Origin of the sequence: Paenibacillus praedii (assembly GCF_049725345.1) — a bacterium.
Classification (GTDB): domain Bacteria; phylum Bacillota; class Bacilli; order Paenibacillales; family Paenibacillaceae; genus Pristimantibacillus.
The window spans coordinates 56,219-113,889 of record NZ_JBMWAM010000007.1 but is presented as its reverse complement, the minus strand read 5'-3'; the positions used below and the strand labels follow the sequence as shown (position 1 = coordinate 113,889).

Annotated in this window: 52 protein-coding genes and 1 other annotated feature (2 of these 53 running past the window's edge); of the genes, 13 read left to right on the top strand and 39 right to left on the bottom strand. The window is 48.6% G+C overall.

Annotated elements, in window-relative coordinates; translation table 11 throughout:
- The 8 genes from ACO9K6_RS08960 to ACO9K6_RS08925 all read right to left on the bottom strand — a co-directional run.
- A protein-coding gene (locus tag ACO9K6_RS08960) for an ABC transporter ATP-binding protein (protein ID WP_424767212.1) crosses the window boundary here: on the bottom strand, positions 1 to 449 show its 5' portion. 331 nt of this gene lie to the left of the window's left edge; 449 of the gene's 780 nt are visible here — the first part of the coding sequence; the start codon lies at positions 447 to 449; the stop codon falls past the left edge of the window.
- A complete protein-coding gene (locus ACO9K6_RS08955; RefSeq protein ID WP_424767211.1) occupies positions 446 to 1,372 on the bottom strand; it encodes an ABC transporter ATP-binding protein in 927 nt (308 codons plus the stop codon). The genes ACO9K6_RS08960 and ACO9K6_RS08955 overlap by 4 nt, the downstream gene beginning before the upstream one ends.
- Positions 1,369 to 2,238, bottom strand: coding sequence for a nickel transporter permease (nikC, locus tag ACO9K6_RS08950; RefSeq protein ID WP_424767210.1), 870 nt, complete (start codon positions 2,236 to 2,238; stop codon positions 1,369 to 1,371). Before nikC ends, ACO9K6_RS08955 begins: the two co-directional genes overlap by 4 nt.
- Positions 2,235 to 3,176, bottom strand: coding sequence for a nickel ABC transporter permease (nikB, locus tag ACO9K6_RS08945; RefSeq protein WP_424767305.1), 942 nt, complete (start codon positions 3,174 to 3,176; stop codon positions 2,235 to 2,237). The genes nikC and nikB overlap by 4 nt, the downstream gene beginning before the upstream one ends.
- A 4-nt stretch (positions 3,177 to 3,180) precedes the next feature.
- Positions 3,181 to 4,758: a nickel ABC transporter substrate-binding protein gene (nikA, locus tag ACO9K6_RS08940; protein WP_424767209.1), complete on the bottom strand. Its 1,578-nt coding sequence runs from the start codon at positions 4,756 to 4,758 to the stop codon at positions 3,181 to 3,183.
- A gap of 120 nt (positions 4,759 to 4,878) precedes the next feature.
- A complete protein-coding gene (locus ACO9K6_RS08935; protein WP_424767208.1) occupies positions 4,879 to 6,093 on the bottom strand; it encodes a GTP-binding protein in 1,215 nt (404 codons plus the stop codon).
- Positions 6,094 to 6,313: 220 nt separating this feature from the next.
- Positions 6,314 to 7,387 (bottom strand): Gfo/Idh/MocA family protein, encoded by a 1,074-nt coding sequence (locus ACO9K6_RS08930; RefSeq protein WP_424767207.1) that lies wholly within the window; start codon positions 7,385 to 7,387, stop codon positions 6,314 to 6,316.
- Entirely contained in the window at positions 7,384 to 8,520 is a 1,137-nt protein-coding gene (locus ACO9K6_RS08925) for a Gfo/Idh/MocA family protein (protein ID WP_424767206.1), read from the bottom strand. Before ACO9K6_RS08925 ends, ACO9K6_RS08930 begins: the two co-directional genes overlap by 4 nt.
- A 171-nt stretch (positions 8,521 to 8,691) precedes the next feature.
- Between ACO9K6_RS08925 and ACO9K6_RS08920 the strand changes: the two genes are divergently transcribed.
- The 3 genes from ACO9K6_RS08920 (at position 8,692) to ACO9K6_RS08910 (ending at position 11,340) form a co-directional block, all read left to right on the top strand.
- Positions 8,692 to 9,534, top strand: coding sequence for a helix-turn-helix transcriptional regulator (locus ACO9K6_RS08920; protein ID WP_424767205.1), 843 nt, complete (start codon positions 8,692 to 8,694; stop codon positions 9,532 to 9,534).
- Between the two features lie 108 nt (positions 9,535 to 9,642).
- Complete coding sequence (locus tag ACO9K6_RS08915) at positions 9,643 to 10,071, top strand: MarR family winged helix-turn-helix transcriptional regulator (RefSeq protein WP_424767204.1); 429 nt, start codon at positions 9,643 to 9,645, stop codon at positions 10,069 to 10,071.
- Positions 10,072 to 10,113: 42 nt separating this feature from the next.
- Positions 10,114 to 11,340, top strand: coding sequence for an MFS transporter (locus ACO9K6_RS08910; RefSeq protein WP_424767203.1), 1,227 nt, complete (start codon positions 10,114 to 10,116; stop codon positions 11,338 to 11,340).
- A 77-nt stretch (positions 11,341 to 11,417) separates the two neighbouring features.
- On the opposite strand, the gene odhB is transcribed toward ACO9K6_RS08910, so the two are convergent.
- The 15 genes from odhB to ilvB all read right to left on the bottom strand — a co-directional run bounded on the left by odhB (position 11,418) and on the right by ilvB (position 30,798).
- The gene (gene odhB / locus ACO9K6_RS08905) at positions 11,418 to 12,680 is read right to left on the bottom strand and encodes a 2-oxoglutarate dehydrogenase complex dihydrolipoyllysine-residue succinyltransferase (protein WP_424767202.1); all 1,263 of its coding nucleotides are present in this window, start codon (positions 12,678 to 12,680) and stop codon (positions 11,418 to 11,420) included.
- Positions 12,681 to 12,686: 6 nt separating this feature from the next.
- Positions 12,687 to 15,602: a 2-oxoglutarate dehydrogenase E1 component gene (locus ACO9K6_RS08900; RefSeq protein ID WP_424767201.1), complete on the bottom strand. Its 2,916-nt coding sequence runs from the start codon at positions 15,600 to 15,602 to the stop codon at positions 12,687 to 12,689.
- Between the two features lie 243 nt (positions 15,603 to 15,845).
- Positions 15,846 to 16,910, bottom strand: coding sequence for an acetylxylan esterase (locus ACO9K6_RS08895; RefSeq protein ID WP_424767200.1), 1,065 nt, complete (start codon positions 16,908 to 16,910; stop codon positions 15,846 to 15,848).
- Positions 16,898 to 17,605, bottom strand: coding sequence for a DNA alkylation repair protein (locus tag ACO9K6_RS08890; RefSeq protein ID WP_424767199.1), 708 nt, complete (start codon positions 17,603 to 17,605; stop codon positions 16,898 to 16,900). Before ACO9K6_RS08890 ends, ACO9K6_RS08895 begins: the two co-directional genes overlap by 13 nt.
- A 6-nt stretch (positions 17,606 to 17,611) precedes the next feature.
- Entirely contained in the window at positions 17,612 to 19,135 is a 1,524-nt protein-coding gene (locus ACO9K6_RS08885) for a leucyl aminopeptidase (protein WP_424767198.1), read from the bottom strand.
- 67 nt (positions 19,136 to 19,202) lie between these two features.
- Complete coding sequence (locus tag ACO9K6_RS08880) at positions 19,203 to 20,576, bottom strand: ATP-binding protein (RefSeq protein WP_424767197.1); 1,374 nt, start codon at positions 20,574 to 20,576, stop codon at positions 19,203 to 19,205.
- Positions 20,577 to 20,771: 195 nt separating this feature from the next.
- Entirely contained in the window at positions 20,772 to 22,073 is a 1,302-nt protein-coding gene (locus ACO9K6_RS08875; RefSeq protein WP_424767196.1) for an anti-sigma factor domain-containing protein, read from the bottom strand.
- Positions 22,070 to 22,876: an RNA polymerase sigma factor SigI gene (sigI, locus tag ACO9K6_RS08870; protein WP_424767195.1), complete on the bottom strand. Its 807-nt coding sequence runs from the start codon at positions 22,874 to 22,876 to the stop codon at positions 22,070 to 22,072. Before sigI ends, ACO9K6_RS08875 begins: the two co-directional genes overlap by 4 nt.
- Before the next feature lie 148 nt (positions 22,877 to 23,024).
- Complete coding sequence (locus ACO9K6_RS08865; RefSeq protein WP_424767194.1) at positions 23,025 to 23,441, bottom strand: hypothetical protein; 417 nt, start codon at positions 23,439 to 23,441, stop codon at positions 23,025 to 23,027.
- A gap of 301 nt (positions 23,442 to 23,742) precedes the next feature.
- Positions 23,743 to 24,291 carry a peroxiredoxin gene (locus ACO9K6_RS08860; protein ID WP_424767193.1) on the bottom strand — a complete coding sequence of 183 codons (549 nt, stop codon included), beginning with the start codon at positions 24,289 to 24,291 and terminating at the stop codon, positions 23,743 to 23,745.
- A gap of 147 nt (positions 24,292 to 24,438) precedes the next feature.
- Complete coding sequence (leuB, locus tag ACO9K6_RS08855) at positions 24,439 to 25,518, bottom strand: 3-isopropylmalate dehydrogenase (RefSeq protein ID WP_424767192.1); 1,080 nt, start codon at positions 25,516 to 25,518, stop codon at positions 24,439 to 24,441.
- Between the two features lie 248 nt (positions 25,519 to 25,766).
- The gene (locus tag ACO9K6_RS08850) at positions 25,767 to 27,311 is read right to left on the bottom strand and encodes a 2-isopropylmalate synthase (protein ID WP_424767191.1); all 1,545 of its coding nucleotides are present in this window, start codon (positions 27,309 to 27,311) and stop codon (positions 25,767 to 25,769) included.
- A gap of 142 nt (positions 27,312 to 27,453) precedes the next feature.
- A complete protein-coding gene (ilvC, locus tag ACO9K6_RS08845) occupies positions 27,454 to 28,446 on the bottom strand; it encodes a ketol-acid reductoisomerase (protein WP_424767190.1) in 993 nt (330 codons plus the stop codon).
- A gap of 124 nt (positions 28,447 to 28,570) precedes the next feature.
- Complete coding sequence (ilvN, locus tag ACO9K6_RS08840; RefSeq protein ID WP_424767189.1) at positions 28,571 to 29,056, bottom strand: acetolactate synthase small subunit; 486 nt, start codon at positions 29,054 to 29,056, stop codon at positions 28,571 to 28,573.
- The gene (gene ilvB, locus ACO9K6_RS08835) at positions 29,053 to 30,798 is read right to left on the bottom strand and encodes a biosynthetic-type acetolactate synthase large subunit (protein WP_424767188.1); all 1,746 of its coding nucleotides are present in this window, start codon (positions 30,796 to 30,798) and stop codon (positions 29,053 to 29,055) included. Before ilvB ends, ilvN begins: the two co-directional genes overlap by 4 nt.
- A gap of 562 nt (positions 30,799 to 31,360) precedes the next feature.
- On the opposite strand from ilvB, the gene ACO9K6_RS08830 reads away from it, so the two are divergent.
- Positions 31,361 to 31,813, top strand: a complete 453-nt coding sequence (locus ACO9K6_RS08830) for a GNAT family N-acetyltransferase (protein WP_424767187.1) — start codon at positions 31,361 to 31,363, stop codon at positions 31,811 to 31,813.
- A 14-nt stretch (positions 31,814 to 31,827) separates the two neighbouring features.
- Here the strand turns inward: ACO9K6_RS08830 and ACO9K6_RS08825 are convergent, their stop codons facing one another.
- The 5 genes from ACO9K6_RS08825 to ACO9K6_RS08805 form a co-directional block, all read right to left on the bottom strand.
- On the bottom strand, positions 31,828 to 32,160 hold the full coding sequence (locus ACO9K6_RS08825) for a hypothetical protein (RefSeq protein ID WP_424767186.1): 333 nt from the start codon (positions 32,158 to 32,160) through the stop codon (positions 31,828 to 31,830).
- Positions 32,161 to 32,311: 151 nt separating this feature from the next.
- Positions 32,312 to 32,671, bottom strand: coding sequence for a 50S ribosomal protein L20 (gene rplT / locus ACO9K6_RS08820; protein ID WP_424767185.1), 360 nt, complete (start codon positions 32,669 to 32,671; stop codon positions 32,312 to 32,314).
- 67 nt (positions 32,672 to 32,738) lie between these two features.
- Complete coding sequence (rpmI, locus tag ACO9K6_RS08815) at positions 32,739 to 32,939, bottom strand: 50S ribosomal protein L35 (protein WP_424767184.1); 201 nt, start codon at positions 32,937 to 32,939, stop codon at positions 32,739 to 32,741.
- 35 nt (positions 32,940 to 32,974) lie between these two features.
- On the bottom strand, positions 32,975 to 33,472 hold the full coding sequence (infC, locus tag ACO9K6_RS08810; protein WP_424767304.1) for a translation initiation factor IF-3: 498 nt from the start codon (positions 33,470 to 33,472) through the stop codon (positions 32,975 to 32,977).
- A gap of 56 nt (positions 33,473 to 33,528) precedes the next feature.
- Positions 33,529 to 33,686: a sequence feature (ribosomal protein L20 leader region), on the bottom strand.
- A gap of 114 nt (positions 33,687 to 33,800) precedes the next feature.
- Positions 33,801 to 35,042 carry a glycosyltransferase family 2 protein gene (locus ACO9K6_RS08805; RefSeq protein WP_424767183.1) on the bottom strand — a complete coding sequence of 414 codons (1,242 nt, stop codon included), beginning with the start codon at positions 35,040 to 35,042 and terminating at the stop codon, positions 33,801 to 33,803.
- Positions 35,043 to 35,641: 599 nt separating this feature from the next.
- Between ACO9K6_RS08805 and ACO9K6_RS08800 the strand changes: the two genes are divergently transcribed.
- Positions 35,642 to 36,214 carry a phosphatase PAP2 family protein gene (locus tag ACO9K6_RS08800; protein WP_424767182.1) on the top strand — a complete coding sequence of 191 codons (573 nt, stop codon included), beginning with the start codon at positions 35,642 to 35,644 and terminating at the stop codon, positions 36,212 to 36,214.
- Here the strand turns inward: ACO9K6_RS08800 and trmB are convergent.
- A complete protein-coding gene (trmB, locus tag ACO9K6_RS08795; RefSeq protein ID WP_424767181.1) occupies positions 36,211 to 36,978 on the bottom strand; it encodes a tRNA (guanosine(46)-N7)-methyltransferase TrmB in 768 nt (255 codons plus the stop codon). The genes ACO9K6_RS08800 and trmB overlap by 4 nt on opposite strands.
- Before the next feature lie 144 nt (positions 36,979 to 37,122).
- Entirely contained in the window at positions 37,123 to 37,329 is a 207-nt protein-coding gene (locus tag ACO9K6_RS08790; RefSeq protein ID WP_424767180.1) for a hypothetical protein, read from the bottom strand.
- Between the two features lie 284 nt (positions 37,330 to 37,613).
- Between ACO9K6_RS08790 and mnmL the strand changes: the two genes are divergently transcribed.
- The 3 genes from mnmL (at position 37,614) to ACO9K6_RS08775 (ending at position 40,214) form a co-directional block, all read left to right on the top strand.
- Positions 37,614 to 38,576, top strand: a complete 963-nt coding sequence (gene mnmL, locus ACO9K6_RS08785; RefSeq protein ID WP_424767179.1) for a tRNA modification radical SAM protein MnmL/YtqA — start codon at positions 37,614 to 37,616, stop codon at positions 38,574 to 38,576.
- 1 nt (position 38,577) lies between these two features.
- The gene (mnmM, locus tag ACO9K6_RS08780) at positions 38,578 to 39,177 is read left to right on the top strand and encodes a tRNA 5-(aminomethyl)-2-thiouridylate-methyltransferase MnmM (protein ID WP_424767178.1); all 600 of its coding nucleotides are present in this window, start codon (positions 38,578 to 38,580) and stop codon (positions 39,175 to 39,177) included.
- A gap of 62 nt (positions 39,178 to 39,239) precedes the next feature.
- Positions 39,240 to 40,214 (top strand): type I phosphomannose isomerase catalytic subunit, encoded by a 975-nt coding sequence (locus ACO9K6_RS08775; RefSeq protein ID WP_424767177.1) that lies wholly within the window; start codon positions 39,240 to 39,242, stop codon positions 40,212 to 40,214.
- Between the two features lie 83 nt (positions 40,215 to 40,297).
- On the opposite strand, the gene ACO9K6_RS08770 is transcribed toward ACO9K6_RS08775, so the two are convergent.
- Both ACO9K6_RS08770 and ACO9K6_RS08765 read right to left on the bottom strand, forming a co-directional pair.
- Positions 40,298 to 42,181 carry a B12-binding domain-containing radical SAM protein gene (locus ACO9K6_RS08770; RefSeq protein WP_424767176.1) on the bottom strand — a complete coding sequence of 628 codons (1,884 nt, stop codon included), beginning with the start codon at positions 42,179 to 42,181 and terminating at the stop codon, positions 40,298 to 40,300.
- A gap of 122 nt (positions 42,182 to 42,303) precedes the next feature.
- On the bottom strand, positions 42,304 to 43,854 hold the full coding sequence (locus ACO9K6_RS08765) for a stalk domain-containing protein (protein WP_424767175.1): 1,551 nt from the start codon (positions 43,852 to 43,854) through the stop codon (positions 42,304 to 42,306).
- A gap of 190 nt (positions 43,855 to 44,044) precedes the next feature.
- Here ACO9K6_RS08765 and ACO9K6_RS08760 point away from each other — a divergent pair, with 190 nt between their 5' ends.
- Both ACO9K6_RS08760 and ACO9K6_RS08755 read left to right on the top strand, forming a co-directional pair.
- Entirely contained in the window at positions 44,045 to 44,980 is a 936-nt protein-coding gene (locus ACO9K6_RS08760) for an RluA family pseudouridine synthase (protein WP_424767174.1), read from the top strand.
- 227 nt (positions 44,981 to 45,207) lie between these two features.
- On the top strand, positions 45,208 to 45,543 hold the full coding sequence (locus ACO9K6_RS08755) for a DUF1904 family protein (RefSeq protein ID WP_424767173.1): 336 nt from the start codon (positions 45,208 to 45,210) through the stop codon (positions 45,541 to 45,543).
- Between the two features lie 67 nt (positions 45,544 to 45,610).
- On the opposite strand, the gene ACO9K6_RS08750 is transcribed toward ACO9K6_RS08755, so the two are convergent.
- A complete protein-coding gene (locus ACO9K6_RS08750; RefSeq protein WP_424767172.1) occupies positions 45,611 to 46,906 on the bottom strand; it encodes an MFS transporter in 1,296 nt (431 codons plus the stop codon).
- A 262-nt stretch (positions 46,907 to 47,168) separates the two neighbouring features.
- Here ACO9K6_RS08750 and ACO9K6_RS08745 point away from each other — a divergent pair, with 262 nt between their 5' ends.
- The gene (locus tag ACO9K6_RS08745; protein ID WP_424767171.1) at positions 47,169 to 49,430 is read left to right on the top strand and encodes a UvrD-helicase domain-containing protein; all 2,262 of its coding nucleotides are present in this window, start codon (positions 47,169 to 47,171) and stop codon (positions 49,428 to 49,430) included.
- Between the two features lie 80 nt (positions 49,431 to 49,510).
- Here ACO9K6_RS08745 and ACO9K6_RS08740 read toward each other — a convergent pair whose 3' ends face one another.
- From ACO9K6_RS08740 to ACO9K6_RS08730, 3 genes are all read right to left on the bottom strand, one after another.
- Positions 49,511 to 50,014, bottom strand: coding sequence for a ferritin (locus tag ACO9K6_RS08740; protein WP_424767170.1), 504 nt, complete (start codon positions 50,012 to 50,014; stop codon positions 49,511 to 49,513).
- Positions 50,015 to 50,111: 97 nt separating this feature from the next.
- The gene (locus ACO9K6_RS08735) at positions 50,112 to 50,333 is read right to left on the bottom strand and encodes a DUF1450 domain-containing protein (RefSeq protein ID WP_424767169.1); all 222 of its coding nucleotides are present in this window, start codon (positions 50,331 to 50,333) and stop codon (positions 50,112 to 50,114) included.
- 115 nt (positions 50,334 to 50,448) lie between these two features.
- Positions 50,449 to 51,867: a S41 family peptidase gene (locus ACO9K6_RS08730; protein ID WP_424767168.1), complete on the bottom strand. Its 1,419-nt coding sequence runs from the start codon at positions 51,865 to 51,867 to the stop codon at positions 50,449 to 50,451.
- A 138-nt stretch (positions 51,868 to 52,005) separates the two neighbouring features.
- Between ACO9K6_RS08730 and ACO9K6_RS08725 the strand changes: the two genes are divergently transcribed.
- Positions 52,006 to 52,815 carry a Cof-type HAD-IIB family hydrolase gene (locus ACO9K6_RS08725; RefSeq protein ID WP_424767167.1) on the top strand — a complete coding sequence of 270 codons (810 nt, stop codon included), beginning with the start codon at positions 52,006 to 52,008 and terminating at the stop codon, positions 52,813 to 52,815.
- Between the two features lie 80 nt (positions 52,816 to 52,895).
- Positions 52,896 to 53,087 carry a cysteine-rich CWC family protein gene (locus tag ACO9K6_RS08720; RefSeq protein WP_424767166.1) on the top strand — a complete coding sequence of 64 codons (192 nt, stop codon included), beginning with the start codon at positions 52,896 to 52,898 and terminating at the stop codon, positions 53,085 to 53,087.
- A gap of 135 nt (positions 53,088 to 53,222) precedes the next feature.
- Here the strand turns inward: ACO9K6_RS08720 and ACO9K6_RS08715 are convergent, their stop codons facing one another.
- The 3 genes from ACO9K6_RS08715 to ACO9K6_RS08705 all read right to left on the bottom strand — a co-directional run.
- Positions 53,223 to 55,682 (bottom strand): EAL domain-containing protein, encoded by a 2,460-nt coding sequence (locus tag ACO9K6_RS08715; protein ID WP_424767165.1) that lies wholly within the window; start codon positions 55,680 to 55,682, stop codon positions 53,223 to 53,225.
- Positions 55,683 to 55,855: 173 nt separating this feature from the next.
- On the bottom strand, positions 55,856 to 56,947 hold the full coding sequence (locus ACO9K6_RS08710) for a stalk domain-containing protein (RefSeq protein WP_424767164.1): 1,092 nt from the start codon (positions 56,945 to 56,947) through the stop codon (positions 55,856 to 55,858).
- 117 nt (positions 56,948 to 57,064) lie between these two features.
- Positions 57,065 to 57,671 carry the 3' end of an anti-sigma factor domain-containing protein gene (locus ACO9K6_RS08705; protein WP_424767163.1) on the bottom strand. Its footprint extends 638 nt past the window's final position, so only the last 607 of its 1,245 coding nucleotides appear in the window; its start codon lies off the right edge, out of view; its stop codon occupies positions 57,065 to 57,067.

The window sequence follows — 57,671 nt, the reverse complement described above, 5'->3', positions numbered from 1 at the left end:
CGATCCATATGCTCCGCTTGCAATCCTACCATCTCCAGCAGCCTGGCCGCCGTATCCCGACGGGAATGACGTATATCTGCAATAAATGAAGGTTTGATATCCTTAAAATTATCAAGAGGCTCCATAATCGAGCGCCAGATCGGCAGACGCTGATTAAGCGCAGCCGATGGATCTTGGAATACAACCTGAATATGCCGCCGTATGGCGCGAAGTGCTTTACCTTGCAGCTTAAATATCGGCACTTCATGGAGATAGGCTTCACCGCTGTCCGGGTGCTCGAGTGCGAGCAGTATTCGCACAAGCGTGCTTTTGCCGCTGCCGCTTTCGCCAACGACGCCCAAGCATTCACCCCTTTTAATAAACAGCGAAATGTCTCTGAGCGCATGGACCCTTCTTCCTTGATTGACATACGTTTTATTTAATCCTGTTACTGTTAACAGCTCATTCATGCGCTGCCCTCCTTCGTTTCCATCAAACGTGATGCAGCAGCCATCGACCGCTGATGCATCCGTTCGATCTCCGCCAGATGCGGCGTAGCCTCCAGCAGCATTTGTGTATAAGGATGCTGCGCTGCTTGTATAATATTGTCCGCGCGTCCGGCCTCTACAAGCTGGCCGCTTTGCATAACGGCAATCGAATCTGCTCGCTTCATTACATGGCGCAAATCATGCGAAATCATAAGCACCGCGCATCCCGTCTGCTCTTGCAGGCTGGCAAGCAAATCGAGGACGCATTCTCCAGCAATTGGATCAAGCGCAGTCGTTGGCTCATCGGCAATAAGCAGCGCAGGCTTCAACATCATAGCCGATGCTAAAGCCGCACGCTGCAGTTGACCTCCGCTAAGCTGGAACGGATAGCTGTCATACACCCGCTCGGCAGGAAGTCCCGCCCGTAATAACCAATCAAGCGCGAATTGCTTTGCATCCTTACGCGAGATTTTCTGATGACTACGCAATGTTTCCAGCATTTGCATCCCTATTTTTATAAAAGGCGTAAAGCTGCTCTGATAGTTTTGAAACACATAGCCTATCTGAGTGCCTCGAAGCTTGCTGCGCTTCCGATCTGACAGAGCTCCGATATCTTCGCCAACAAGCCTAATTGTACCCTCCGTTACCCGCAGGCTGTGCGGCAGTAAGCCGAGTATGGCATTAGCGGTGACACTCTTCCCGCTTCCGCTTTCTCCAACTAATGCAGCGATTTCTCCTGGTCGAACCACAAGCGACAAATCCTTTACAAGAAGTCGGTGCTCCTTGCCTTTGTCCGCGCATATATAAATACCTTCAAGCTGCAGCACCGGTTCAATTGATGCAATAGGGGCAGCAGAACGCTTTGCCGGTTTAGCAATCTCACGCACTAATTCATTCGGGCTCATCTTGCTCCTCCTCTCACATCTAGACGATCGCGCACACCTTCGCTAATGAGGCTGCACGAAATCACAACAAGCATAATCGCAAGTCCCGGATAAACCATAAGCGTCGCGTTCGCTTGGAAGTATGGCCGTCCGTCGCTCAGCATCGCTCCCCATTCCGGAGAAGGAGGCTGCGCGCCAAGGCCCACATAGGATAATGAAGCAATGATCAGGATCATCTTGCCGATGTCGAGCGCCGCAAGCACGATGACAGGCGAAATGATATTGGGCAGCAAATGGCGCCAAATAACCGTCCAAGAGCTGCAGCCAGCAGCGCGCGCAGCCAGCACATATTCCTTCTCGCGCTCCGACAATACAATTCCGCGTACGACACGGGCATAACCGATCCAATTGACCAAAATGATCGACAGCATCAGATTCGTTAAGCTGGGACCTAAAAATCCTGTAAAAGCAATCGCCATAATAAAATCGGGAAATGCGCCGACCCCATCGACGAACCGCATCAGCATCGCGTCTATCCAGCCGCGGCGGTAACCCGCCAGCATACCGACCGGTATGCCGATCAACGTTACAGCAGCCAACGCCATAGCCGCTATCCCTAAAGTCGTTTGAGCGCCGACCGCCAGCCTCGAGAATAAGCATCTGCCCAAATGATCCGTGCCAAGCGGATACTGCCAGCTTGGCGCGAGCAGCCTCTCCGGCAAGTTCACCGTTAAAGGATCATTTTGAAGAATGAACGGACTTATGAAAGCAAGCATGACGATGACAGCGAGCATAGAAGTTCCGCTCACGATAAGAGCATTTCCTTGCATTCCGCTCCGCTTATGCCATGCCTTTGAACGAACTGGATCGGTATGCGCAGCCCTCATGACTGTTCTCCTTTCCGATGCCTCGTGCGCGGATCGAGCAGACCATAGCTCACATCAACAAGCAGATTGATACTGACCACAAGCAATCCCGTGAGCAGTACAAAGCCTTGAATAATCGGATAGTCACGTTCGAGAATCGCCGATATTGCCATCGTTCCAAGACCAGGCCACGAGAACAGCGTTTCTGTCACAACCGAGCCTGCAAGAAGGCTGCCCACGCTCATGCCGCACACCGTAATGACCGGAAGCAGAGCAGCCCGCATAGCATGAAGAGACAACACCCTCCATTCCGCGACTCCTCTGGCGCGGGCAGCGCGAATATATTCCTGCGACATGCTCTCGAGCAAGCCCGCACGCAGCAGCCGTGAATATTCAGCTGATAAGCCTATGCCTAGTGTAAGCGCTGGAAGAATCATTTGACTGAACGAGCCTTTGCCCATCATAGGCAGCCAACTCAGCTTGTAGGCAAACCAGTAAATAAGCAGTAACCCGAGCCAGAATAGAGGCACCGAGGCTCCTATTAATGCGAAAATTCGGCTTAAATGATCAGGAAGCTTGCCGTGATAACGAGCGGATAAGGTGCCCAGAGGGACCGCAAATATGAGCATTACGATGAGCCCGCCAGCGGTCAGCTGCAGCGTTGCAGGCAGCCGATAGAGGAGCTCATCCAGCACGGGCTTACCCTTCATATAAGAGTAACCGAGGTCAAGCTGGAGCAATTGCAGCAGCCATGTTCCGTATTGGACGACAACCGGCTTGTCGAAGCCAAGCTCCTTCCGCAGTGCAGCCTCCTCCTCATTCGTGACGGCAACCGTATCCGCCTCCAGCATAAGGAGAATCGGGTCGCCAGGCGCAAGCTTCATTAATATGAAGGTAAGCAGTGATAAGAAGAAAAGAACAAATACAAGCTGAACCGCGCGCTTACGGATGACCTGCAGCACTTTACTTCACATCCATCAAATTCGTTACGATGTAGTATTCCTCCGGGCCCGGCTTCCAGCCGGTAACACGATTGTTCATGCCAACGATCAAATTCGGATAAACGGCATAGGAATGCGTGACATCTTCCAGCACTAGGCTGACTGCTTCCTTTGTCAGCTTCACCCGCTCGGCTACATCGCTTGTCGCGTTCAGCTTATTTACGACAGCCATAACCGCTTTGTTCTCAACGTTCGTTCCGTTCAATGAACCGCCTGGCATGAAGGCAGAGTTCAAGTAATAGCCGCCGTCACCACGCGGAGCAGATAGATTGCTGTAGGTGACGATGTCCCAGTCTTTATTTTCACGAATGTAGGCATCTGCGTTCTCTACTGTTGAAATGTTGATCGTTACGCCAATCTTCGCCGCGTCAGATTGAAGAAGCTGTGCAATAAGCGGAAGCTCCGGACGCGCACCATAGGTTGCAAGCTCTAAGACAAGCTCCTTGCCGTCCTTCTCCAGCTTGTCGGAGGCATTGCGCTTATAGCCGGCATTCTCAAGCAGCTTCAGTGCTAATTGCGGTTTTGCCTCAGCAGCTGCTTCTTTAATGCCGAAAGGCAGGCTCGAGTTGAACGGCCCCGTAGCCGGCGTACCGTTGCCAAGTAGAATATCCTTCGCTATGCTTTCTCGATTAAGCAGCAAATCTATCGCTTGCCGCACGCTGACATCAGCCATTACCGGCTTTTGTTGGTTATAGAGCAGATAATGCACGCGCAAGCCTGCGATCGATTCTACATGGAGCGCTTGATCCTGCTCGATGGTGGCTACCGTTTCGGACGGAACGGAATAAACGATATCCGCTTCCTTCGATTGCAGCGCCAGCGCTCTAACATAGCTGTCTTCATTAAATTTGTAAATGACCTTGTTCAATTTCGCAGGGCCGTCCCAATAGCCTTCGTAACGAGCAAGCTCCGCTTCAATATTAGGCGTAAAGTGTACAACCTTAAAAGGACCCGTACCAATCGGAGCAAGATTGAAGGCTTCCGTTCCCATTACCTGCTCTGCCGCAACACTAATAACGGATGCATATGGATTCACTAGCTCCGACGGCAGCGCCGGATGCGGCTCCGTCGTTACCACTGTCAGCTTATTGCCGTCAGCCTCCATTGATGCGATTTTCAATGAGCCAGCCAGCACTCCGCTAGCTAGAATTCCACGCTCAAACGAAGCTTTTACAGCTGCAGCATCAAGAATAGATCCATCCTGGAATGTTACACCTTCGCGTATGGTAAATAGCCAGGTTACTTCATCAATTGCTTCCCATTTTGTAGCCAACCACTCTGTTACTTCCAGGTTCTCATCCAAACGTACCAGCGTCTCGACAATTCCAGCCCGCAGCGTCTCCCAGCTGTTATGCGGATCAAGGCTTGCCGCTTTGAAGTTGCGAATAATCGTTACGCTTTTCTCTGCTTCCGCAGCACCGTTCTCCCCGGATGAGACGGCTTCATTTTCCTTTCCGCAAGCCGCCATAAGAGCTACAATAAGCAGCAGCACGAGCAATCGTGCAATAATTCTTCGATTTGTATGTAAAAGCGGGTTCATGCTACATCTTCCTCTCCTATGCATCCATATATAAAACGACTGAACCTAAGCGCTCAGTCGCCCTATTTTTCTGTTATTTCGTTTTACTATGAAGGGTAGCCTTTTCGGATGAAGCATTCCTTAATGAAGCATCTCTTCCAGCTGCTCTTGAGACGTATTAGGAAACGGATCAGGAAACTCGCTCCATTCCGTATCAAGCTCCTCATCCGTGAGCAAGCATGCATCGAGCGAATCGATCAGCTTTTTCCTTTCCATCTCAATGCCAATAAATACGAGCTTATTTATCCTGTCGCCATATTCCTCATGCCACAGCGCAGCAAGCTCCGGATCCTCCTGAAGCACTTGCTTACGTTCTTCTTCCGGCAGTGCTGCAGCCCAGCGACCGGCGGGACCGAATTGAATCGAAGGTCCTGCTTGACTTAAGCTTTGGGCGAACTCATGACGCGACGCCAGCCATACCATTCCTTTGGCGCGAACAACCTCCTCCGGCCATTCCTCCATCCACTCCATAAGGCGCTCAGGATGAAAGGGCTTTACGCGCTCGTAGACAAAGGAGGAAATGCCATACTCCTCCGTCTCAGGCGTGTGAGCCGGGGCTGTCATTTCTTTGATCCAACCCGCCGACTGGCTCGCTTCTTCGAAATTGAACAATGAGGTGTTCAAAATTTCCTTCGGGTCGATCTGCCCTTTGGATGTGCGAATGAATGTAGCTCGCGGCTGCAGCGCGCGAAGGACGCTTTCCAGCTCCGCTAACTCTGCTTCCCCAACAAGATCGCATTTATTCAAAATAAGCACATCACAAAATTCGATTTGATCGATAAGCAGATCGACAACCTCGCGGGTATCACCAGCGTCTACAGCCTGACTGCGGTCCAGCAAAGTTTCGCCCGAGGAGTAATCATGCCAGAAGCGATAAGCATCCACGACCGTTACCATACAATCCAGCCTGCAAAATTGCGTCAAATCAATGCCCTGCTCTTCATCGATATAAGTGAATGTCTGTGCAACAGGCACTGGTTCTCCAACACCCGTCGATTCGATCAGAATATAGTCGAAGCGGTTCTCCTTGGCCAGCTTCTCAACCTCCTTCAGCAAATCCTCCCGGAGCGTGCAGCAAATGCAGCCGTTTGACATTTCCACCAGCTTCTCATCTGTGCGCGACAAGCCGCCTCCTTCTTGGATCAAGCTCGCGTCAATATTTAGTTCACTCAAATCATTCACAATGACAGCAACCTTCAACCCATCACGATTATTTAATACATGATTCATGATCGTTGTTTTGCCAGCACCCAAATAACCGCTCAGTACAGTAACCGGTATTTTTTTCAAAGTCATTGGTCGTACATCTCCTCTTTAACCCTCATTTAAAACGTAATTATTACGATTATATATGAAAACAAAAACCGACATCGTCAGTTAATAGTAATTATTACGTTTAAATCAGTATAACAACTTTCGCTCTCTTTCGTCAAGATCGTAATTCAGCTAAACAAAAAAAGAAGCCTCCATTGGCTTTGCCATTGGAGAAGCTCCTCATCATGAACCATGAAACAACCTACTCTAATCTTATCGCATTTTTCTCGGCCAGCAACGACAGCTCCGCCGCTTTGAACGTATGCTCCTGCGTCATCGCTATCTCCGTTCCGTTCAAGCAATCCAGTATAAGCTGGCCGAAATACGGATATCCAACCTTGCCCTTCAGCCGCATATGCTGCTCGCCATCTCCATTCACCAAGTACAGCTGGTCGCCTTCCGTATCTCTGGCAATATCAATATATTTGCGCAGCTCGATATAGCCTTCCGTGCCGAGAATAAGAGTACGTCCATCTCCCCATGTGCCCAAACCGCTTGGAGTAAGCCAGTCTACGCGGAAGTAGCCGGTTGCGCCGTTCTCTCCCACCAGCGTCATATCCCCGAAATCCTCAAGCTCAGGAAAATCCTTATTCGCGTAATTCGCGATTTTACTATTCGCAACAGTCGCGTTGCGATTGCCCGTAAAATAAAGGAACTGCTCGACCTGATGCGAGCCAATATCGCATAAAATGCCGCCATACTGCTCCTTCTCAAAAAACCATGCCGGTCTGGCAGGCGCATTCAAGCGATGCGGACCTAATCCGATAACCTGTACAACTCGGCCAATTGCGCCCTGCTCGATGAGCTGACCTGCAAACACCGCACTTTCCACATGCAAACGCTCGCTATAATATACGGCGTACTTTTTTCCTGTTTCCGCATAGGCAGTACGCGCGTCCTCCAGCTGTTCCAGTGTTGTAAACGGTGCCTTATCCGTAAAATAATGTTTGCCGCTGCGCATTACGCGTACGCCGAGCGGCCCGCGCAGCGAGGTAATAGCTGCTGCAGCTACCAGCTGTACCTCATCATCCTCCAGCACCTGTGTCTCCGATTCCGCTACCTTAACCTCCGGATATTGCTTCACAAACGCCTCTACCTTGGCGGGATCGGCATCATATACCCATTTCAACCTCGCCCCCGCTTCAACCAGACCATTGCACATGCCATAGATATGACCATGATCCAGGCTGACTGCCGCAATGACGAATTGGCCCGGCTCCACTACCTTGTTCGGCTTGCCCTTCGGGGCGTATTTCATTCCGTCCGCTTTGCTCATATCTGCAGCGCCTCCTTTTGATAAACAGAGCTTGCAATACGATCCTGCAAATAGTGATGGAACAGATCCTCATCAATCGGAAGGTCAACCCAGTTATCCGTCCAGGTAGACAGCAGCATCGCATTCGATAGCATTAGTCCTTTAATTCCTTCCTCGCCCGGAGCGATCAACTGCTCATCAAATAAGATTGCGTTGACGAAGTTTTGTGTAATGCCTTTATGATCGGGATAGGCGCCAGCGACGGGAATATCACATTTCCAGCATTCCGGCTGGCCGAAACCGCCTGTGAACTGCTTATTAAATTCCGGCTCAGGCACGCGAAGCCGCCAAAAGGTCAGCGTATCGTTCTCGATCACGATTTTGCCGCGGTCGCCGTTGATCTCGAATCTATTCGTCCCAGGCGCCTCACCAGTCGTCGTCACGAATACGCCCGTTGCGCCATTTTCGTACTCTACGAAAGCCGTTACGTCATCCTCGACTTCAATGCTGCGATGCTTGCCAAAGTAGCAGAAAGCCCGAACCCGCTTCGGCATCATGCTGATCGTCCACTGCCACAAATCAAGCTGATGCGGGTCTTGATTCAGCAGCACGCCGCCACCCTCGCCTGCCCATGTCGCGCGCCACGTTCCGGAATCATAGTAGCTTTGTGAGCGGTACCAATTCGTAATAATCCAATTGGTCCGCTTCACCTCTCCAAGCTCTCCTGCATCTATAAGCTCCTTCAGCTTCACATAGAGAGGATTTGTCCGCTGATTGTACATCATGCTGAACTTCACTTTCACTTTGCGGCTCGCCTCGTTCATCTCGCGCACCTGCTTGGTGTAGACGCCAGCCGGCTTCTCGCACAGCACATGCAGCCCGCGCTCGAAGGATGCAATCGCAAGCTCGGGATGGGAAAAGTGCGGAGTCGCGATAAGTACCGCATCTATCAAGCCCGAATCCATCATCGCATAAGGCTCCATGAACAAGCCAACCTGCTCGCCAATATGCTCCTTCGCCCATTGAAGACGATCGGGTTCATTATCGCTTACTGCCGCGATCACCACATCCTTTACTTCGCCTTTCAAAATATAGCCAATATGCCCCTTGCCCATGTTGCCTAATCCGATGACACCTAGTCGTACGACCTGCATCCATCTATCGCTCCTTTATAATTAAAAATAAATAGCTAATCCATTTATGTAATGCTTACTTTAATGGTAGCACTTTCATGCACAAACAGCTTCATTCGCATTATCCTGTTTACTCTTTTATTTGACTGTGGTTGGTGTATAATGATGGTATTTAAAGGGGGAGGTTCAACCATGGGTACACAGCATCAAATCGGCACACCCTTCACGATGACATCCAGCTCCAGCTTTCATGCCCATATCCCCTACCACACTCATTTTCATTATGAAATCTACTATTTCCATGCCGGAAAAGTAAACTATCTCATCAATGATCGCATTTATGTACTTGAGCCAGGCGACATGCTGCTGATGCATGGGATGACGCTGCACAGGGCACACGTCGATTCAAGCGCGGAATACCGCCGCACCACGATCCATTTCGATCCGTATTATTTCAAGCAATTGATACAGCCTCCCTTTGCCTCCGATCTGCTGGCTCCCTTCCAGAAGCTTCAAAACGTACGGCTGCAGCTTCGCGGCGAAGACAAGCTTCAGATTGAAGCCTCGCTCCTGAAGCTGGAGCAGCTGCATTCACAGCAAAATCCTTTCTCGACCCAGCGTTTTTATGCGCACTTCATCGACCTGCTCATACAAATTAATGAGCTGTGCGAGCAGCCGCTCAAGGAGAAATCCTCCTTCCCCTCCTCCAAGGAGCATCATGTGCAGGCCGTTATTTCTTATTTGGAGAACCATTATACAGAAGATATAACACTCGAAAGCATACAAGCCGAGCTTCATCTGAGTAAATTTTATTTGGCAAAAACGTTCAAAGAGGTTACAGGCTCAACAATCTTTCAATTTCTAATGCAGCGTCGCATTTATCAGGCCAAAATCGAGCTAATCGACAGCAAAAAGCCTATTACCGAGGTCGGCTACGACGTCGGCTTTAAGCATCCTTCTCATTTCAGCCGTGCCTTCAAGCTTCATACAGAGCTAACGCCCGAGCACTATCGCAAGCAGCATCAGCTTCCTTAAAGCGCATGCAATAATTTCAACCGAATGAAAGAAGTAAAGCTATTGACCCATTTAGTTGATAAGCATATTATTGATATAACAAATATACAACCAAAGCAGGTGAATGGCATGCAATTAAAGGACTCGGTTGGGTATCTTATTAGCAATACAGGCCGCCGTCTCAATCAACGGCTTCAGCAGCTCTTTCAAGACCATGACGTTACGCCCGAGCAGTGGTCGCTGCTCATTTGCCTCGATGAACACGATGGCATCACCCATAAAGATTTGGCGCAGCGAACGGAGAAAGATCCAGCCAATATAACACGTCTCGTTGATCAGTTGGAGCGCAAATCGCTTGTCCGGCGAGCCGCCAATCCGCATGACCGCAGATCGCAGCTGATCTATGTGACCGATCAAGGAAGATCTTCCGCACGAACGCTCGCTCCGGTTGAGCGCGCTTTTGTTGAGCATATAATAAAAGATATTACCGAGGATGAGATTAGAGCATTCAAACGATTCATCGCGAAGATTAATCAAAATGCGGAACAGCATCAATGAATGCACGATAAGCAAGGGCGTCATCTGAGAGGAGAACATGGAATGAATAGCAATAAATTGTGGACCGCGGATTTTATCAAAATTTGTTTAAGCAGTTTTTTTCTATTTTTTGCTTTTTATACACTGGCAACCGCACTATCGGTCTATGTCACGAACGGACTCGGTGGAACGGAAACGCAGGCCGGCTTGTCCATGACCGTATTTATCATTGCGGCGGTGCTGCTTCGCCCTTTTGCAGGTCAGCTTATGACCAGGTTTGGAGAAAATAAAGTAATGATCATTTCGCTGCTGTTCTTTTTGTTATGCTCCGTCGCTTATTTTGGCGTATTCGGCTATGTGATGCTGCTGCTGATCCGTTTTCTTCATGGCGGCGCCTTCGCGATCGCAACTACGTCTACGAATACGACGGCAATCAACATTATGCCTGAGCACCGCAAAGGGGAAGGGATCAGCTATTTCAGCTTGTTCATGAGCCTCGCGATGATTATTGGACCGTTCGTCGGCTTAACAATTACTACACATGGCGGCTTTAACGCCATGTTCGCCCTGTGCGCAGCATGCTCGCTTATTGCTTTCATCCTCGTCGCATCCGTCAAGCGAAATCAAAAACAGCATTCCACTGATGCCTCTGAACCAAAATCAAACGTGCCGGTCAAAACAAAGCTTCATTGGCGTGACCTCATAGAACGCAAAGCTGTTCCTATCGCGCTAAGCGGATTCATTATCGCCTTCGCCTACAGCGGACTCGTGACGTTTATGTCTGTATATGCGCACGAGCAGGCAATCGACCAATACGCCAGCTACTTCTTTGTTTGCTTCGGTATTATGATTGTATTACCAAGGCCGATTGTCGGCAAGCTGCTGGACCGTGCCTCTGAGCACGTCATCGTCTACCCGGCCATTGCGATTTTCGCTATCGGAATGCTGCTGCTTAGCGTCGCTAATTCTCCCGTCATGCTGCTTATCTCAGGTGCTGTCATTGGTCTAGGTTATGGTGCGCTGCTCCCGTGCTTCCAAACAATCGCAGTGCTCGCGTCGCCGCCTCACCGCCGTGGACTTGCTACAGCAACCTTTTATCTGCTGTTCGATCTAGGCTACGGATTGGGCTCCTATTCGCTTGGTGCACTCGCTTCCCATTTCGGTTATAGTGCCATGTACATGCTTGCCTCTATTGTGATCGTGTTTACATCGGTCATTTACTTCATCCTTCACCATAATCGAAAAAGAATGACCGCTGCAGCCGGCGAGAAGGCATTTCTATCCTCTTGACATGGAGTCAAACAAAAAAGAACTGCCCTGACAGCATTAGCTGCTATCAGGGCAGTTTTTTTTAATCCTGCGATCGATTAACCTTGCAGCAAAAGCTGCTCCGGATCCTCGAGAAGCTCCTTCACCGTTACAAGGAAACGAACCGCTTCGCTTCCGTCTACAATACGGTGATCGTAGGAGAGGGCGATGTACATCATCGGACGGTTTTCCATACGTTCATTGTCGATAGCTACAGGGCGCACTTGAATTTTGTGCATGCCCAGAATACCGACTTGTGGCGTATTCAAGATAGGCGTCGATAACAAGGAACCGAATACGCCGCCGTTCGTGATGGTGAAGCTTCCGCCTTGAAGATCGGAGATTGCAAGCGTGTTTGCTCTTGCTTTCGTTGCAAGATCCACTATGTTTTTCTCAATCTCAGCAAAGCTTAGACGGTCCGCATCGCGAACGACTGGAACGACTAAACCTTCCTTCGCGGATACGGCAATACCGATATCGAAGAATTTTTTGACGATAATATCTTCGCCGTCAATTTCTGCATTAAGCAGCGGGAAAGCTTTCAGCGCGCCGACTACCGCTTTCGTGAAGAACGACATGAAACCAAGGTTTACGTCGTTTTTCTCGAAGAACGCTTGCTTGCGGCGTTTGCGCAAATCAAGGATCGCTGTCATGTCGACTTCATTGAACGTTGTCAGCATAGCTGCTGTGCGCTGCGCTTCTACGAGACGATTCGCAATCGTTACGCGGCGGCGGGACATACGCTTGCGCTCAGTCGGCTTGGCGTCCTTCGCTGCGCTTGCAGGCTCAGCTTGTGTAAGCGGAGCTGAAGAAACTGGCGTAGCGCCTGCCGACACTGGTGCTTGTCCGTGCGAACGAACATCGCCCGGATAAATGCGGCCGATTTGATCTTTGCTTTGTACCTCCGCCAGATCAATACCTTGCTCACGGGCTAGCTTGCGAGCAGCCGGCGAAGCGTTGATCGCTGCAGTTCCTTCTTTTGCCGGCGCAGCAGATGCTGGTGCAGGGGCTGGTGCAGGGGCTTCCGCTTTTGGAACTGCCGCCGGTTCAGCAGCAGGAGCAGCTGGTGCAGATGCACCGCCTGCTGCTCCAACGCCAATTGCGCCGATCGCTTCACCGACAAGCACTACTTCTCCGTCCTTCTTCGCAATGCTAGACACAACACCGCTGTTTTCAGCGCTAATTTCAATATTTACTTTATCCGTTTCAAGCTCCAGAAGGACATCGCCTTGGTTAACGGTGTCGCCTTCCTTCACAAACCATTTCGTAATTGTTCCCTCTGATATGGACTCGCCTAATTCTGGTACGATAATTTCAGCCATTAGTCACTACCCCCTTATCAAACTTGCTTCAACTGGCGTACCATTCAAAGCTGTTGTAATAATCAATTTTTGCTCTGCTGCATGTACCTCTTGATGTCCGCTTGCCGTGCTGGAACGATCCGGTCTGCCTACATAGCGAACAGCAGCCTTCTTCGGTGCAAGAGCGCGAAGACGCGGCTCCATGAAGCTCCATGAGCCCATGTTCTGCGGCTCCTCCTGTACCCAAACGATTTCTTCCAGCTTGTCGAATTGCTTCACGATGCGCTCAATCTCCGCATGCGGGAAAGGATACAGCTGTTCGACTCTTGCCACACGCAGCCACTCAAAGTCTTCCGCATTTGCAGACGCAAGCGCCTCGTCAATATCTATTGCAACCTTACCCGTGCATAGGATCAGGCGCTTTACTTTATCCTTCTGATCCTTCGACTCCGTCATGCTGAACTGAGGCAGCACCGGCTTAAAGGAGCCTTCACTGAACTCCATGCCGTGCGAAGCGACGCGCGGATTACGAATCAAGCTCTTCGGCGCCATAAGGACGAGCGGACGCATATGCTCAGTACCCAGAATCGAAGCTTGCTTACGGAGCAAGTGGAAATATTGAGCGGACGTTGTCAGGTTCGCAACCGTCCAGTTATTATCAGCCGACAGCTGCAGGAATCGCTCCAGCCTTGCGCTGGAATGCTCTGGTCCTTGGCCTTCATAGCCGTGCGGCAGCAAAATGACGACACCGGATTTTTGCGACCATTTCGCGCGGCCTGCGGAAATGAACTGATCGAAAATAACCTGGGCAACGTTGGCGAAATCACCATATTGCGCTTCCCAAATGACAAAGGTTTCCGGCGCAAAGACGTTATAGCCATATTCAAAGCCTAATACAGCCGTCTCCGACAACGGGCTGTTATGAACGGCAAAGGATGCTTTTGCCTGCGGCAGCATGTGAAGCGGCGAGAACTTTGCAGCATTTACGTTATCGTTAAGCATTATATGACGATGCGCGAACGTTCCGCGCTCTGAATCCTGACCGCTCAAACGGATCGGCGTGCCATCTGCTAAAATTGTTGCGAAAGCAAGCGTCTCTGCATGAGCCCAATCCACTTTCTCGCCATCATTCAAAGCGGTAGCACGGCGCTGCAAAATACGCTGCAGCTTCGAATATTCCGTAAAGCCCTCCGGTCGATTCAAAAGTTCTAAATTAATTTCACGAAGCGTTTCAATAGGTACCGCAGTCCGCGCCTCTTCAGCCGCAGGAATGACGGACTTGCGCTGCTCGCCGCGAATTTTCGGTTCGTCCTCGTTTGCTTTCATCGCATCGTAAGCTGCTTGCAGCTTGCCATTCGTGCGTTGACGTAATTCCTCCACTTGCTCCTCGGTAATCGCCTTTGCGCCTTTAAGGTGCTCGCTATAAAGGGTGCTTACTGTTGGATGGTTGCGTACCTTCATATACATTAGCGGTTGCGTTACTTCTGGATCATCCATTTCATTATGGCCGAAGCGACGGTAGCCGATCAGATCAATGACAAAACCTTTATTGAAACGCAGCCTGTACTCGCAAGCCAACCGAACCGCTGCGAGACATGCTTCCGGATCATCTGCGTTGACGTGAACGATTGGAATGTCAAAGCCCTTCGCTAGATCACTCGCATAGTGCGTTGAGCGCGAATCTACGCTGTTCGTTGTAAACCCAAGGCGATTGTTCGCGATAATATGAAGCGTGCCGCCGTTGCGGTAGCCCTGCAATTTATTGAAATTGAGCGTCTCCGCGACAATCCCTTCTCCGATAAACGCAGCATCGCCGTGGATACAAATCGTAACCGCACTCGACAAATCCTGCTCCGGCATGCCTGGCTTGCTTCGATCCTCTTGCGCAGCACGCGTGAAGCCCTCTACGATTGGATTGACGAATTCAAGATGGCTCGGGTTGTTCGCCAGCGTCAGCTTCGCGCGAACAGTCTCGCCTTCCTTCACGGCACGATCCGCGCCAAGATGGTATTTTACATCGCCGGTCCAACCGTAGTTAATACCCATCGAGCCTTCAGATGGAATGATCTCTTTATTCGGAGCATGATGGAATTCCGAGAAAATTTTGTCGTACGGCTTGCCAAGGACGTGTGCAAGCACGTTCAAGCGACCGCGATGCGCCATTCCCATAAGGATGTTGCTTGCACCGTCATGAGCAACCGCGCGAACAATTTCATCAAGTACCGGTATAAGCATATCAACGCCTTCAATGGAAAAGCGCTTCTGACCAACAAAGGTCCGGTGCAGGAAGTTTTCGAAATATTCAACCTCCATAAGCCGCTCAAGCAGCGCCGAGCGTTCCTTCGGAGACAGCGGGGCAGGAAAAGATCCTGATTCCGCATGCTTATGAAGCCAGTCGCGTTCATTCTCATCATGGATATGTGTAAACTCATAAGCCGCAGAGCGGGTATAAATTTCCCGTAAACGAGTAATGGCTTCCCAGCCGTTCGCAATTGAAGCCGGTGCATTATCCCAAATAAGCGATGCCGGGATCGCAGCCAGATCCTCCCTCGTCAAGCCGAAGGTTTCCGGTTCAAGCAGCTTCGTATCCGCAGCCTGGCTGAGGCCAAGCGGATCTATATCCGCAGCTAAATGGCCATATCTGCGAATATTCAGCATAAGCTGATGCGCAGCGACGACCTTCTTCAACATATTGGAATCAATGGGTCCCGTAACAGGAGCATAAGCTGCTGACTGCTGTGGACTCGATTGGACTGAACTGCCCGATGAGGCTCCGATTGATTCAAAAGGAGGCGCTCCAAAGCGAACAAACAGCTCGCGAAGCGACGTCTCAACAGATTCAGGCTCGGTCAAAAAACGTTCATATTGCTCCTGCACATACCCTAGATTGGGACCATAGTAGCTTTGCCAAGGCGAATGATTACGCTCATCATGGATGCTCATTGCAGAAAATTCCACCCTCTCTATTCATTGCCATCCTATTATTTTCTAAGGCGAACTGCATCATACATATCGCCTGCTTACATGTTCAATACGTTTATCAGAACACAAATTACAAATGATTTCGCATACTATAAGGAATTATAATAAAACCGCCAATAATTTCTTATACCCTGCAGCTTCTTTATATTCTAGTACATATCCTGCTTCCCTTCCATAACCATCTTGGCATTGATATCATCCATTTCAAGCATTGATTGATGTTCTCGGGAAATTGAACTCGGTTTGTATAAATTCATAAGCCTTGCTCTTCTGGTATTCGCTGATCTCATGCCCGGAGAATGGATAGTCATTGATCTTCTTTCTCGCACGGATTCGATTGAATACAGCATACACGGTCTCAGGCAAACAAACCGTATCCTTCCAGCCTACTGACATCAGAACTGGCGCAGCAATTCGTTCTGCCAGGTTTAACAGGTCAAAATAAGCAAGTGTATCCAATACCGCGTTCAACTGGTCCGGATACCGCTTAACATAAGCGGCAAGCTCTGTCAAAGAGCCCGTTGAATGAAGCATGCCGTAATCCAAATTGCACATATTCGGAATATCGGCCACTACTGCGCTCACCTTTGTATTCAACGCTGCTGCAAGCAGCGCTAAGCCGCCCCCCTGGCTTCCCCCTACCGCTGCAATTCGTGACGCGTCTATTTCCGGCTGCCCGGCAGCAGCATCCACAGCTCGTACGGCATCCATCGTTACGGCCAGGTAGTAGCTGCTTCCGATATCCGTAATCCCTTGAGTTACCCAGCCCTTAACTGAGCCGGACGCTTGCGTAAGAAGGCTGCCCGTTTCTCCGCCCTGACCGCGGACATCAACGGCAAGCACCGCATATCCAAGCTGCAGCCACGCTGCATGCCTCTCTGGCTGTCCTTTATCCAACGTGTAGCCGGGATAGGTTACGATGCAAGGTAGAGGATCTCGCTGCTGCTCACGCTGGGGCAGGAGCAGCCAGCAATGAATAGGTGTGTCATCATAACCGCAATAGGTTAATCGTTCTGCTCTTACAGTCGGGAACATAGTCTCCACCTGCTCTCGCTTTACTTCGAGCGGTTTAGCTGAATATTGTTCTAGAACCTCGCCCCAATAGCGATCCAGCATTTCCGCTTCAATCGTTGTTGAAGGATTGTAGGCAAGCAGATCATTTTTTCTACGGTCAAGCGCGTTCATGAGCTCATTCCTTTCGCAATCCATTTCGACATTAAAACAACCGCCTCTCGCGAAAGAGACGGTTCGCCGAATCAACAAATACATGTTTTTTTCTTGACGCCTGTCTTTCCCATTCGAACAGCCTTCTTAATATAATCGACGGCTATAGGCACTTTGCAGGCCGTATTGCCAACATCGACCTGCACCTTGCCAATCTTCTCGGCTGCCGTCTCGGCTTCGGCTCTGAGTGCATTTATATAGATGCCTGTCGCCATAACGAAGCTGTTCATTGTATAACGAACACGATTCTGTTCCTGATGAATGGTTTCCTCTACACGCCTTAGCAGCTGCTTCACCTCTTGCAGATCGAGTTCTTCGTCCGGTGTCAGCGTCAAGTAATTGACATATACGCTCCAACCGCAGGCAGCAATCATTTCCTCCGGAGAATCGATCCATTCAAGAGCGAGCTCGCGTCCGTATTTGCTCTCAGCTGCTACGCCAGCTACCGTGTACTCGGCAATCATATACCAATACGCCTGCTTCACCCAGTGCTGCAGCGTTTCCTTCGTTACGATCTTCGGATTCACTGTCAGACCAGCCAAATACATGGCGTCACTGTTTCCGGATTCGAACAGCTTCAGCGCAAGCTCCTGATCTTTCTTGACGAATTTTACAAGCTTCTTCAAATCGCCAATCTTAACGCCAAATAAGGGCTCCATTGCTCCATGGCGAATAAAGGTTCTCTTTGTCTGCTCGTTTCCAAAGCGCTCCAGCTCTTGCATAACCTCTTCATATGTCATACTGGCTTACTCCTCTTGCGTAACCAATTCTATCAATGTTCTTACCATGACGCCTGTCGCACCCTTTGGCTCCCAGCCTCTGCTCGACTCAAGCCAAGCTGTTCCGCCAATATCCAGATGAACCCATGGCAGCCCTTCGGCAAAATGGCCAATGAACAAACCGCCTGTAATCGTGCCGGCATAGCGGCCGCCGCTATTTTTCAAATCCGCAGCATCACTCTTAATCTGCTGCTTATATTCCGGATAAGCCGGAAGCTGCCATATCCGCTCTCCTGCAAGCTCAGAAGCTCTCTGCACACTGCGGAATAATTCCTCATTGTTAGTGACTGCTCCAGTCGCCTGACTGCCGAGGGCAACCGATACCGCCCCTGTTAGCGTAGCAATATCAACAAGCTTGGTTGCACCGCGTGTAATGGCTGTCGTCAAGCCGTCAGCGAGCACAAGCCGCCCCTCCGCATCCGTATTAACGATTTCGACCGTATACCCGCTCATCGTGTAAATCACATCACCCGGCTTTAGCGCTCGGTCTGAGGGCATATTCTCTGCAGTAGGGATTACAGCTATGACATTCACCTTCGGTTTCAGCTCGCCGATGACGCGCATAGCGCCGAGTACGGCTGCCGCTCCTCCCATATCCGAAATCATTTCCTGCATACCCTCTGCCCGCTTAAGCGAAATCCCGCCCGTATCGAACGTAATTCCCTTGCCAATGAACCCCCAGGTCTCTTCCGTACTCGGATCCCCTTTGTAATGAATTACGATCATTCGTGGCGGATTAATGCTGCCCTGACCGACGCCGAGCAAACCGCCCATACGCTGCTCCGCTGCGCTCCACTCGTCTATCACCTCTATTTCCATGTCAAACTCGCGAGCTAGCTCCTCGGCATGATGAGCGAGGCGCTCAGGCGTTAGATCATTGCCAGGCAGATTTGTCAGATCCCGCGCGAAGCCAACGCCTTCCGCATTCAGCTTGCCTTTGGCTATGCCCCGCTCCCACAATTCAGCACTAGAGGAAGCATTGCCAGAGCCAATCGGTACATAAGTGATATCCTTTAAAGTAAACCGCTCGTTCATCTCACGCTTCAGAGGCTCACGAACATGAAGAGCAAGCAGCAGCCCTTCCGTTAATGCCTGCGCAGTCTTTTCAATGCCTAGCGCTTCAGCTGCGTCATTAAGCCAAAACTCAGGCAAAATTACTTGTATAGAATGGGCTTTTATTTTTTTCAACGCTTTAGCTGCAGCTGCAGCTGCTAAACGTATGCTAGTCGCCTCTCGCTCCTGTCCAAGACCGGAAAAAACGATATACGCTGCCGGATAGAGCCCCAGGCTTGAAACAATCTCTGTTTGCTCAGATTCTGCTTTGAACAATCCTTTGGCGTACAGTGCTCGAAGAGCCTCATCTATTTGCGGCTGTAGAATCGGCTGAACCGACTCGCCTGACGTAAGCTCTTCTTTGCTTATAAACCTGATAACCGCGTCAGCTGCTGTCAGGTCTGTACTGCGTGTTCCGTATGTAATTGAAATACTCATTAATCTTAACCTCGCTTTCCCCATATAAACCAAAAAAACCGGGGTGTTTTACCCCGATTCTAATCCTTTATTCGGCCAATGGCAAATAAATATTAAACTTTGTACCGACCCCCGCTAGGCTGTCCACGCAAATCGTTCCGTTATGATTGCGGATTATCCGATAGCTAACGGACAATCCAAGTCCCGTACCTGCTTGCTTCGTTGTAAAAAATGGATCAAACAAACGATTCAACGTTGATTTTTCCATCCCTTTTCCATTGTCTCTAATACTGATTTCAACTTCCTTACCGTCACAGCCTGTAATAATTTCGATAAGTCCTCTTCGTTCCCCCTGAACCTCTTCTATCGCATCGAGGGAGTTTTTCACAATATTCAAAACAACCTGCTTCACCTGCTTCACATCGATCGAAACAAGATAATTAGAACAGTAGCTTTCCGATTTTATCTCGCAATTGCGCATCAGCGCTTCACTTTCAGTGAGCAATACGACTTCTTTAATTAAATGATCAATAGATACCAGCTGCTTCATCGGCGCCGAGGGTTTAGATGAATTTAAAAATTCATAAATAATATCGTTAGCTCTATCAATCTCTGTCAAAATAATACGAGCATATTCCTCTTTGCCCACTTCGAGCAAATACGGACGCAGCAGTTGAATAAATCCGCGGATACTCGTTAATGGATTACGGATTTCATGCGCGATTGCTGCAGCTATTTTCCCAAGCATGGCCAGCTTGTCATTTTGCAGCGCCGTCTGTTCAATCTGCTTATATTCGGATACGTCCTTTACGCTAAATAAAAAATCGCCATCTAGTTGATCGCCATATGTAACTGTCACCAATAAGTGCTTCCCGTCTTTATGTTGAAATTCATAGTACCTGCTGTGCCGGAGGAACATTTCCTTGTAGAGCCTGAGCACTGTCCGCTTCGTGCAGCTTGTCAGCTTTGGATGTCTCAGTATTTCACGCAAATTGCAGCCAATCAACGTTTTGCGGGGAACATCAAGCAGCTTAGCCATTTGTACATTAATAAATGACAAAATGCCGTCGCTGTCAAACAAAGCGATTCCGCTATCCATGTGCTGCAATATATTCTCATACTTGTTCTTGACCATTTCAAAGGAACGATTGGAACGAATCAGCATCTCCCGCATCTCGGTAAACTTCTGCTCGGCGGATTGATCCGCCTGAAGCTTAAAACGGCAAGCCACCATAATTTCCATTAAAAATAAGAAAGATCGGTTATAGAGCCGGAGCCCCTCATCCGAATCAACATTCGCTGCCAAAGACTGAATACACTCCTCATGCACCGCAATGATTTCTTCCGGGTTAATACCGTAAAGCTCTTTGCCTAGTTCATTGGCATGAAACAACGATGCTTCCTTTCCACTTCGGATATACTCGGCAAGCGCCGGGAAATAGCGCTTTCGAATGGCCTGCATCATGTACTCCTCCCCGGAAACATCTATGGATAACGGAAATGATTAATTATAATCATATGAGGGTTTTACAATCTCTGTCAATCGGAAATACTGTCGAATTTTGTGTTATACCGGATTCAAAGACAATTTTATTCAGGCAGGACGAATTTTCCCCGCATCAAGACTATCCCTAAAACTAAACTCCACAAAAAAGACCTAGCGTCTATTTTCTCTACTGTCTTCGTCATCAGAAATGTTACGCTGATCCCGATCGCGGCTCCAACCCTGTCTTTTATCATCCTTGCGCTTGTCATCCTGGTCTTCGTTGTCCCGACTGCCGCGCTTATCGCTTTGGTCATTATCGTTGCGACCGTCATTGCGGTCATCATCGTCGTCATCATTCGACCGATTTCGATCCTTATTATTGTCTTTATTTATATCTTTATCGTTCTTACGATCATCGTCATCACGATCATCGTCATCTTTATCGTCCTTCTTATCACCCTTTGGCTTACTCGTCACTGCAGGCTTTTTTGCGCCTTCTGGACTTGACGCGGGATTTTTGTCCCATTCTCCATTTTTGTCTGGATTATCCGTCTTAACAGGCTTTTCGCTTTTACTCGCATTGGGGGTGTTTGCCGGCTTAATCGCGTTTGTCTTTTTATCTTCTTTTTGCTTCTTGGCGTTCTCCCGCTGCTCCTTAGCAACCAACTCCTTGAGCTTCTCTTTGCTTGTGTCCGAAGCATTTTCCACAATGGTTTGGACGCCGCCGATCGGCTCTGTCACTTTGTCGATCGATTGCTGCTTGATTTGCTCGAGCTCCAGCTTATAGCCTTCTTCCTTCGCCATAAGATAGACTGCCATTTTACCCGAAGATATCCCATTTGCCGCCGCCACATCACGCAGTTCATTCGGTACAGATAAGGTCGTCACATTAGCTGATGCCGCTTCAGAAGCAAGCTCTGCCAGTAGAGCGCGAAGCGTCTGATCGACTTTTTCCGCCAACATTTTCTCATAATCACGCTTGAGCTCCGTGGTGTCCTTTAGCAATACACTCGTAATGAAAATATCTTTGTTCGGTGTATCCAAATAATGCGAGCCCCTCGCCTGCTCCAAAATAGCGGCGGCTACCGCCTCCACATGAAGCCCTTTGTACGGCAGGTTTTCAACAAGCAAACGGCCGTCCTCATTCAGAGCGTGAAGCTCACGAACCTTCTCGTCCTTATCGACGCCAATTTCAATGCTTGGATTAATATCCATACTAAGATAGGCGACAACAGGATGAGCGTCCCGCTGTACGAATAACAGCAATGGGATTAACATGAGCAATACGACCGCCGCAGCACCTGAATACCAGTGTACGGATTTAAAGTGACGAGCTTGCTTATATTCCTCTTCGAATGTAATTTCTTCGCCAATTTGCGGGGTGCTCGAAAGCGGGGCACGCAAAAATTGGCCGTCTGCTGTCATGACAACAGCATGCTGCTTGTGAATGCTCATCACGACTCCACGCTTCATTTGCTCGCCTCCCGATACGTTTCAAACTGGTCATTCGTTATATCCAAGTAATCTTGCATAAAAGGATATGTACCCGAAATAATAAGTGCAATAGCAATGATATATTTTCGATTTCGCTCTACTGTTTTGCGGGAAACGCCGCCCAGCTCGGTAAGCTCCTTCACCGGAAGCTTCGTCGTTTGCTTTAGTGCCTCCATCATGCTCGTATGATTAGCAAGCGTCTGAGCAATACTGATCAGCAGCCTTCTAGAATCTGAATGCTTGGGCGAATGCTCAACCAGCTCTCCAAAGGAAATGCCGAAGCGTCCCAGCTCTTGATTCAGCTCCCCGATTTCCAGCTTCCGCTCATCCTCTGCCAGCTTATCCTCGTAAGCTGACATCGCCTGCTTCGTCTCAACAGAGTTGTAATGCGGCTGCTCCTCGTCCTCTGAATCGAACATGCTGTAGGGCACAACCTTCGAATGCCTTTGTTCTTTTCGGACATGATCAATAAGCCGACGGCGAATGACGGTTTCAGCGAATCCGATAAATGATTTTCCTGCTTGACTGTCATATTGATTAATTGCTTCATTGAAAGCTAACAGCCCTACACTAAATTCATCATCTCTGTTCGGATCGATGTACCGTTTGCAAAATCGACTTGTAACTTTCAAAATATAAGGCTTGTAGTCTGCTATGAACTGCTCGCGAAGCAGCTCGTCATCTTGACGAATTCGAGCAACCCATTGTTCGGGAGATAGCTTCTGCTCATTCTCCTCAGCTTCCGTGGAAACGGATTTCCGCAGAAAGCGTTTGAACAACACAAGTAACAACCGCTCCACCTCACTACTATTATGATTCGTTTCTTGATGTTCAATTTAAGGGGGTGCTTTTCATGAACATCCTCATTTTTTTAATAATTAAAAAAAGAAAAGCCTCCGATAAGGAGGCCACCATTCGTTTCTTAAGTCATCAAACGGACGTACGGCGCTGACGCAGCTTGTTTCTTCTGCTGTTCAGCATGCCAAGGCGCTTCTTCAATACGCGCTGCCACTCAGTATCTTCAATCTGCTTTGCGAAGCAAAGCAAATCAAGCGCCATATCAATCTGACTGTGAACGACTTCCATCGGATCCTCATTCTCATGATTAACACAGTTTTCAAGTAATTCCTTGCTCTCATACTCCACGTAGTCCTGAAAATCAACTTCAGCGGCTCTATCGCCATGTGCATATTCGGCTAATATTTCATATTCGTTCTCAATTAAATAATGAATATCAACACGATGACATACCGGGCAAAATAGGATAGGCACATTATGAATATGCGTCCGAAAATGCTTCAGCGTGCCCTTCGTTCCGATCATACTCGCTCCACAGCAAAAACTCATTGGCGACGACCTCCTAAAATGTTTGCGACAGCAAACATACTTCGCAAGCATAGGCTAAGGTTTGCGAAAGAAACCATACTTCGTAAGCATCAGCTAAGGCTTGCAACTGTAAACCTAGTTCATAAGCGCTAGCTTTTGTTTTCGACTAAGTATACCATATTCGCTTTGCAGACTAGAAATTCCTTCTTTTGCTTCATAATTCGTTCGTATTCCACTCTTCTACCACCGACCCAACTACTGCGAAAACTACAAAAAAACCCGCGCCAATGGATGGCACGGGTTTAGTTTGAGTCGAAATTTATTATTTCGAAACCAATGTTTGTTGACCTGGTTTCCAGTTCATTGGGCAAAGTCCGCCGGATTGCAGAGCTTGCAATACGCGAAGCGTTTCTTCAACGCTGCGGCCAACATTGTTATGGTTGACCACTTGGTATTGTACTTCGCCTTCTGGGTTGATGATGAATAGGCCGCGAAGCGCGATACCTTCTTCTTCAATCAATACGCCGTAGTCACGAGCAACGCTCTTCGTGATGTCAGCAGCAAGCGGGAATTCCAATTGGCCAAGACCATTATCGTTAACCGGCGTGTTGATCCATGCACGGTGACTGTGTTTGCTATCTACGCTTACACCAAGAATTTCAGTGTCAAGCTTCTTGAATTCTGCTGCTGCAGCGCTCATTGCTGTAATTTCAGTTGGGCACACGAATGTGAAATCAAGCGGGTAGAAGAACAATACCAACCATTTGCCTTTGTAATCAGCAAGGGATGCTGTACCGAAATCTTTACCGTCACCTGTTGCTGTTTCCATCGAAAAATCAGGGGCCTGACGACCTACCAAACGTTCTGTCATTATAGAAATCCTCCTTGACCTATCCATAAATTTTATTTTTATCTACGTCACTTCATCTATGTGACTTACCTCATAAATAGTAACACTTGTCTATAATGAAGTCAATATTAGAACAGATATCTTTTAATAATAATTATAATCTATAACTTATTTTTTGATCGCTGCTACGATCAAATCGCCCATCTCCGCTGTGCCGATTGCTTTGCTCTTATCGACAGCAATGTCGCCTGTGCGGTGGCCTGCATCAAGCACCTCTTTAACCGCTGCTTCTATTGCCGCAGCCGCTTCATGATAACCAAAGGTTAGTCGGAACATCAGCGCAACAGATAGAATCGTTGCGATTGGATTCGAAATGCCTTGTCCAGCAATATCAGGCGCCGAGCCATGTACCGGCTCGTATAGACCAAAGCTGCCCTCACCAAGCGAAGCGGAGGAAAGCATACCGATCGAGCCGGTCAGCATCGCTGCTTCATCGCTAAGAATATCGCCAAACATGTTTTCCGTTACGATAACGTCAAAGCTCGATGGACGACGAAGCAATTGCATGGCACAGTTATCAACCAGCACGTGCTCCAATTCAACCTCTGGATACTCAGGAGCGATCCGGTTAACAACCTCGCGCCATAGACGTGAAGTTTCAAGCACGTTTGCTTTATCAACGGAAGCAAGACGCTTGCCGCGAGTCATCGCAATATCGAACGCTTGACGCACGATGCGTTCAATCTCTTTTACGTTATATACACAGGTATCAATCGCTTCTTCGCCGTCTGCACCCTCACGACGGAATTTCTCGCCAAAATAGATGCCGCCCGTCAGCTCGCGAACGACGATCAGATCCGTACCTTCCAGCACTTCAGGCTTCAGCGTGGATGCTTCCTTCAAACAGTCGAATACAGTAGCCGGACGAATGTTCGAGAACAGGCCAAGCTCCTTGCGAATACCGAGCAAGCCAGTTTCCGGACGAAGCTCCTTCGCGTTGTTGTCCCATTTCGGACCGCCTACCGCGCCAAGCAGAACAGCGTCTGCGCCTTTGCAAAGCTCAAGCGTTTCTTGCGGCAGCGGGGTGCCTTTTTCATCGATAGCGATACCGCCGAACAAGCCATGCTCCGTTTCAAAACGGTAGCCATAAAGCTCCTCGGTTTTTTTGAGCACCTTAAGCGCTTCGCCTACAACCTCGGGACCGATCCCGTCGCCGGCAATAACGGCAATTTTTTTCACGTCTGACATAATAAAAGTAACACTCCTCTACATTCTCAATCTATTATCATTTGTACCATAAATCCCGTCCGAATACAAAGATATAAAATCTATTGGCTCTATAGACTGTATCTATAGAGCTAATAGATACTGTGCTATTTTTATATATGCTAATTAAAAAGCATATGAAATCGATGCTCTCAGCCTAACACAAATAAGGGGCAGTACAACCAAGTCTTATCGACTAGGTTGTACTACCCCTTTTATCCTCATTGCTTTTAGATCAAGCTCATCTTATCGCGGCGACCCGGCGACTTGCGCTTGTCGATCAGTCGGTTAAGCGCGTCGATGTAAGCGCGAGCGCTTGCTTCGAGAATATCCGTGCTTAGGCCGCGGCCCTGCGCGGACACTTCGTCCTGCTTCAGCACGACATGAACCTCACCCTGCGCGTCCTTGCCCTGCGATACCGATTTGATCGAGTAATCCTCAAGCTCGACCACTTCCTGCGTCACCTTGTCGATGGCGTTATAGATCGCGTCAACAGAACCGTTGCCGATTGCCGCTTCTTCCACTAACTCGCCCTCGGACTTGCGAATCCGAACCGATGCGCTCGGTGTCGACTGGTTGCCATAGTTCACTTGGATTGTCTCCAGTGTGAACACCTCAGGCGTATCAACCAGCTTCTCCTCCAGTAATGCAAGGATATCTTCATCACTGACTGTTTTTTTGCGATCAGCCAAATCCTTGAACTTGGCGAAAGCCGCGTTAACAGCTTCTTCGTCCAGCTCATAACCAAGATCGATCAGCTTCTCGCGGAATGCATGGCGGCCGGAGTGCTTACCGAGCACTAGCTTCGATTCCTTGAGTCCAATCGTGTCCGGCGAGATGATCTCGTACGTCGTCTTTTCCTTCAGCATGCCGTCCTGATGTATACCAGACTCATGCGCAAACGCATTTGCCCCAACAATTGCTTTGTTGCCCGGCACAACCATGCCCGTCAGCTTGCTGACAAGGCGGCTGGTCTTAGCAATTTCCTTTAGGTTCAGCGTCGTTTGAGCGCCGAAGAAGTCAGGACGCGTAGCTAGCGCCATTGCAATTTCTTCGATTGCTGTGTTGCCTGCACGCTCGCCGATACCGTTAATCGTGCCTTCTACCTGGTCAGCACCATTTAATATCGCCGCAAGTGCGTTAGCGGTCGCCATGCCCAAATCGTCATGACAATGCGCGCTAAGCTGAATCGTCTCGATATTTGGAACGTTTTCCTTCAGCGTTTTGAAGATGTTGCCGAACTCCTGCGGGTTCATATAACCGACAGTATCAGGAATATTAACAACTGTAGCACCTGCTTTGATTGCCATATCCGTTACTTGGCATAGGAAATCAAGCTCAGTACGACCCGCATCCTCAGGAGAAAACTCGATTTTATCGAAATATTGCTTCGCATAACGAATCGCGCGATCCGCCGCCTCGAGCACCTGATCCTTCTCCATCCGAAGCTTGTGCTTACGGTGAATCGGGCTGGTAGCGAGGAACAAGTGGATACACGGATCCTGCGCACCCTTAAGCGCTTCCCTTACCGCATCGATGTCCTGCTCGCGTGAACGGGACAATCCGATGACGGTCGCGTTCTTGACTGCGCGAGCAACAGCGTTAACTGCCGCCAGGTCGCCAGGCGATGCCGCTGGGAAGCCGGCTTCAATACGGTCCACTCCAAGCTTCTCAAGCTGAAGCGCGATCTCTACCTTTTCCTTCGTGTTCAGGTTTACGCCTGGAGATTGCTCTCCATCACGAAGCGTTGTGTCGAAAATATAAATTTTCCGCATTTGTGCCATCCACCTCCGTGAACAGAATCATCCCGGCTCGCGCGTGGAGATGCTCGACGAGCGTATGGAGCGCATCGGCGAGCGATTCCTGCGAACCGGGATCATCGTTCTTCTGAAAACTATTTCGTTCGAGCGAAAAAGATTACTTCTTGATCCAGTGCATCAATTCACGAAGCTGAGCGCCTGTTTTCTCGATCGGGTGTGCTGCTTCGTTACGACGAGTAGCTGTAAGCATTGCACGGTTCGATTGGTTTTCCAAGATGAAGTCGCGAGCGAAACGTCCGGATTGAATATCTTCCAGAACGCGTTTCATTTCTTTCTTCGTCTCTTCTGTAACGATACGAGGACCTGTTACATAGTCACCGTACTCAGCTGTGTTGGAGATCGAATCGCGCATCGACGCCATTCCGCCTTCATACATCATGTCTACGATCAGCTTAAGCTCGTGCAAGCACTCGAAGTAAGCCATTTCTGGAGCGTATCCAGCTTCAACCAGCGTTTCGAAACCCGCTTTAACAAGCGCAGTTGCTCCACCGCAAAGAACGGCTTGCTCGCCGAACAAGTCTGTTTCTGTTTCTTCTTTGAAAGATGTTTCGATAACGCCTGCACGCGTACAGCCGATACCTTTAGCATATGCAAGACCGATTGCTTTAGCATTGCCTGTAGCATCTTGCTCGATCGCGATTAGTCCAGGTACACCAAAGCCCTCTTGGTATGTACGGCGAACCATGTGACCAGGGGATTTTGGAGCAACCAGGAATACGTCTGTATCTTTGCTAGGCACGATTTGACCGTAGTGAATGTTAAAGCCGTGGGAGAACATAAGAGCCGCGCCTTTTTTCAGGTTCGGAGCAATTTCTTCATTGTATACTTTCGCTTGTGTTTCGTCAGGAAGAAGAATTTGAACAACGTCTGCTACTTTTGTTGCTTCCGCAACGTTAAGCACTTCGAAGCCATCTTTCTTAGCTACGTCTGCAGATTTACCAGGACGAAGACCGATAACGACCTTGAGGCCGCTGTCGCGAAGGTTTTGCGCTTGCGCGTGGCCTTGGCTTCCGTAACCGATTACTGCGATTGTTTTACCTTGAAGTACGCCTTGATCAGCGTCTTTTTCATAATACATTGTAACTGCCATTTTAATGATTGCCTCCTTTAATTTAACCCTTTTGAACGGGTGTTTAAGCAGAGAATGACGCATGTGCAGCGGTTCTCCCCTTAAACTCCCGCTCAAAGCGGGATGATGAACCTGGATGATTGCTTTATTTCGCGTTGCCGCGCGTTAATGCCGTAACGCCTGTTCGCGAAAGCTCACGAATGCCGTAAGGCTTCATCAGCTCGACCATCGCGTCGATTTTCTCGGTATCGCCGACTACCTGTACCATTAAAGAGTGCGTGCCGATATCAACGACCGCCGCGCGGAATGTCTCGACTACGCCGAGAATTTCCGGACGCATGGCGGGCTCGGCATTCACTTTAATAAGCGCCAGCTCGCGGCCTACCATTGGATTCGCGCTAAGGTCGATAACTTTAATAACATCGATCAGCTTGTAAAGCTGCTTCGTAACTTGCTCGAGCGTATGGTCGTCACCGCTCGTGACAATGACCATTCGCGACAAGCCAGCTTCCTCGCTTGTACCTACTGTAATGCTCTCAATATTGAAGCCGCGGCGTCCGAACAAGCCGGATACGCGCTGCAGAACGCCGGGCTGATCATTAACGATTACTGCAATCGTATGCTTTTTCATTCCGCATCCCCCATGATCATTTGGTCGATCGTGCTTCCTTGCGCTACCATCGGATACACGTTCTCATCTTTGCGAACGACGAATTCGACAACCGCAGGACCAGGATGGTTAAGTGCCTCTTCCCAAACCGCGCGCGCATCCTCCTTATTGGAAGCGCGGAAGCCTTTGACGCCATAAGCCTCAGCCAGCTTCACGAAATCGGGACTGCCCGCAAGGTCGATATGGCTGAAGCGGTTCTCGTGAATAAGCTCCTGCCACTGACGAACCATGCCGAGCACTTGGTTGTTTATGATTACAACCTTAACCGGAATGTTGTTGATTGCGCAAATCGCAAGCTCCTGCGCACACATTTGCATACCGCCATCACCATTGATCGAAACAACCACGCGATCAGGATTAGCCATTTGAGCGCCGATCGCTGAAGGGAAACCAAAACCCATCGTTCCGAGACCGCCGGAAGTTACCCAGGAACGAGGCTTGTTGAATTTGTAATACTGCGCAGCCCACATTTGATGCTGGCCGACGTCTGTTGTTACAATCGCATCACCGTTTGTTGTCTCGTGGAGCATTTCAACGACCCACTGCGGCTTAAGCTCAACGTCCGAATCCTTGTAGCTGAATGGATATTGCGCTTTGGATGCTTGAATCTGTTCCCGCCATGCGTCAGCCTTATCCGCACGCTTAGCAATTTTGTTGGCCAGCTGCAGCACGGTTTTGACGTCGCCTACGATCGGAATGTCCGTTGGGACGTTCTTGCCGATTTCTGCAGGATCGATATCGATATGAACAATTTTCGCAAGCGGCGCAAAGCCGGCAAGCTTACCGGTAACGCGATCATCGAACCGCGCGCCGATATTAATAAGCAAATCCGCGCTTTGAATCGATTTGTTTGCCGTATATGTGCCGTGCATACCAGGCATGCCAAGCCACAAATCATTACCGCTCGGGAATCCGCCCAGGCCAAGCAGCGTTGTTGTTATCGGAATATCCGTCTTCGTGACAAATTCCAACAACTCTTCGTGAGCACCGGAGTATACAACGCCGCCGCCAGCAAGAATAAGCGGACGTTCAGCCTGCTCGATCGCTTTGATCATTTTGTCCAGCTGAAGCTTATTAGGCGTCACTGTAGGATTATAGCCGCGGATACTAACCTCCGTTACCGGCTTAAACAATGTTTTGGCTGCTGAGATATCCTTCGGAATATCGATCAGTACAGGACCTTTGCGTCCGGTATTTGCAATATGAAAAGCTTCATGAATAATGCGAGGCAGATCCTCGACATCGCGCACTAAGTAGCTATGTTTCGTAATTGGCATCGTAATTCCCGTAATGTCTGCCTCTTGGAAAGCGTCTGATCCGATCAGACTCGAAATGACGTTGCCGGTAATGACGACAAGCGGTACCGAATCCATATAGGCCGTTGCGATCCCGGTTACGAGATTCGTAGCTCCGGGCCCCGATGTTGCGATACATACGCCTACTTTGCCGCTGGCGCGCGCATAACCGTCTGCCGCATGAATCGCGCCCTGCTCGTGACGAGTGAGCAAGTGATTGAAATCAGGGTTACCGTGCATAGCATCGTAAATGTACAGCACTGCCCCGCCCGGATATCCGAATACGCAATCTACATCCTCGAGCAACAGGCTGCGAAGCAATATTTCCGAACCTGAAATGACTTCGGGCTTCGAAAGCCTTTCCTTCAATTCCTCTTTTGACTTCAATGTTGCATCTTGCGTTACCATCAGTCATCCTCCTCTCAGAAAAAACAAAAAAACCTTTCGCTCCTCTGCTTCAAATTGAAGCAACGAGGGACGAAAGGTTAATCTTCCGTGGTACCACCCAAATTCGTTATCCATCTCCCGATGTATAACCTCCACAGGTAAGAACGCGTGCACTATCGTTCATACCATTGGCACTTTAACGCTTGCCCTGCGATTCCCCCTAATGCGCAACAGCATTCGTTGTTGCTTTTCAAGGGAACAGCTCCGAGGTGAGCTCGTAGAAAAGGGGTTTTGGCGACAGTTGCAGCTGATCTGTCCGCTCTCTGATCAAAAGAGCCCTTAGCACTTCGTCCTCATCATTGCCGATTTCGTATTTACCGCCTAGCAACTCCACTACGTGGTAGATATAACTTTATCTCATTATATGCCGATAACTACAGTTCGTCAAGAACCATAACCAACTCTTCGCTTATTTTGTATTTGGCGCACGAAGCATACAAGGCACATATACTAGTTTATTCTCCATAGGGGAAAATCATGCAGAAATGTCATGAATTCAGTGGCGAGAAATGGACGGATAAGTATGATAAGAATGTACGCGCCGAGATGGGATGAAGCAGAGCTTGTCCGACTGATTCGCAATGAGCTCATTCCGTTGTCCCATTCCGTGCATCAGCTTGATGCGCAAACGATCCGCGAGCTTCCAAAGCGCTTCAGGCGCGGAGTTACCTATCTAGCCGCCAGGTCCAAAAAAAGCGCGCCAATCGGTTTTATCCATTTTGAAGTAATGGGCGAGGTTCTCTTCCTGGATATGATGGTCATACATCACGAACATCGGAATCGCGGGTGGGGCAAATTGCTGATGGCACATAGCGAGGCCTACGGCACGGCTCAGCATTGCAAAGTAGCCCGGTTGTTCGTCGATCAGACAAATGCCAAAGCTTATCATCTATATAACAAGCTAGGTTACAAAACCATTCGCTACTATCCCGAGCTCCGCTGCTATGAGCTGTTTAAGTCGTTGACCCCGCAATGATTGCCTAGTTACAATTAATAACCATTGTAGCCATTATAGCCTTGACCATAACCATACGATCCGCCGTAATAGTTATTGTTATAGCCGCCATAGTTACCGCAGCATCCGCCACCGTAACCACCGCCCCAAAGTGGAAGCGTACCGATGGCAAGAAGATCAAATAGAACAAGAGGCAATATCGCTTTTGTCTTTACGAGCTTCCCCTTATCCTTTTTGAACGGCGCGACAATCAGTTTATTTTTATGAACACGAACTAACTTTCCGGACACGACAGAGCCGTCCTGACGAACCGCATAAATGGATTTGCCGACCAGCTTCCGAACCTGCTGCTTAGAAACATTTTGCATACGAAATCCCTCCTTCCCTTTGTTTTCAGCATATTCGGGAAAGGAGCGCTTCGTCTGTTTATTTGTCCTAGCTTCTGGAAAATGTGCATTTAAACAAAAAGGCTGTTCCCGCATCTTCATGAAGACACGGGAACAGCCTTTATTCAAACGCCTAAGCGTTGATTTTTTGTTTAGCGATACCTGCAAGCGAGTTGAACGAAGTTATATCGTTAACTGCCAGGTCAGCAAGCATTTTGCGGTTAACTTCTACGCCAGCAAGCTTCAAGCCGTGCATGAATTTGCTGTACGAAAGGCCGTTAATACGAGCAGCCGCGTTAATACGAACGATCCACAATCTGCGGATGTCGCGTTTTTTGTTACGACGGTCGCGGTAAGCGTACATAAGGGACTTACCAACTTGCTCCTTCGCTGTTTTAAACAGGCGATGCTTCGAACCGAAATAACCTTTAGCTAGCTTAAGAATTCTTTTACGACGACGAGTGCGGACAAATCCGCCTTTCACTCTTGCCATGATGGAAACCTCCTGTAGGTTGAATTTTGCTTAAATATAAGATGTTATAAGCTTATGTCTAAGCTTACTATTTCAAGTTGGAAAGGCCTTGCTTGATACGACTTACGTCGCCAGCAGCCATAAGCGGTTGGCCAGCAAGTACACGTTTTTGACGACCGGATTTGTGCGAAAGCAAGTGGTTACGGTAAGCTTTGTAACGTTTTACTTTACCAGTACCGGTAATTTTGAAGCGGTCTTTCAGACTGCTGTGAGTTTTCATCTTAGGCATATCAGTTATCCTCCTTAAAAGTCGTTGTCCAGTTGTTAGCTGTTTGTTTTGGGTGCCAAAATCATAATCATGCTCCGGCCTTCCAGCTTCGGAGCGCGCTCAACGCTGCATATTTCGGCAACCTCTTTCGCAAGACGATCCAAAATACGTTGTCCGATCGCTGCATGCGTGATCTCACGACCGCGGAAGCGGACGGAAGCTTTAACCTTATCGCCTTCATTCAGAAACTTAACTACGTTGCGGAATTTCGTCTGGTAGTCATTCTCCTCAATGTTAGCGCGGAACCAAACCTCTTTGAGATCAACGATTTTTTGATTCTTGCGGGCTTCCTTCTCTTTCTTCTGCTGCTCGTAACGGAATTTGCCATAGTCCATGATTCGGCATACCGGCGGTTTAGCCGTCGGAGCGACGTTCACCAGATCCAGATTAAGATCGATTGCAAGCTGAATCGCCTCACGAATAGGTGTGATTCCGATTTGCTCACCGTCAGCGCCGACTAGGCGTACTTCTCTGGCTCTGATTTCATCATTGATTTGATGTTCTCTGCTAATAACGTGCCACCTCCAAAATAGTCTGTTTCATGGTTACACACAATAAAAAAATGCGGGTTCGCTCGAACCCGCATCTCATAACCGTACATTTATGCCAATACATCATTTCTAACGAAATAATGGAATGACCCATCGATTATCGCAAACCAGTCAGCTTGAGCCAAAAGGTGAGAAGCGGGCGCTTCTGCTTGTGCGTCATGAAATTAGTTGTAAATGTTACCGACTTACTATATCACAGTCTGCTAAGAAGTGTCAACGCCTAAGTCGAAAGTTTAAAATTCGATTAATAAACATCATATCGTCAAATCATTTAAGGCAGTTTACTCTGCACTTCTTCAATGCGAACTACGCGAGTATGCTGTGTATGACTCCACGTTTTATTGTTTTGCGTAAAGAACGCATAGAACGTGATAGGCCACCAAGAAATAAGGAAGATCGGCATTGTCAGAAGATATGCGTACATCTTCCATGATTTCACGCCCTCAAGACGCATCGCAAGCGGGAATTGAATAATCGTAGCTGCCGCAGCGACAACTAGAACCCACGTTGGTACGTAATTATACAGGGAATCAAATACGTTTGAAGATGGAATCGCAATATCAATCCACAAAACCATTGTCAATACGAACCCGAGCAGTGTGTTATAGACGGAGACGGTGTAGATCGCCGAATCAAACTTAACAAAGTTCCGCTCTTTAATACTTGCCCACAAAAGCGGGAAAAAGTAGTTGCGAGCGACATTGAAATGACCCTGCATCCAACGCAAGCGTTGTCTTGCCGATGCTTTAAAGGTAACCGGCTTCTCATCATAAACCTTCGCGTCGTAATTGAGGATCGGATAGATTCCGCGTTGTACGCAGCGCATTGAAAATTCTAAATCCTCAACCAGACTAGTCGCTCCCCAGCCTATTTCCTTAAGGACAGTTGAATCGAAGCACATTCCGGTACCGCCAAGGAAGTTACTCATTTTCAAATTTGTTCTCGAAAGCTGCCACAAGCGGTTGCAATACCAGTAGGTTATGCCGTACGCGGCTGTAATCCACGAATCACTTGGATTTTTGGTATCCAGATAACCCTGAATAACCTGATGGCCTTCGCACAAATCATTGTTCATCAATTGCAAGAAATCAGGGTTCACCAAATTATCCGCATCGAACATAACGACTGCATCATATTGACGCGGCATGCTCCAAAGCTCTTTGAGCATCCATTCAATCGCATAACCTTTACCGCGCAAATGGTGATTCGTTCGCTCACATGCATGTACGCCCAGGCTCCGGCTGATTTCAGCCGTTCGATCTGTACAATTGTCGCATATAACGAAAATATCGTATAGCTCTTCCGGATAGTCCATTTTTTTCAAATTTTCAATTAAAGCTCCGACAACCTGCTCTTCGTTGTGAGCTGCTACGAGCACAGCAAACGTTTTTTGAGGCGCATGCTGCTTTCTGCTTTTATTTTTAAACAAGCCAAAGATCGAAAGACCAAACTGATACACTGCTATTAACGCCATTAAAACTTGGAACGCAATAAAAATAACATCCAAAACCATTAGGCACTGCCCCCTTGAGACCCCATTTTTTTGCTTGCTTCAGCATTCCTGCTCTGGTGCCTAGCAAGCTTTTTATTATATATTTTCTCTTTTTATCAGCGTTTCTCTGTAAACGCTTTGTAACCTTTACTGATTCTCCACAGAAACAACTTTTTTGTCAAAAGTTGAATAAGTCTTAATTACGCTTAATCTCGTCAGAAAAACGCTTGCATATCACAGGAATGAATACATCTCCTCCTTTTACGGCTACTCAGCCTTATTTTCAACCATTTGCTGGTTTTTTAGCACTAACGACCTTATTTACGATTGAAGTCCCGAAAATGTTTCTACAATCGCCATCCCGGCATTTGACGAAATCGTGTACAAGCAGCTTTTTTTCGACAGTTTATTAGGTTTCGACATATTTAAATTAGAAACTTTTCATAATACGTCCATAACAGTTTTACCATCAGACACACTAAATTAAACAGAAATCTAAAATGATTCTGAATACGAATGATTTATACAGGAACAAGAAATAATTTACGCTCCGCATACAAAAACATGTTAAAATTGATAGCAGAAGTAAAAAGCAAGCCACCGTAAGGAGGATGACAGCGATGGAAAGAATGATAGGCTGGTTGAAAACGAACGAAACCAGAATGCTGATTTGGGCAAATCGGAGACCTACAACAGGAAAAGGACACCGGCTTCTCGGCCGATGGTTAACTACTGTCACACATATGGGCGGCGCCACCTTTACGCTAGCAACCGCCCTTCTATACGCGCTTCTTGCACCTGCTCCTTGGAGCATAACAGGCTGGCAAAGCTTAACTGCCGTAATTATCAGCCACTTGCCTGTGGCCTTTGTCAAAAGAAAATTCAAGCGGCTGCGACCCTATCAGACACTGCCCGATGTAAACACATGTCCGAAGCCGTTAGTAGACTCATCGTTTCCCTCCGGACATACGACAGCGATCTTCGCTTGGCTTGTCCCGATTTTGCTGACGAGCGGCATTTGGCTGACGATATTGCTGCCAATCGCGCTGCTGATCGGCATATCGGTCGGCTGGTCGAGAATGTATCTTGGCTTGCATTACCCTTCGGATGTTGCGGCAGGCGCCCTTATTGGAACATTGACCGCTTTCGCGGTCAACTACTCCTGGGTAGCCTCGGCAGCAGGGATCAATTAATGATCCTCATGCTCTGATTCCTCAGAATCAGAGCCTTGCGCATCTGCTTCCTCTTTAAGCGACTTTTCTTGTTTGGCAGCGCGGTGCTTCTGCAAAGCCTCAGAGCCGATTACAACCTCGCAGCGATAAATATTTTGGCCTTTTTCCATAAACTTCATCTCATATTCAGTAAACACAAGGTCCTCTCGGGGACCTTCTTTATGTAAATGAAGTGAAATATTGCGCATGATCAGTTCCATCTCCGCAAAACTGTTAAGCGAAAACTCAAACAATGATTGCGAATCCGTCTTAAAATGAATCTCCCCGCGCTCGTTCAGCAGCTCGATGTATTTCGCGATAAACCGAGGATGCGTCAGCCGCCGGCGGGCATGCTTGCCTTTTGGCCAAGGATCGCTGAAGTTGAGATGAATCCGTTCGATCTCACCCGGCGCGAACATCGTCTCAATCCCTTCAATATTAGCGCGCAGCAGCGCAAGATTCGGCGGACTAGCTTCGCCCTTCTGCTCCCAGATCGCACGGGCTTTCTCGCTTGCACGGCGAAGCAGCTCGTCATACATATCAACGCCAATAAAATTAATATGCGGATAACGAGCGCTCATATGGCTAATAAAACGTCCCTTTCCCATCCCCAGCTCTACATAAATAGGGTTATCATTCCCAAAAAACTCACGCCATTTCCCTTTGTGCGGAGCCGCATCGAGGACAACCAGCTCCGGCTGTCCCTCTATGCTTTCTCGAATTCCTTTTCTTCCTCTTAAACGCATATCCAGTGATTCCTCCAATTATCGTGTACGATTAAACTAGTCCTTATTGTGCCCAAGAATAGGCGTAAAGTAAAGGGTTAAACAGTAAAAAAGCCGCGGCCTCTCGGCACAACGGCTTAATCGAAATAAATTTACTGCTGATGCTTAGAGAAGCATCTGATAAGGAATTGGCGCATTTTCCTTCTGCTCGCGCTCATATGCTTCAAACAGCACCTCATTCAGCTTCTTGCGAGCGGAAATTTCTACGCTATGATTATTGTGAAAACGGACACCTGTCAGCGCCATTAATTCTTTTACTGTAAGCTCAACTGTTATTGTGTTCTCACCATGCGGAATTTTTGTTGTTGTCATCTCACATCACCTCATCGATTTATTATAAAAGTGTTTCCATTTAATCGACGTTTCATGAATCCAGGTGCAAATGGGCTGTGTTAGGTTTATTCGTTGATCTGTCGCACTTTTAATATAACACTTCATGTAAGGTTACGCAAGCCTAAAATGCTTCATTTCAAAAATAATTTCCAAAATAAAGCGTTTTCCGAACATTCCTAATGGGGGCATGGAACAAATGTGGCTTTCCCACCTGATTTTCGTTAAAATATAGGGTGTATTGTTTTGAAAGAAGGGGAAAAACGATGATCGAATTACACACTTCGTCGCAGCAGCCTATGCTCTGGGGCGACAAAAGATTTCATACATGGAATTACGAAATGCGCGAACAGTTCGGCGGCAAGGTATTCAAGGTTATGCTCGATGCCGGCTTCACTTGTCCGAACCGCGACGGCTCGATTGCAAAGGGCGGCTGCACCTTTTGCAGCGCTCGGGGATCAGGCGATTTTGCCGGTAGCCGGCGCGATGATCTCGTTACGCAGTTCAATCATATTCGCGACCGTCAGCACCAGAAATGGCCGGATGCCAAATATATCGGCTACTTCCAAGCCTATACGAATACGTATGCTCCTGTTGAGGAGCTGCGCGAATATTATGAAGTCATCCTTCAGCAGCCAGGTGTAGTGGGCCTGTCAATTGCCACGCGTCCCGACTGCCTGCCTGATGATGTGGTCGACTATCTGGCGGAGCTGAATGAGCGCACCTACCTTTGGGTGGAGATGGGGCTCCAGACGGTGCATGAATCGACCTCTGAGCTTATTAACCGGGCGCATGATACGGAATGTTATCTGGACGCGGTCCGCAGGCTTCGCGAGCGCGGCATACGGGTATGCGCGCATATTATCTACGGCCTGCCGCAGGAAACGCATGAAATGATGCTTGATACCGGCCGCGCAGTCGCGAAGATGGATGTGCAGGGTATCAAAATTCACCTGCTCCACCTCATGCGGAAAACGCCGATGGTGCGCCAGTACGAGGCGGGCCTGCTCCAATTTCTGGAGCAAGAGGAATATGTTAAGCTCGTCGTCGACACGCTCGAGTTTTTGCCACCAGAAATGATCGTTCATCGGCTGACCGGCGATGCGCCGCGAGATCTGCTTATCGGTCCCATGTGGAGCCTTAAGAAGTGGGAAGTGCTTAACGCATTCGATGATGAGCTTCGCCGCCGCAATACGTGGCAGGGCAAGCTGTGGCAGCCGGAGGTGTAGGATGGGCTTCCTATCTGTCCTAAGCATGGCGCACAAATGGATCGCCGAGCGGACCATGCCCGGCGATACTGTGATCGATGCAACGGCTGGCACTGGGGTGGATACGCTCGCGCTTGCTGAGCTGGTTGGAGCTAAAGGCATGGTATATGCCTTTGACATTCAGCAGGAGGCGCTTGACCGCACTAGCGAGCGCCTCTCTTCTATCGCTGACTCGAGCAAGCTGCCTGCAGTCAGGCTAATGCTCGACAATCATACAAGGATGGCCGAGGCAGTAGATGCTGCTGCTGTTGGACAAACAGCAGCCATTATGTTCAATCTCGGTTATTTGCCCGGCGGCAATGATCTATCCGTCATCACCGAGCCAGGCACAACGATAGCCGCACTTCATGCGGCTGTCGATTTGCTGCGGCCGGGCGGTATCGTCACCTGCGTGCTCTACCCAGGCCATCCCGGCGGCGCGGAGGAAGCCGCTGCGGTAGAAGCTTGGGCGGCACAGCTGCCGCAGGCTTTGGCGCAAGCGGTTACGTACCGCCAGTCGCAGCGTCCTAACGCGCCTTACCTGGTTGCTGTGGAGAAACGGCCAGTCAAAGCCGCTCGATAATCGGCTTTGACTGGCCACTTCACGATACATATTACATTAATAGCATGGGAGAGATTTGCGCAATGACAGTTAAACCTTATCCACTACAGTTTAAACCGGAAATGAAGGAGCGTATTTGGGGGGGCCGGGCACTTGAAGGCTTTGGCCTTGAGCTTCCTGAAGGCTCTATCGGCGAAGGCTGGATGATCGGCGATCATCCGAACGGCACGACAAAGGTCATGAACGGCGAACTCGCCGGGACAGGCCTAGACCAAATCCGCGAACGCTATGGACGCGAATGGTTCGGAACAAAAGGCTTCTCTGAGAAAAACGGTCGTTTCCCGCTCCTTATCAAGCTTCTTGATTGCAATGATGACTTGTCCATTCAAGTACATCCTACCGATGCTTACGAAGGACTGCCGCAGGGTGAGCTTGGCAAAACGGAAATGTGGTACATTCTCGACGCAAAGCCCGGCGCAAAAATTATTTATGGCCTCAAAAATGGAGTCGATCGTGCAGCGATGGAAGCAGCGATTGCCGAAGGCCGCATAATGGACACGCTGCAGGAGGTATCCGTAGCGGCAGGCGACGCTTTCTACATTCCCGCCGGTACGGTTCATGCGCTATGCTCTGGCGTCGTTGTCGCAGAAATCCAGCAAAATTCCGATACGACTTATCGCCTCCATGACTATGACCGTCCTGGTCTCGACGGCCAGCTCCGTGAGCTTCACATAGAAGATTCGCTTAACGTCATCGCCTATGAGGGAGCCGGCGCTCAGCGTATGAAAACCGACAATGCCGTAGCCGGACAATGGCTGAACATCGCAACTTCCCCTTACTTTGTAGTCGAAAAAGGAATTGTAATCGCACCGTGGCAGCTTTCCACATCACAAGAGAGCTTCGTTATTGTGGTCGTTGCCGAAGGCGAAGGCCAATTGAAATGGGCAGATGGCGAGCAATCCGTCAAAGCTGGCGAATGCTTCCTGCTTCCTGCTACTTTAGGCAGCTACGAGCTGTCCGGCAGTATGACTGTCCTGCGCAGTGTTGTGCCCGCTTAAAGCAATATACAACAAAAAGTTCGACATCTTTGATGGCGTCGAACTTTTTTTGGTGCAGTATCATTAGCTGTTAGGCTTGATCTTTACAGCGTCAAGGCTTCGCTCTCTGCTTCTACCGGAAGCATGAACGGCCTAGGCTTCGGCTTGCTGCTGCCCGCTTCAAGCGCGTACAGTACGACAAGCAGCGTTTGACGTTCCCTCACGACTTCTCCGCGTGCAAGGAATGTCGACAAATCGAATGGCAGCTTCTCAATCACCGCATGCTTGTGAAGCTCCTTCTCGCTTAAGCCTAGTGCAGCGAATTCAGCAGACACCTCACTTGGCCGCTCGGCCAGTCGGCGCATCCAGCTGCTCCACTCCGATTTGTCCATCATAAATTCCCACCAGGTTTTGCGCGGCTTGTAATTATGATTAAGGAAATAGTCATATTTCATCAGGCCGAGCACGACTTCGGCATCGAGACGCGCTCCTGCTGCCGCAATAATGCCTTCATAGGATAATGCAGCATCTCCCCCGGCTTCAGGCGATGACCGCTGCAGCTCATTACCCGAGCTAGGAAGAAATTCAAGGAATGCCCATAACCTGGAAAACAAATCTTCCAGCTGATGCCCAATCTTCTGCCAGCCGCTGCGCTCCCAGAAATCACCGAATGCTTGGAAGAAATCAAATGGCGACGGGAACACGCGATCCACCAGATATAGCAGCGTGTGATCCATCCGATGTGCGTTCCAGTACTTCTCGAGCACATCCTCCACTCGTTTAATTCGTACAATATCGCTAAACGGCATCAGATCGTTGCCAAGCATTTCATACGGCGATCTATCCATGTAAATATAACCCCACTTGTCGGCCTCGCGGCGCAGACCGGTGCCTCGCAGCATCTTGAGGAAGCCAAGCTGCAGCTCTTCGGGGCGAAGCTCGAACACATCGTTGAACGTCCCCCGAAAAGTGTCGTAATTCTCAAGCGGCAACCCGGCGATTAAGTCGAGATGCTGATCGATTTTGAGCGAATCCTTCACCTTTGATACAGTACGAACCAGCTTCGACCAATTCTGGCGACGCTGCACCGCTTCGTTTGTCGGATCATTCGTCGACTGCACGCCGATCTCGAACCGAAAAATGCCAGGCGGCGCATGCTCAGCCAAATAATCCAGCACCTCGGGGCGCATGATATCCGCCGTAATCTCGAACTGGAACACGCAGCCCCGATGATTTTCGATTAGGAAGTTGAATATTTCCAGGGCATAGTCGCGCTTAATGTTAAAGGTGCGGTCTACGAATTTAATAAGCTTCGCACCTGAGTCAATCAGATACAGAATATCCGCCTTCGTCCGTTCCATATCAAAGTAACGCACGCCGACCTCGATGCTCGACAAGCAGAACTGGCAGCTGAATGGGCAGCCTCGGCTTGTCTCAAAATAGACGACGCGGCTCGCCAAATGAGGAATATCCTCCTTAAAGCGATGCGGCGAAGGCAGCTCGTTCAAATTCAGCTTGGGACGAGGCGGATTAATAAGCACTTCAACCTTATCCGCACGCTGCTTTCGATAGGTAACCCCGAACACCATATGATACTTGCCTTCGCCTTCGATCTCAGTCAGAAGATGATGAAACGTCTCCTCGCCTTCCCCAACCACGATAAAATCAACCTCTTGCACGCGTTCCATCCAATAGTCCATATCATAGCTGACTTCCGGCCCTCCGAGAATGATTTTAATCTCAGGCATAATTTTGCGCAGCATATTGATAACCGTGATCGTCTCCTCAATATTCCAGATGTAGCAGGAGAAGCCGACCACGTCTGGCTTGCGCGAGAAAATATCCGATACAATGTTCATCACCGGATCTTTGATTGTATACTCGGCAATGTCGATATCAAAGCGCTCACCGCTGTATGCCTTCAGGCATCGCAGTGCGAGCGAGGTGTGAATGAACTTCGCATTCAATGTGGATAGTACCACTTTCATAGCTATGACCTCTCTAACTTCAGCTTTCGTTTTCCAAGATGCCTTCTATTGTACCGAAAAAAAACAAAAAAAAGAAGAGGTATCCATTCCCGTCACCAACGGCAAAAGATACCTCTCTTCTATTAATCTCTTACTTTAATATGGAGTTGATCCTTGAGCTGCATATCAATGACCGGATAACGGACACGCCATTTGTCGCCGCCAAGCGGCGTTACTTCGCCTGCTGCAAAGCCGCGCGGCTCAAAGCCGTAATCACGCTCGAAGGAGATGAGCACCTGAATCTTCTCATCCGGCAGCAAGTCGTGAAGCTCGTAGCCTAAATTAATCGCCCATAGGCGAAGCTCATCCGAAGTCCCAGGCCCATAGTACATATAAAATATAGGATCGATGTCCGCCGTTAGGACAAGCCAGCCCGCTGAATCGCGCTTCACTTCCCATTTGGTGAAATTCGCTTCGCCCTCGATCGTTGACACCGATGAGAACTGAGCTGTCATCAGCTCCTGAATGTCGGAAAGCGGAGCACCAACGAGCGTATCAGGCAGCGCGGATGGCAGGAACTTCGCTTCCTTCAGCAGCTCATCTGTTACCTCGCTCTTAAGTGCAGCCGCATGCAAAATGGCTACCGCAAAATTTAAATCTGCATTCGTGTTGGAGTAGCCGAGCGTTGTAATTCCGATCAGCTCCCCATTCTCGTTAAATAGAGCGCCGCCGGAGCTGCCGTGATCGATGGGTGCGCTGGTCTGAATGTAGCGGACTCCACCTTCATAAATAATATTACTAATTAGACCGTCTGATGCAGTATTTTGCAAGCCTAGCGGACTTCCGATCGCCACGACCTTGCCGCCTTTTTGAATATTCAATCCGTAACCAAGCTCAACCGCAGGAATAGACATACGTTTTTCCGTTTTAATAATAGCCATGTCCGATTTTTCATTATAATTTACGACGCCGGCAATCTGCAGCTGGTCTCCGTCAATCGTCATCGCTGTAGCAGAAGCTGCATTGGTGATCACGTGATAATTGGTCAGAATCAGATTATCGCCAATGACAATTCCGCTGCCCTGCCCGCGATTTGTTATAATCATCACGATGCTTTCATCGTATTTCGCTACGATTTCCTTCGTCGTCATTGCGATTTGTTTCTTCTGCTCAGAAAGCCGTTTATCATACGCTGCCCATTCGGCTGATTGTGCTGAGGTTATCCGAACAGCACCCGCTGCATGATCCCACTTTACCGTTGCACCAAGAGCTTCGGAAATGAATCGTGCGGGTACAAAAGTAACTCCGCCCCGTACAACAGAAGGTGCATCAAGCCTCACTGCTTTATTATTGATAACCGCTTCCTTCTTGCCTGCCTTAAGAGAAATCGTAATATTGCCTTTGCGGCCGATGATCGTCTCCGTTTTCTTCTCCCAGGTTACGCTTGCGCCTAATGCAGTGAATATATCACGCATTGGAACGAAGGTTACCCCCTTCTCTGCGTAAGCAGCGGCCGAAAGCGTAAGCTTCTTGCCATCTACAAATACTTGCACTTGCGATGCTGCAGCAGCAGTCGCTTTAGTCGTAACGCTGGCTGCGGACACTGAAGGGCTTTCCAGCGCCGGCAGCGGGGCTAATATGAGGCCCGTTACGAGCAAGGGACAAAGAAATAACTGAATAAGCTTGCTTCTCACTTAAACATTTCTCCTAACTTTTTTCCATTTCATCCTTCAATATTTATCCTGTTCATCGTACCATCCCCTCTTATACTTTGTCTATGAAAATGGGTTTCATAGTGAAGCCAGACAAAAGGAAAAGGAAGATTAGAATTGCGGGTGTTACTCGTGGTATAGTAGGAGCATTGAATCTAGGAGGTCGTCAAGCATGCATAAGGGGAGAAAGCGCCCGATCCATCATCAAGCTGGGGCAGCTAACAATAAATCCTATCCGGTTACCGAGCCGATAGAACTGCTGCCTTTTCTCATAAAAAATATATCCGGCGCCGGCCGAAACGTTATAAAGACGATCCTGGCGCATGGTCAGATCGCAGTTAACGGAAAATCAACCACAGCCTATAACTTTGCGCTTCAGCCCGGCGACATGGTGACTGTCAGTAAAGACCGCCCAAAGGAAAAGCTGCCTTTCGAGGGACTGTCAATTATGTTCGAAGACGAGCATATCATCGTCATTAAGAAGGATGCAGGGCTTCTTTCGGTAGCTTCGGATACGGGGAAGGATACCGAGGTTACCGCCTATCGCCAATTAATGGCGCATGTGAGGCTCGATAGTCCGAGGAACCGGATTTTCGTTGTCCACCGGCTAGACCGCGATACATCAGGTGTGATGCTCTTCGCCAAGAGCGAGGCCGTTCAGCAGCAACTTCAGAACAGCTGGCAGGAAACCGTTCAGGAGCGAATCTACGTCGCGCTAGTGGAAGGCATGGTCAAGAAGGAGCAGGCAACGGTTACCTCATGGTTGAAGGAAAGCAAGACACTCAAAATGTATTCCAGCTCCTATCCAAATGACGGACAGCACGCCGTTACGCATTATAAAGTGCTTCGTGCCGGCAAAGCTTTCTCGCTGCTCGAGATTCAGCTTGAAACAGGACGAAAAAACCAAATTCGCGTTCATATGGAGGACATTGGCCACCCCGTAGTCGGGGACAAAAAGTATGGCGCTCGTACGAAGGCCATCGGCCGTCTCGGCCTGCATGCCCGCATTTTGGCCTTCACGCATCCGGTCACAGGCAAGCTGCTCCGTTTCGAGACCGAGATTCCTAAGGTGTTTCTAAAGCCTTTTCAAATGCAAGGACAAGAGTAAACACAGAGAAGCATCAACCGCTCATTTCGGGCAGTTGATGCTTCTTTTTTAATGCAGGCATTTTTTAAAAAAGCTTGGGGTTCAATAAAGTTAGAACTGTTCTTACCCTTGTTGACCAGATACTATTCGTATTAGATATCAATAAACCTTTCATCCCCTAAAATCCGTCTATCCTATGTTATACTACTTGAGATAAACTATTCCGTCTTGTAGGAGGAACGATAACCATGCCCCATCTCTTATTCCGCGGCGTTCAAGCCGAACTGCTAAAAACCGTTGCTGCTCCATTAGCCGAGGAATTGGCAGTCCTATGCAGCTGCGGCACAGATAACTTTACGATGAGCTGTCTTCACACGACGAACGTATTCGCAGACGATTCGAACGATGCTGCCTTCGCCTTTATCGAGGTCGGCTGGTTCGAGCGAGGACAGCAGGTGCGCAATCTCTTCGCCGAAGCCTTGACGAAATATGTGCTTCAGCTGGGAATACCCGACATCGAAATCGTATTCCATGCTTACCGTGAGGACAGCTACTATATTAACGGTAATCCTGTGGAAGCGTAATCCCGAGTCTAGCTTGTAAACAGAATGAGAAAAAGCTGGTTTTGCCTTGCCTATTGATTAAAGCTTCTTATTGGCTAATATCTGCCTTCGCACGAGATTGACTCGTGCTTCTAATCGGATATAAGTAGAAAAATAGAAGAGCAATAACTAATGCTATAAACGGGATCACGCTTAGCATCGAACGAATGCCCCAAACCGCCGCCTCCGTCTGAACCGCATCCTGCACATAGCCGGTTGTCTCGAGAATAATACCCAGCACGACCGCCTGCAGCGATACGCCCCATTTGACAATGAAGCCGTTCATGCCAAAATACATGCCTTCCCTGCGCACATTTGTCCGCTGCTCATCCTCATCAATAATCTCGGACAGCAGGACATCCAACAAAACGAGCAGACCGGCGAGGCCTACACCGATCAAGGCAGCGGCAACCGCCGCTGCCGCCACATTGGATACAAGCAGAAACGGAATCATCGCCAGCGCATAAATGGTTACAGCCGTCATAACCGTTGTTCGCGGACCCCATTTTTGAACGAGCCTTCCCCAAATGTACACACAAGGAATCGCAGCGATAAAGATTGCCCCGAGCAGAATCGTATTGTTATCCTCCGGCGCTTGCAGCACATATTTCGTAAAAAACGGGATCGCGGCCGGCAGCATCGCAAACGTAAATTGAACGAAAAAGCTGCCGATGACGAATAAAACAAACGCTTTATTGGAAAATGTCCACTTGAGGGATTGGATAAAACGGACTTCCTCGCGCTGCACAACCATTTTTTCTTTGCTTGCCGAAATCATAATAATAAAGAATAACAAGGCGATCCCAGCAAAAACCGCCCCCATCGGGCCCCAGCCCAAATTGCCATACACGAGGGGAGGCAGCGCCACACCAATGATCATACCGATAATGCCGAACATTTGACGCCAAGAGGAAACCGTAGCACGCTCTTTGATCGTCGTGAACATTTCCGGGAACAAAGCAGAATAATTTAGTACAACCATGACAAACAGCACATCATAGAGCAGCACGATCGTCAAAAAGTACCAAAATAACGTTGTACCCGTCCCCACCGGGAACCAGATCGCCGTAAACAAAGCCGCAAGCGGCACCATGCCGAAAAGCATGTATGGAATTCTCCTGCCCCAGCGGGACTTTGTCCGATCGGAAATATGACCGAAGAACGGGTTCAGCACCGCATTTACAATACCGTGGATGACCATCGCCACACTAATTAAACCAGGCCTAACGCCCAGCACATCCACATAATAAAACACAATGTACGAGGCGAAGGCTTGAGCAATCAAATTGACCGATAGATTTCCTGAGCTATACGCTAGTTTCGATTTAAAGCTGGCTGCAGTCATATGGAACACACCCCCTGATACGATGATAATAAACTAGTCTATTCCACTAGCAACTCTTTCATCTTACCGCACAAATCCTTTTTATTCCATAAATAACTTTTGCTTCGTTTTTATATTTATTCCCTCCAAATGGATATGCTTCACCACGTATACCCGATAGATCCGATTGCATGAAGCAGCCGCGGCAATACTTCATGTACATCCTCCTTTAAGGCTTGTTCAATCATGCTGACAGCCCTCTTTCCTCATGTGATCTGTTATAATGAATGAATATTATTTTATGAAGGTGATCGATTTGAGCAATCTTTATTATACATTTCCAATTGGCATTCGTGACTGTGAGGTGCCCGATGCCGCCAAAGCGAAGGCAGAAACGAGCCGGCAGCTTGTTAACGATAGAGAGCCCGATGCCGCTTTCTTTCGCGCGCTAGAGCAATACGGCATCTCTCTCAATCGGCCGCAGCTCGCTGCTGTCCGCCATCATACGGGCGCTGCCCTTACGCTGGCAGGCGCAGGCTCGGGCAAAACTTCGGTGCTTGTCTGCAGGACCGCATATCTGCTGGCTGTACGACAAGTGCAGCCCCAGCATATTTTGCTTATGACCTTCTCCAAAAAAGCCGCGGATGAGATGCGCGGCCGCATACGCTCGCTTCCTATCACAGGCGCACCATCCGCTAGCGGTGTAGAAGCACGAACCTTTCATTCCTTTTGCCTCCAGCTGCTGAGAGGGCGCGGCTATCGCCAGGCGATACTCGGCGAGACAGGGCAGAAGCATGTTTTCTTTAAAAGACTGATGCGAGAGCTGATGCTCCAGAATGAGTATGAGCCCGAAACCCTGCTGGCCCAGCTATCCGCACTTAAGCTAAGAATGGTCGACCTTGAGGAGCTCCCGGAAAAGACCACGGAGGAACGTGAGCTGAAGCTGCTGTTCAGTCGCTATGAACAATGGAAGAAGCAAATCAACAAGCTCGATTATGACGATCTGCTGCTTGAGGCCTATCGGCTGCTGCGCGATGATTCGGAGCTCCTTGCGACCCTGCAGAGACGCTTCCAATATATTATGATTGACGAGTTCCAGGATACAAACCAGGTTCAATATGTACTCATCCAAATGCTCGCTGACAAGCATCATAACCTCATGGTGGTCGGCGATGATGATCAGACGATTTATTCGTTTAACGGCGCAAAGAACGATTATATTATGAATTTCGAGCAGCAGTATCCGGGCGCTGTCACAATTGTACTGGATATCAATTACCGTTCGACCAGCACCATTGTCGGGCTTGGCAATGCCATTATTCAATATAATAAGCAGCGCAAGGAGAAAACGCTCCTGGCCGTCAAGCCAAAGGGGATCAGCCCCTCCTATGCTAGGCTCAAATCGACGCAGGATGAAGCAAGGCTTATTGTGGATACGATAATTGCGCAGAAGGAGCAAGGCAAGCGTTCGTTCGGCGACTTCGCGGTGCTCTTTCGCACAGCGAGCAGCAGCAGAGCGCTCGTCGAGCTGCTGCTTACCACAGAGCTTCCGTTCATCGACTTCGGCGATGGCCAGCTATTTTATGACCAATGGGCCATAAAGCCATTACTAGCACATCTTCGGCTCGTCATTGACCGCCGAAGCTTTGATGCGATTGAAGCGCTTCTTCCGACGCTGTATGTCAATCGCGAGCAGGCCATGGCGTTTATTTGGAATCAGGACAAGCAGCGTGCGAAGAAATGGCCGCTTATCCATCTGCTTGAATATCCGCAGCTGAAGGATTTTCAGAAGGATAAAATAAAAGAACGCATTAGGCTCATCAAGTCGCTAGCCGAATGCAAGCCAGCTGCTGCTATTGCTCAGCTCCGCCAAGCCTTCTACGATCAATTCTTAGAGACAAGCAAACGTCATGAAATGACTGAGCATAAGGAAGGATTAAAGGAGGTGCTAGACGAGTTGGAATCGGCGGCGAGCGCCTATGAAACCATTGAAGCCTTTGCCTCTTATATAGACGATATCACTGAAAAGCATGCGGCCGTGAAGCTGCATAACCACGAGCAAAGCCGCAGCGCGATTTCGCTGATGACGATTCACAAATCGAAGGGTCTTGAATATCCGGTCGTCTTTGTCCTTGGTGCCTCCGAGGGCATCCTTCCGCACAGCTCTGCGCTGGCCGCGGACAAGCACAGCGATCGGAGCTCTTTGCAATCGGGAAGTAATGCCCTTACAGAGGCGCTTGAGGAGGAAAGGAGGCTCGCTTATGTTGCCGTCACAAGAGCGCAGGAAGAGCTGTACGTGAGCTCGCCCGCCTCCTACCGCGGCAAACCGACAGAGCTGTCCCGCTTCATCCGCTCCGCCTTCCTCAAGGGGCATGAGGCGGCTCCTGACACCGAAATGGCCCTCGCTTGGCTCTGCTCAAGCGATTCCTGCCAGGTCTGGCAGCGGATTATCACGTATGAGGATGCACAGGCTGAATCGCGTCCTTGTCCGATGTGCAACTCGCCGATGGTGCAAGGAACAAAGGTGCTGCCGAAGAAGCATTAGGCACGCATAAAATAAAAAGGGGAAGTCCCACGGTATCGATCATACCTGGCAGGACATCCCCTTAGCATGCTATGAATTGATTATAGCGGCGGAGCCGTGAACGTACGGCCAGCAAACTCCGCATCCAGCATATAAAATGCGTTGCTGTCCTTATCGATCCGTTTCAGCTTGTGAATAATGTTATCGAACAGCGCCTCTTCTTCAACTTGCTCGTCAATAAACCACTTCAGAAAGTTGATTGTCGCATGCTCGCGATCATTCATTGCGAGATCCGACAAGTTATAGAAACGACTTGTATTCTGCTGCTCATGCGCGTAACCCTGCTCGAAAGCATCCAGAATGGAATTGTAGTCGTTGTGTGGCTCTCCCAGTGCGGAGAGCGTCGCGCGACGACCGCGGTCATTTATAAACTTGTATATTTTCATCGCATGAAATCTTTCTTCATCAGCCTGAACAATAAAGAAATTGGCAAAGCCTTCAAGATTTTCGCCGGAACAATACGCTGCCATCGCAAGATACACATGCGCAGAATAAAACTCAAAATTCATTTGCTCATTTAACGCTTCTGCTAATTTATCATTCATAGCTCGTGCACCTCAGCTTTCCTAGTTTGTACTTATTCTAACATAAAAGCAAAGAACGGCAAATGCCGTTCTATGTAAAAATATTCAACTTTAATCGTTAACCGATCATTTTTTTTAGGCGTTTATACAACTGGTCAGCCGACGGTGCGCTTACCGTTTTGGACTTGACGACAACGAAGCACTCCAGCTTGCAGGTCTTGCAATTGCCTAAGCAGTCACTCTTCTTCTGCTTAATATCTGGATACCGCTCCTTCATGGCCTTGTAGATCGGCTTTAATCCATTCTTTAAATTACGTTTACAATATTTGATCTTCTTCATCCGAGTCACCCCGCAGCGCAACGAAGTATTTGCTTTCTATTAGATGATAATGATTATCATCCCCGTTGTCAACAGTAAGTTTGTGACGATGCTGCTTCAGCCGGATAATAAGCTTTTATTTGCGCAATACTTCCAACCCCTTAAGCAGCTGATTATCCTCTCTCTCCAGCTTTTCCCGAAGCCGGTCAAGCAGCAGGTAGCCCGTCTTATCGTCAAACTCGCCGGTAACCTCCAACTGCTCGGCCTCCTGGAAGCTGCGAATCCCTTTCTCGGTCTGTTCATCATAGTAGCCCTCCTGACCAACCGGCTCGTAGCCAAGCTCGCGCAGCATCAGCTGCAGCGTCTTCACATCCTCGCCATAGCTGCCCAGCTTCATATCTGTGCCGATCGCAAGTGGTCTAAGCTTCGTATAGGCCGGGAGCTCTACCTCAATATCCGGCATAACCCCTGTTTCATTCAGCCATGTTCCTGCAGGCGTCTTCCACTGCGCTTCCGTCAAGCTTAATACGGAGCCGTCTTTAAATTGGTTAAAAGCCTGGACAACGCCCTTGCCGTAGGTTTTCTCACCGATAACCGTCGCGCCTGCCGATTCCTTGAGCGCCGCTGTCAGCACCTCGCTCGCGCTGGCGGACTGTCCGTTTACCAATACGGCAACAGGAACGGTCCATTCCTTCTCCTGCTTCGATTTATACGTAATCGTCTGCCGCTCGTTTTTGTACACGACATCCAATATCACTTTATCCTTAGGTATAAGCTTATTCGCAATTTGCAGCGTAGGCTGCAGCAGCCCGCCAGGGTTGGAGCGCATGTCCAGAAGCAAGCCTTTAAGCGGCTGCTGCTTCTGCAGGTCCTCCAGCGCAGCGGCGAACTCTTCGGCTGTTTTCTCGGCAAAACGGGTGATCGTAACATGCCCGATTCCTCCGTCAAGCAGCTCCGAGGTAACGGTATGGATCGGGATCGCTTCCCGCTTCAGCGTGAGCGCAATTGGCTCGGTCTGGCCAGGACGCTGCACCTGCAGCAACACAGACGTTCCTTCTTCTCCTCGGATTACCCCGATTAGCTCTTGAAAGGTTTTCCCGCCCATCTGCTCCTTATTCACAGAAGTTATGATATCGCCAGGAAGCAGCCCTCCGCGTTCTGCTGGCGCGCCTTTCGTTAGATTCGTAATGATAAACTGACCTTCCTCTTCCCTGATTTCCGCACCGATCCCATAAATTTGACCTTCATAGGACTGGGTATAAGCATCGCCCTGCTCCTCCACTAAATAACGCGAATAAGGATCCTCCAGCGAGGCTACCATACCTACCGTCGCTCCGTTAAGCAATTCCTTTGGCTCAGCGCCATTTAAGTAATCATTCATAATTTTGTTATAAGACATCGTAAATTGCTGGAACGCTGGCTCGCCAAGCATCGGATAACGATTGCCCGTCCACATCACTCCAATGGTAAACCCGATAGCCATGAACAATATAGCTCCCAGCACGCAGAGAGACAGGAACCGCTGCTTCGCTGCTTCTGTTGTAAAAATTTTCATATACTAGTCTCCTTAAACGCTTAGTTTTGTGAAGCACTGCTGACTTCGAATGCAAGCGCTTAGTCTTGTATGTATACCGCTTTTTCGCTACAATCAACCTAGCCTATATTAAAGAGAGCTTGAAGGGAGCATCACCGCATGTATAAACTAATCGCTATTGATGTTGATGATACATTGTTAACGGATGATCTAATCGTTACAGAAGGCACAAAGCAAGCTATGGAAGCTGCCATTGCGAAGGGGGTTATGGTTACGCTGGCAACCGGCCGTATGTTTGCTTCCGCCCAGAAAATCGCCAAACAAATAGAACTCAATGTTCCTATTATTACTTATCAAGGAGCACTCGTCAAAACGCTGCTCGGCGGAGAGGTGCTTTACGAACGAAATGTACCGACTGATGCCGCCAAGGAGCTTCATGCTTTCTCAGAGGCAAATGGCCTTCATCTGCAGCTATATGTAAACGATGAGCTATACGGCACTGAGGACAATGACAAAATCAAGGCCTATTCCAAGCTTTCCAACATTCCATACAAAATAGAGCCTGACTTCAATAAGTTGATCAATTACCCGATGAACAAAATGCTCATGATCGACGAGCCTGCTCGTCTTGACGAGATTGCGGAGCAGCTAAAGCCGCTGATTGGAAATCGTGTCCATATTACAAAATCCAAAGCGCATTACTTGGAATTTATGCATAAAGAAGGTACAAAAGGACATGCTCTTCGTTTTCTGGCCAAGCACATCGGCTGTACTATGGACCAGACAATTGCCCTCGGCGATGCATGGAATGACAATGAAATGATTCAAGCAGCCGGTCTTGGCGTAGCGATGGGCAACGCTATTCAATCGCTGAAGGACATCGCGGACTATGTCACGCTCACGAACAACGAAGAAGGCGTACGCCATGCAATCGAGAAATTCGTGCTGAACACTTCTGCCGAATCTTAAAAAAATCGCTATAAAAAGTGAAACAGCCCCTTCGCTTCGAACGAAAGGGCTGTTCCTTTTGGAGAAGGGAGCTTTTTGAATTGGAGTGTCCAATCTGCGGTGAACCGAACCATTGCGGTGTGAAGGACGTTAAGGAACAGGGCGTTGAATGCTGGTGCTTCCATGAGCATTTCCCGAAAGGGCTGTTGGCGCTTGTCCCCGAAGAGAAACGTGGTAAAGCTTGCATATGCAAGACATGCTCGACGACTTACAAGGAAGCTTCGAAGTTGTAAAATATAAAGTTTTAGGCAGTCAGCTAGACGCGGCCGATATCGCTGTCCCCCTGTAGTGATGGATATCTGAGGTACATTGGGCTTCCTCCAATCGTCGTCTCCTACAATCAGGGATTCACCCAGGAGCAAAAGGTGTTAGACAAGGTTTGGATTCGGGTACCCCTTAGCTGGGCGCCCCGGCACAAAAAACGCCTGCTCCACATCATTGGCCGACAAGGGCTTGCTGAAGTAATAGCCCTGAATTTTCCCGCAATCCTTATCGGTCAGAATTTCAAGCTGATCCTTCGTCTCAATACCCTCGGCAATGACCTCCATATTTAAATGCTCTGCAATTGAAATGATTGCTGTGACGATAGCACTATCGTTATTATTTTCTGTAATATCTCGAATAAACGAGCGAGCGATCTTGACCTTATGGATCGGAAACAGCTTCAAGTAGCTGAGCGAACTGAAGCCCGTTCCGAAATCGTCAAGACTGATTCGAATGCCGTACTCATGTAATTGATTTAGAATGCTTGTTGATATGCCTGGATCCATCATCATACTCTCTGTTATTTCCAGCTCTAAATAATGCGGTTCAAGGCCTGTCTCATCCAAAATCGTTTTTATGTATTCCGCAAGATGAGGCTGATGGAATTGCTGTGAAGACAGGTTAACTGATATCGGGATGAGCGGTCCTCCCGCATTATGCCAATGCCGCATCTGACTGCACGCTTTACGAAGCACCCAAGCTCCTAAATCGTAAATGAGCCCTGTTTTCTCTGCAATCGGTATAAATACACCAGGAGATAATAAACCTTTCTCAGGATGATTCCAGCGTACCAACGCTTCTATCCCTATCATGCTTTTATCCGCCGTCCTTATTTGCGGCTGATAGTGCAGCAACAGCTCGTCCCGCTCAATCGCTTTTCGCAAATCTCCCTCCAACTCAATTTTTTCCAACAGCTGCTCATCCAGCTCATTCGAATAAAACTCGTATCCATTCTTTCCTTTTTTCTTAATCTCATACATCGCTGTATCCGCATTCTTCAGCAGTTGAAACGCATCCCCCCCGTGAACGGGGAACAAAGCAATGCCAATGCTGGCAGATACATGAAACTCGATGCCCTGAAGCCGATACGGCGCTTGGAAGGTATGAATGATCTGCTCCGCTATTTCGCTAATCACTTCTTCCTTATCGTAATGACGGCAAAGAAGCGTAAACTCATCGCCGCCCACACGAGCCAGCATCACATCATAACCGGATACGCAAAGGCTGATGCGGTTACTTACCTCCTTCAGAAACTGATCGCCGAACGAATGTCCCAGCGAATCATTGATTATCTTGAAACGATCGATATCAAGTAGCATGACGGCAAAACTCGATTTCAGCTCACTGCTTGTTTTTATCGCTTCAATGATTGATTGATTGAACAGCCTGCGATTCGGCAGGCCTGTCAGCTCATCGTGAAACGCTAAATGGTTAATCTTCTCCTTCGCCTGCTTCTCCTGGGTAATATCCTTAAAAATAATATAACTGCCTACCACCTTGCCTTCAACGATAACAGGTACATTTGTCACGCTGAGCTCAAGTCGCTGCCCGTCCTGTCGAATAATGGAGGTCTCGTGGTTTAACGTCTCTCCTTGGAACGAGCGGTAGAACATTTCTCTTGCTTGCTCCCGATCCTCCGCCGCAATAATTGTATCGAGCGAACTGATCAGCTGATGCTTCACCTGCTCCCTGTCAAACCCAGTCATTTCGAGAGCTCTGGCATTAAAGCTGATCACGCGATACTGCAGGTCTACCGAGACGATGCCGTCCTGACTATTTTCATATAAAGATTTATACCATTTCTCATTTTGCTCCAGCTCCGTATCCTTGCCTGCCAATTTTTTCGAAATATAAATGCCAGCAAGAGACAAACCAAGCGTGAACAATATGCCGCCTGCGATAAAATAAGCAAGCCACTTTTGATCAAGAATAATGCCATAAAAAATCGCTCTCCTGCTTCCGCCATGGAAATTTGCTGCCCACATCCCCATGTAGTGCATCCCCGCAATGGCGGCACCCATTATTGCCCCGCTGCCAAGCTTCTTCCAAAACTCTCCCTGCTGTTCTCCCTTGCGGAAATAAAATGTCAGCCACAATGCGGTAATCGATGCGCCGAACGTAATGAGAATGGATAGAATAAAGAGGAACGGATGATAGGTCACTTGAACAAGCATGGCGGCCATACCGACATAATGCATCATTGAAATGCCCGCAGTGAGCAGAAGCGCGCCTACAATTAGCTGACGCCTAGTTAATTCGTTTCGTCCAACGGCATACAGCGCAATATACGCAGCTCCGATTGCCGCCAGTACCGAGAGCAGCACGACGACCAGATCATAAACGATTATCATTGGCAGTGAAATAGCGAGCATACCTACGAAGTGCATCGACCAAATTCCCATCCCCATCACTGCAGACCCGAATAACAGCCAGCCACGGCGCTTGTTTCCTTTAGATGCGCTTACCCTGCCTGCCAAATCTAACGCTGTATAGGCGGCAACCACTGCTATAATATATGAACATATAACTAAAAAACCATCATATGTTCCATGAACATGGTCCATCATGTTCCCTCTTTTCTATTTAAGATGAATCCGTACTAAGGTACTATACTATTATACATGATCGAATGAACATTTTCTGACAACTAATGACTTCTCCAACAGAAATCACTAAAACAAAGAAGGAGCTTCTCTAGGCTTTTGACCCAGAGAAGCTCCTTCTTTATTCTATTCCTCTATGATGCTTCCACATTTCCTTCGACACTAATTTCTGATATAACGATCATTTTACTTTCCTGTTTCCACTCGACCTTCGTACCGAGCGCTTCACCGACAAAACGTAATGGAATGACTGTACGGCCATCTACGAGCATCGCAGGGGTATCAATGCTAATCTCTTGATTGTTCACAAGCGCTACACTGCTGTTAATCGTTAATTCAATTGTGATCTCTCCACTTTTAATTGTAACTTGCTGATTAACGCTGTCCCAGTCTACCTTTGCTCCAAGAGCCTCTGAAATCGCACGGAATGGAACTAATGTACGTCCGCCTTCTACGAATGGCTTGAGGTCGAAATGAGGGACTAGGCCGTTTACAAATGCTTTAATCTCCGAATCTCCCGTTTCTACATATGCTTTGCTTAACACTTCAAATATTTCGGAATTTTTCGGATTCAATGCAGCAGCCACCATTAGATGAACGATAGCATCGTCATATTCACCTGCATTCGCTAGTGTCTCACCCAATTTGTAACGGGCAACCGAGCTGGACGGATTGCTCTCAACCGCTTTTTCCAAATAAAGCTGCTTCTCGCTTAAATCGCCCTGGCTTTCAGCCAGCTCTGCCTGCACGATAAAGGACAGATACCCCTCCGGGTCAAGGGCGATCAATTTCTCCACAACCTCCTGAGCATCACTTAGCTCACCGATCGCTAGATAATGTAAGGCAAGCTCGGCATACAAGCGTTTATTATCCGGATCAGACTCCAGCGCTTCCTCCAGCTCGTCTATCGCAGCTTCAACTTCTTCTTCAATTAAATCAAATAACTCGTTATCCGCTTCCTCATGCTCGCGATCTTTATCCAGCTGATCTTCATCTACATCTACTTCGTCTGTATCGTCCTCACGGTCCTCATCGTCCCAGTCACCCTTACCTGGTCCCCACGAACCAGTATCAGAATACGTTGAAGCAGTCACACTCGATGCAGCTCTTTCCTGGGATGTGCCACTTTTCCATTCCGTTCTTACGCTTGACTGTGCAAAGCCGGTTGACAACGGGGTAAGAGCCAAAATTGCTGCGAGGGATACTACAGCTAGTTGTTTTTTCATCCAATAATTACCTCCACTTTTTTATGTCATTTATTGTTCTTATTTATTAATACGTCGGTTATTTTGCGAAATTGGGGGTCGGTCCAAAATATTTATTATTATTTTCAATAAAAAACCTTACTTTTTAGAAGAATTGCTATTATTCGAGGTAGCGTAATCACGATTGGAATCGGACCAATTATCGTCCTCATTATTATAAGCTCCCTCATCCGATGAGTCGTCTGGATATACGATATCTTCTATTTTGTCTTCCTCCTCCTCACCCTCTGCTTCCTTAGAGTCGTCCTCCGGTCTATCCGGGATCTCAATGTCTTCCGATTCCTCGTGGTGTTCTGCTTGCTCATAGACATCGTCTTTCTCATCATCTTGAGCCTTCTCGGCAGTGCCAGTTTCCGCACTGTTATCCGGCCTATTTGAGCTGCCAGCTCCCTTATTCAGTTTAAAATCCCCTTTGCTGACGGGTTTCTCATCTGTGTCTGCTTCCTCATCGATTTCTGCATCCTCTGCGACTTCTATATCCTCATCGACTGCCGAAGACTGAGAACGATTCGTCTGTTTATTTGTATTTTCATCGGGAATTACTAATTTTTCCGACTGTTGTTCTGAATTTGTAGCAGGAGAAGAGGGGATTGTATTTCCCCCTGTCACAGGCCTTGAATCATTTTTCTCTGGTATAGGTGTATACATTTCAACATCAATTGGCATCTCTAGCTGCTCCGATTGC

Excerpts from the sequence above, each read along its gene's own strand:
- ACO9K6_RS08755 (WP_424767173.1), top strand. The coding sequence starts at position 45,208 with ATGCCCCATCTCTTATTCCGCGGCGTTCAAGCCGAACTGCTAAAAACC.
- ACO9K6_RS08730 (WP_424767168.1), bottom strand. The coding sequence starts at position 51,867 with ATGAAAATTTTTACAACAGAAGCAGCGAAGCAGCGGTTCCTGTCTCTC.
- ACO9K6_RS08890 (WP_424767199.1), bottom strand. The coding sequence starts at position 17,605 with ATGACATATGAAGAGGTTATGCAAGAGCTGGAGCGCTTTGGAAACGAG.
- ACO9K6_RS08830 (WP_424767187.1), top strand. The coding sequence starts at position 31,361 with ATGATAAGAATGTACGCGCCGAGATGGGATGAAGCAGAGCTTGTCCGA.
- ACO9K6_RS08900 (WP_424767201.1), bottom strand. The coding sequence starts at position 15,602 with ATGAGCATCCATGATGAGCGTAATCATTCGCCTTGGCAAAGCTACTAT.
- ACO9K6_RS08740 (WP_424767170.1), bottom strand. The coding sequence starts at position 50,014 with ATGAATGATAAATTAGCAGAAGCGTTAAATGAGCAAATGAATTTTGAG.
- ilvC (WP_424767190.1), bottom strand. The coding sequence starts at position 28,446 with ATGGCAGTTACAATGTATTATGAAAAAGACGCTGATCAAGGCGTACTT.
- leuB (WP_424767192.1), bottom strand. The coding sequence starts at position 25,518 with ATGTCAGACGTGAAAAAAATTGCCGTTATTGCCGGCGACGGGATCGGT.
- ACO9K6_RS08915 (WP_424767204.1), top strand. The coding sequence starts at position 9,643 with ATGCAATTAAAGGACTCGGTTGGGTATCTTATTAGCAATACAGGCCGC.
- ACO9K6_RS08930 (WP_424767207.1), bottom strand. The coding sequence starts at position 7,387 with ATGAGCAAAGCGGACGGAATGAAATACGCCCCGAAGGGCAAGCCGAAC.
- ACO9K6_RS08875 (WP_424767196.1), bottom strand. The coding sequence starts at position 22,073 with ATGAAGCGTGGAGTCGTGATGAGCATTCACAAGCAGCATGCTGTTGTC.
- ACO9K6_RS08710 (WP_424767164.1), bottom strand. The coding sequence starts at position 56,947 with ATGAAAAAACAACTAGCTGTAGTATCCCTCGCAGCAATTTTGGCTCTT.
- ACO9K6_RS08880 (WP_424767197.1), bottom strand. The coding sequence starts at position 20,576 with ATGCAGGCCATTCGAAAGCGCTATTTCCCGGCGCTTGCCGAGTATATC.
- trmB (WP_424767181.1), bottom strand. The coding sequence starts at position 36,978 with ATGCGTTTAAGAGGAAGAAAAGGAATTCGAGAAAGCATAGAGGGACAG.
- ACO9K6_RS08895 (WP_424767200.1), bottom strand. The coding sequence starts at position 16,910 with ATGTATTTGTTGATTCGGCGAACCGTCTCTTTCGCGAGAGGCGGTTGT.
- ACO9K6_RS08885 (WP_424767198.1), bottom strand. The coding sequence starts at position 19,135 with ATGAGTATTTCAATTACATACGGAACACGCAGTACAGACCTGACAGCA.
- ACO9K6_RS08860 (WP_424767193.1), bottom strand. The coding sequence starts at position 24,291 with ATGACAGAACGTTTGGTAGGTCGTCAGGCCCCTGATTTTTCGATGGAA.
- ACO9K6_RS08725 (WP_424767167.1), top strand. The coding sequence starts at position 52,006 with ATGTATAAACTAATCGCTATTGATGTTGATGATACATTGTTAACGGAT.
- odhB (WP_424767202.1), bottom strand. The coding sequence starts at position 12,680 with ATGGCTGAAATTATCGTACCAGAATTAGGCGAGTCCATATCAGAGGGA.
- ACO9K6_RS08925 (WP_424767206.1), bottom strand. The coding sequence starts at position 8,520 with ATGCAGGTCGTACGACTAGGTGTCATCGGATTAGGCAACATGGGCAAG.
- ACO9K6_RS08910 (WP_424767203.1), top strand. The coding sequence starts at position 10,114 with ATGAATAGCAATAAATTGTGGACCGCGGATTTTATCAAAATTTGTTTA.
- ACO9K6_RS08920 (WP_424767205.1), top strand. The coding sequence starts at position 8,692 with ATGGGTACACAGCATCAAATCGGCACACCCTTCACGATGACATCCAGC.
- nikA (WP_424767209.1), bottom strand. The coding sequence starts at position 4,758 with ATGAACCCGCTTTTACATACAAATCGAAGAATTATTGCACGATTGCTC.
- ACO9K6_RS08745 (WP_424767171.1), top strand. The coding sequence starts at position 47,169 with ATGAATGAATATTATTTTATGAAGGTGATCGATTTGAGCAATCTTTAT.
- ACO9K6_RS08770 (WP_424767176.1), bottom strand. The coding sequence starts at position 42,181 with ATGAAAGTGGTACTATCCACATTGAATGCGAAGTTCATTCACACCTCG.
- ACO9K6_RS08955 (WP_424767211.1), bottom strand. The coding sequence starts at position 1,372 with ATGAGCCCGAATGAATTAGTGCGTGAGATTGCTAAACCGGCAAAGCGT.
- ilvN (WP_424767189.1), bottom strand. The coding sequence starts at position 29,056 with ATGAAAAAGCATACGATTGCAGTAATCGTTAATGATCAGCCCGGCGTT.
- ACO9K6_RS08790 (WP_424767180.1), bottom strand. The coding sequence starts at position 37,329 with ATGACAACAACAAAAATTCCGCATGGTGAGAACACAATAACAGTTGAG.
- ACO9K6_RS08805 (WP_424767183.1), bottom strand. The coding sequence starts at position 35,042 with ATGGTTTTGGATGTTATTTTTATTGCGTTCCAAGTTTTAATGGCGTTA.
- rplT (WP_424767185.1), bottom strand. The coding sequence starts at position 32,671 with ATGGCAAGAGTGAAAGGCGGATTTGTCCGCACTCGTCGTCGTAAAAGA.
- nikC (WP_424767210.1), bottom strand. The coding sequence starts at position 2,238 with ATGAGGGCTGCGCATACCGATCCAGTTCGTTCAAAGGCATGGCATAAG.
- ACO9K6_RS08865 (WP_424767194.1), bottom strand. The coding sequence starts at position 23,441 with ATGAGTTTTTGCTGTGGAGCGAGTATGATCGGAACGAAGGGCACGCTG.
- mnmM (WP_424767178.1), top strand. The coding sequence starts at position 38,578 with ATGGGCTTCCTATCTGTCCTAAGCATGGCGCACAAATGGATCGCCGAG.
- ACO9K6_RS08750 (WP_424767172.1), bottom strand. The coding sequence starts at position 46,906 with ATGACTGCAGCCAGCTTTAAATCGAAACTAGCGTATAGCTCAGGAAAT.
- ACO9K6_RS08825 (WP_424767186.1), bottom strand. The coding sequence starts at position 32,160 with ATGCAAAATGTTTCTAAGCAGCAGGTTCGGAAGCTGGTCGGCAAATCC.
- ACO9K6_RS08935 (WP_424767208.1), bottom strand. The coding sequence starts at position 6,093 with ATGACTTTGAAAAAAATACCGGTTACTGTACTGAGCGGTTATTTGGGT.
- mnmL (WP_424767179.1), top strand. The coding sequence starts at position 37,614 with ATGATCGAATTACACACTTCGTCGCAGCAGCCTATGCTCTGGGGCGAC.
- rpmI (WP_424767184.1), bottom strand. The coding sequence starts at position 32,939 with ATGCCTAAGATGAAAACTCACAGCAGTCTGAAAGACCGCTTCAAAATT.
- ACO9K6_RS08775 (WP_424767177.1), top strand. The coding sequence starts at position 39,240 with ATGACAGTTAAACCTTATCCACTACAGTTTAAACCGGAAATGAAGGAG.
- ACO9K6_RS08735 (WP_424767169.1), bottom strand. The coding sequence starts at position 50,333 with ATGAAGAAGATCAAATATTGTAAACGTAATTTAAAGAATGGATTAAAG.
- ACO9K6_RS08715 (WP_424767165.1), bottom strand. The coding sequence starts at position 55,682 with ATGGACCATGTTCATGGAACATATGATGGTTTTTTAGTTATATGTTCA.
- ACO9K6_RS08760 (WP_424767174.1), top strand. The coding sequence starts at position 44,045 with ATGCATAAGGGGAGAAAGCGCCCGATCCATCATCAAGCTGGGGCAGCT.
- ACO9K6_RS08800 (WP_424767182.1), top strand. The coding sequence starts at position 35,642 with ATGGAAAGAATGATAGGCTGGTTGAAAACGAACGAAACCAGAATGCTG.
- ilvB (WP_424767188.1), bottom strand. The coding sequence starts at position 30,798 with ATGGTAACGCAAGATGCAACATTGAAGTCAAAAGAGGAATTGAAGGAA.
- ACO9K6_RS08850 (WP_424767191.1), bottom strand. The coding sequence starts at position 27,311 with ATGCGGAAAATTTATATTTTCGACACAACGCTTCGTGATGGAGAGCAA.